Genomic DNA, 57,671 nt, shown 5'->3' on the forward strand with positions numbered 1-57,671 from the left:
TGGAGCAACACCTTCTTCACCTGACACTATATTTTGCCCTACTTGTAAACCGTTTTGAGCAATGATATATCTTTTTTCGCCATCTTGATAGTTCAATAATGCGATAAAAGCTGTTCTATTTGGATCGTACTCGATAGACTTAACTTCAGCTGGAATTCCAGTTTTGTTACGTTTGAAATCGATAATACGATACTTTCTTTTATGACCACCACCTATATAGCGCATGGTCATTTTTCCTTGACTGTTTCTACCACCAGACCTTTTATTCGGAACGAGTAAACTCTTTTCCGGCTTATCAGTAGTTATGGCATCATAGCCATTTACTACTCTAAAACGCTGTCCTGGTGTGATTGGTTTTAATTTTCTTACTGACATCTGTCTTTAATTACATGTTACTGTATAAATCAATCATTTCACCTTCCGCCAGTTGTACAATTGCTTTTTTAACAGCATTTGTTTTACCATGTTGAATACCAGTCTTTGTATGACGAGTTCTTCTATCTGGACGGACATTTATAGTACGAACTTTTTCAACAGAAACACCATAAACAGCTTCCACTGCTTTTTTGATTTCTACCTTGTTCGCCTTTGTATTCACCGCGAAAGTATAGCAGTTATTTAACTCGCTATCTGCAGTCGCTTTTTCTGTGATTATAGGTTTAATTAAGATACTCATTGTTTCTATTTACTTAAATTTGTTACAATTCCTTCTAAAGCTCCTTCTAAAAGCACTACTTGATTTGCATTTAAAATCTTGTAAGTACTTATTTCTGAAGAAGTTACAACTTCAGAGCCTTTTAAATTGCGCGATGACAAATATACATTATTATTCGACCCACCCAACACAAAGAGCGTTTTTTTGTTTTCTAAGTCTAAAGCTTTTAAAACAGCAGTAAAGTTTTTAGTCTTTGCTGTGTCAAAACTAAAGTCTTCTAAAACAGTAATTGACTTCTCTCCTGCTTTGATACTTAAGGCAGATTTACGTGCCAAACGTTTCAAGTTTTTATTAAGTTTGAAACTGTAATTTCTAGGTCTTGGACCGAACATACGACCACCACCTTTAAATACACCAGACTTAATACTACCTGCTCTCGCTGTACCAGTTCCTTTTTGCTTTTTAATCTTACGCGTACTTCCAGAAATCTCAGCTCTTTCTTTCGATTTGTGAGTTCCTTGACGTTGGTTTGCTAAATATTGTTTAACATCCAAATATACTGCATGATCATTAGGCTCAATAGCAAACACATCCTTAGAAAGGTCTGCCTTTCTACCTGTGTCTTTTCCGTTTATATCTAAAACTGCTATCTTCATTATTTTCTAATAATTACATAAGCGTTTTTGTGACCAGGTACACAACCTTTAACCACAAGTAAATTCTTTTCAGAAACTACTTTTAAAACTCTTAAATTTTGAACTTTAACTGTGTCTCCCCCCATTCTTCCTGCCATTTTCATTCCTTTGAAAACTCTTGCAGGGTAAGATGCAGCTCCAATAGATCCTGGCGCTCTTAAACGGTTATGTTGACCGTGAGTAGCTTGACCTACACCACCGAAACCATGACGTTTTACAACCCCTTGAAATCCTTTACCTTTAGATGTTCCTGCTACATCAACAAATTCACCTTCAGTGAAATGTTCAACAGTGATTGCATCTCCTAATTTGTACTCCTCATCAAAACCTTTGAATTCAACAACTTTGCGTTTTACAGAAGTACCCGCTTTTTTAGCATGACCTAAGTCTGCTTTAGTAGCGCTTTTTTCTGTCGCGTCATCGAAACCAAGTTGGATAGCTTTATAACCATCTACTTCTTCAGTTCTGACTTGGGTAACGATACATGGTCCAGCTTCGATTACTGTACAAGGAATATTCTTCCCGTTTTCATCAAAGATGCTGGTCATACCGATTTTCTTTCCAATTAACCCAGACATAATTATTTATTTAATTTATTACTATTTGTTATTAAAATTCAAGGCTGAAAATACGTTTCAGCCTTGAATTGTATTTTTACCGTTTTTCCCTCGCTCGCAGCTCAGGACATGTAAGTTTAAAACTAAACTTTGATCTCTACTTCAACACCACTTGGTAATTCAAGCTTCATTAACGCATCAATTGTTTTTGATGACGAAGAGTAAATATCTAATAATCTTTTATAAGAAGATAATTGAAATTGTTCTCTTGATTTCTTGTTTACGTGTGGAGAACGTAATACAGTGAAAATTTTCTTGTGTGTTGGTAATGGAATTGGTCCAGTTACAACAGCACCTGTACTTTTTACTGTTTTTACAATCTTATCAGCAGACTTATCTACTAAGTTATGATCGTAAGACTTTAATTTTATTCTGATTTTTTGACTCATTTTCTTAACTTTTAAGATTGTTCTCCTTTTGCTGCTTTAATAACTTCTTCAGATATATTTGAAGGTGTTTCAGCATAGTGTGAAAATTCCATTGTTGATGTTGCACGACCAGAAGATAATGTTCTTAATGTTGTTACATATCCAAACATTTCTGATAATGGCACAGTAGCTTTTACAGTTTTTGCTCCAGCTCTATCACCCATATCACTTACTTGACCTCTTCTTCTATTTAAATCTCCAACAATATCACCCATGTTTTCTTCAGGAGTAATTACCTCAAGTTTCATAATAGGTTCCATTATTACAGCTTTAGCAGCTTTAGCACAAGCTTTAAATCCTAACTTAGCAGCTAATTCGAAAGATAGTTGATCTGAATCCACATCGTGGTAAGACCCATCCTTTAAAGTAACTTTCATAGCATCGATTTCGTAACCTGCTAAAGGTCCGTTTACCATAGCCATTTTAAATCCTTTTTCAATTGAAGGGATAAATTCTTTAGGAACGTTACCACCTTTAATTATAGATTCGAACTGAAGACCTACTTGACCTTCTTCTGCTGGTTCCACTGTAAATACAATGTCAGCAAATTTACCACGACCACCAGATTGTTTCTTATAAACCTCTCTATGATCAGCCGATTGTGTAATAGCTTCTTTATATTCAACTTGTGGTTGTCCTTGATTTACTTCAACTTTAAACTCACGTTTAAGACGATCTACAATTACATCTAAGTGAAGCTCACCCATTCCTGAAATAATTGTTTGACCTGAAGCCTCATCTGAACGTACTGTAAACGTAGGATCTTCTTCAGCTAATTTAGCTAAGCCCATTCCTAATTTATCAACATCTGCTTTAGTTTTAGGCTCAACCGCGATACCAATTACTGGATCTGGAAAGTCCATAGATTCTAAAACAATAGGACTTTTTTCAGCTGAAAGTGTATCTCCTGTCTTAATAGATTTAAATCCAACAGCAGCTCCAATATCTCCAGCTTCAATATATTCAATTGCATTTTGCTTGTTAGCATGCATTTGGTAGATACGTGAAATACGTTCTTTTTTACCTGAACGATTATTTAACACATAAGAACCTGCATCTAAACGACCAGAATACGCTCTAAAGAAAGCTAAACGACCTACGAAAGGATCGGTAGCAATTTTAAATGCTAAAGCAGCAAACGGCTCCTTTACATCTGGTTTACGTAAAATTTCTTCTCCAGAATTTGGATCTGTACCTACAATACCTTCTTTATCTACAGGAGAAGGTAAATAACGACATACAGCATCTAATAAGAATTGTACACCTTTATTTTTAAAAGCAGAACCACAAATCATAGGAATGATAGCCATATCCATTACAGCAGCTCTAAGTGCAGCATGCACTTCTTCTTCTGTAATAGAATCTTCATCTTCCATGAATTTTTCTAAAAGATTTTCATCATAACCTGCTACTTCTTCAATAAGTAATGCACGGTATTTACGAGCTTCTTCTTTTAAATCTTCTGGAATCTCAACAACATCAAAAGTTGCTCCTTGAGTTTCATCATGCCATATAATAGCACGGTTTTTTACTAAATCTATAATACCTTTAAAATCATCTTCGTCACCAATATTTAAAACGATTGGCACCGCATTAGATTTTAACATATCTTTTACTTGTTGACAAACACCTAAAAAGTCTGATCCTTGACGGTCCATTTTATTAACGAAACCAATTCTTGGCACTTTATAGTTATCAGCTAATCTCCAGTTAGTTTCAGACTGAGGCTCAACACCATCAACTGCACTAAATAAGAATACTAAACCATCAAGTACACGTAACGAACGATTTACTTCAACAGTAAAATCTACGTGACCCGGTGTGTCAATTATATTAAAGTGATAATCTTTTGCATCAGCTGTAGGCTCTCCATTTTCAATAGGGAATTTCCACTCACAAGTTGTAGCAGCAGAAGTAATAGTAATACCTCTTTCTTGCTCTTGCTCCATCCAGTCCATTGTAGCAGCACCATCATGCACTTCTCCAATTTTATGAGATACACCTGTATAATAAAGAATACGCTCTGTAGTAGTAGTTTTTCCTGCATCAATATGTGCAGCAATACCTATATTTCTAGTTAATTTTAAATTTCTTGCCATTTCTTATTAAAATCTAAAGTGAGAGAATGCTTTATTTGCTTCTGCCATTTTGTGAGTATCAACTCTTTTCTTAACCGCTGCTCCTTCTTCTTTAGCTGCTGCTAAAACTTCTGAAGCTAAACGTAATGCCATAGATTTTTCGTTTCTTTTTCTTGAATAGCTAATTAACCATTTCATAGCTGTTGAAACTTTTCTGTCTGGACGAATTTGCATTGGAATTTGAAATGTTGCACCACCCACTCTACGACTACGTACTTCTACGTGAGGCATAACGTTTGATAAAGCATCTTTCCAGATTTCTAAAGCTGTTTTTTCTTCGTCAGTTTTTTTCGATTCTACAATGTCAATCGCATCGTAAAACACTTTAAAAGCTACCGATTTCTTCCCATCCCACATCATCATGTTAACGAAACGAGTTACTAACTGATCGTTAAAACGTGGATCTGGTAAAAGCGGTCTCTTTTTTGCTGCTCTTTTTCTCATGTCTTCTTCTTAAAGTTTTTTAATTACTTCTTAGGGCGTTTTGCACCATACTTAGATCTACGTTGCGTTCTTCCTGAAACACCAGCGGTGTCTAAAGCTCCACGAACTACGTGATATCTAACTCCTGGTAAATCTTTTACCCTTCCACCTCTAACCAATACTATCGAGTGCTCTTGTAAATTGTGACCTTCTCCACCGATGTATGCATTTACTTCGTTTCCGTTTGTTAAACGAACCCTTGCTACCTTACGCATTGCTGAGTTAGGTTTTTTAGGAGTCGTCGTGTAAACACGAGTACACACACCACGTCTTTGAGGACACGAATCTAAAGCAGCCGATTTACTCTTCTTGGTTATTTTGGCTCTTCCTTTTCGTACTAATTGTGAAATTGTTGGCATATATATTATATATAAATTTTAAAATCCTCTTCTAAGAGGGCTGCAAAGGTAGAAATTAAAATGAATATTTCAAACCCTAATTCATTAATTTTCACAACATAGCCAAAATTTTCTCTAAGACCTTGTGTAATCACTAAAATTACAAAGCTATTTACCTGCTTATTTTCTACTTTTTTCAAAACTATAACAGTTTTTTTTTACTTCAAACCTTCCCGAAGAGATTTTAATAGAATTTAAAATTTATACATATCCTCATATTATAAGTGTGGTTTTTCCGTTAGATTTACACAATTAAATAAGTTGTTTGTAGCGTGTTAAAAAACTTTTTCATTATCCTTATTATATGTTTACTTTTTTCAACAAAGTTGACATCACAAAATCTTAAACTTAAAGTTAAAGGGAATTCCGATTATGAAACTGAGATAATCGATTCTTTAAACTACAAAAAAACTCATTTAGATTTTAATTCGATTAAACATGAAGTAAACTCTATTCAAAAAAAACTTTATAAAATAGGTTATATTGAAAACAAACGAAGTCTAATAGAAAAAATAAACGACTCAACATTTATTACTCAATTCCAATTAAAAAATAAATTTGACTCCTTATATATATACTATAATAAAAACTCAATAGACCCTCAAATTTTAAATTCAATTTCGAAAAATATTTTTGATGATTATTTTATAATAAACTTCAACAAAGCTGAAAGCGTTTTAAACTTTATTAATTCAAAAATTTCAAATCAAGGACTTCCTTTTTCAAAATTACGATTATCAAATATTGAAATTACAAAAAGTAACAGTCTAAAAGCCGAACTTATTATTGAATCAAAAACAAAGGAAAGAAGTATTAGTAATATCATTATTAAAGGATACGAAAAATTCCCGCACTCCTATTTAAAACATTATTTAAAAATTAAACCTAACCAACCTTTTAATTTAAATTCAATAAAAAGAAAAACCGAACGCTTAAATGATTTAAAATTTGCGAACCAAATAAAAGCTCCTGAAGTTTTGTTTTCTAAAGATTCTACATCATTATATATATACCTTGAAAAATCTAAAAGTAATGCCTTTGATGGCTTTTTAGGATTTGGCACTAACGAAGAAACTAACAACCTTGAATTTGATGGCTACTTGAATTTAAACCTTACTAATAATTTAAACTTTGGAGAAAGTTTCAAACTCCTATACAAGAGTGATGAAAACGATCAAAAAACTTTCGACACCGAATTAACACTACCATACATATTTAAATCCCCCATTGGTGTCGATTTACAATTACAGATTTTTAAAAGAGACTCTTCTTTTACAACTGTAAATCAATCTGCAAAACTACATTATCAAATAAATTCTAAACACAAAATATATGCTGGCTTAACAAACTTAGAATCTAACAATCTACTAACAGAAAACATTTCGTCTAATAACATAACCGATTACAAAACCTCATATTATTCTTTTGCATATGAGTTTTTAAAGCCACAATCTTATAATTACTTATTCCCCATTAATTCAAAATTATATTTTGAAACTAATTTCGGAAAAAGGAAACTCACAAACGAATCTCTTAAGCAATCACAATTTATTATTGATGCAGTTAAAACGTTTAATCTAAATCTAAAAAACAGCATTTATTTAAAATTGAATGGCTCCACACTAATTTCTGACACCTACTTAGAAAATGAGTTATTTAGATTCGGTGGCATTAATTCCATTAGAGGTTTTGAAGAAAACAGTTTACTAGCATCTTCATTTGGTATAATTAATAGTGAATACCGACTACAAGTAACGAATAGTATTTACATACATTCTATTATAGATGCAGCATATTTTGAAAACAAAAACCTTAACACTAAAGAAAAACTGTTTGGCTACGGCTTTGGTTTTGGTATTTTAACCAAAGCCGGTCTGCTTAAATTTAATTATGCTAATGGCAAAATAGAGAATCAAAAATTTAAGCTAGCAAATTCTAAGATTCACATCAGTATAACTACAGATTTTTAGTGTTTTTATGATATTTCCTTAAAATTCACACCTGAAAAGCAAATTTTAACCATTATTTATTGTTTTATTAACTTTTTATTATGATTTTTGGCATTGACTAATTCAAATAATTATAAAATGAAAACAAAGTTTAGTGGAATTCTAACGCTATTACTAGCGTTTGTCGTGCAACTAACGTTTGCGCAAGAAAAGACAATTTCAGGTAAGGTATCAGATGATTCTGGCTTACCTCTTCCTGGAGCAACAGTCTTAGTAAAAGGTACTACTTCTGGTACTTCAACTGATTTTGATGGTAAATATTCAATTAAAGCAAATCAAGGTGCAACTCTTGTATATAGTTTTGTTGGGTACACAACCAAAGAGGTAGCTGTTGGTACTTCAAACACAATTAATGTTACAATGACAGAAGATGCAGAGTCTTTAGAAGAGGTTGTTGTAACTGCTTTTGGTAAAACAAAGCAAAAAAGATCACTAGGTTATTCTGCAACTGCTGTAGACAATGAGACAATTACATCAGTAAGTACAACCAACCCTCTTGAAAGTCTTTCGGGTAAAGTTGCTGGTGTTGATATTACAGCTCCTGCACAGCCTGGAGCCTCAGCCAAAGTTATATTAAGAGGCTTTAGCACATTGGGAAACAACGGTCCTTTATATGTTATAGATGGTACGCCAATTTCATCTGCATCTAATGCAAGTACTGGTATAAACAGATCATATGATGGAGGAACAAATGTAAATGATTTAGATCCTAATGCAATTGAAAGCATTAACATACTAAAAGGTGGTCCTGCATCAGCTTTATATGGTTCAAGAGCTTCTAATGGAGCTATCATTATTACGACTAAAAAAGGTCGTGCTGGTCAAAAGCTTAAAGTTGAATTATCTAGTTCTATAGATTTCCTTGAAGTTGCAAGAGTACCACATTTACAACAAAAATGGGGACAAGGATGGAATGGTAGTGATTCATCAGGTTTACCAACTGGCGGATCAGGTGCAACAAATGAAAATGGATCATGGGGACCTGCTTTTAATGGTCAAGTTCGTATTTGGGGACAAATAGTAGACAACAGTCAACAAATAAAACCTTATGTGAATCTTGAAAATAACATCCGAGATTTTTATGACATAGGAAATACTTACTCTAATTCACTAAGGTTAAGTGGAGGAGGAGAAATGTCTGATTTTTCATTAATTTTCTCTAAACAAGATACAGATGGGGTAATACCTACAGATGCAGATGGATTTAAAAAGAAAACTTTAAGTTTAAACGCTGGTATTACTGATGGAAGATTGAGGGCAAGAGTATCTGCTAATTACGCTCAAACTCGTCAAAACGCTGTAAACACTGGACAAGGTGACGCAGCAGGTCAAGGAAATGTTTTTATGCAAGAATTATTACAAATACCAAGAGGTATTAGTTTAATTGATTTAGAAGATTATGAAAATAATATTTTCAACTCAAATGATTGGTTTTATACTCCATACTCTCAAAACCCTTATTGGACAATAAAAGAAAATTCTACAAGAATAAGACGTGATCGTGTATATGGAAACATTAACTTATCTTATGATATTTTACCAAATTTATCTGCAACACTTCAATTAGGAGCTGATATTATAAATGGAGGCACACATACTCACGGTGCAGTAGTAAAATACACTCCAGGAAGTGCTCAAAACCTTTTAGGGACTTCAGAAATAGTAGGAGGAGTTGGTGAATCATCGTATCAAACAAGACGTTATGAAAACTTTTTTAGTCTAGATTATAATACGGAATTAAATGAAGATTTTGGTTTAGAAGCATCTCTAGGTGCAACTCAACGAAAAATAACTAGTACTTCTTTAGCAGTATCAGTTACAAATTTAGATATTCCAAATTTTTATGAAATTTCTAACTCTGCTGTACTACCAGTAACAGGGCAAGCTGATTCAAAATCAGCGAACTTCTCTGTATTTAGTACTGCAACATTATCATATAAAGATCGTCTTTTCTTAAATTTAACTGGAAGAAACGAGTGGACTTCAACATTAGCTATTGGAAATAATTCATATTTTTATCCTTCTGTAAACTTAAGTGCCATAGCTATTGATAATGGAACTCACTTTTTAAAATTACGTGCAGGTTTTTCTCAATTAGCTAATGGAGCTCCAATTTACAGTACAGAAAGTACAGCTACCCAAGGTGTAGCAGGTGCATATTTTGGATCTATAAACTTCCCTTTTAATGGTTTAAACTCTTTTGAAATAGGAAGAACATTAGGAAATAAAGGTATTGAACCTGAATTTACTGATGAATATGAATTTGGTATTGAAGGTTCGTTTTTTAATAACAGAGTAAAAGCTGATATAACTTACTACAATAAGGCTACTGATGGTGTTATTATTGGACAACAATTACCTCCATCAACTGGTTATGGAACTATTGTAGGAAACTTTATTGACATTGAAAATAAAGGTATTGAAGCAGCTATTGGGTTAGTTCCAATAAAAACTAATAATTTTAGTTGGAATATAGATTACACGTTTACAAAAAACGAAAATGAAGTAACAAAACTTCCTGATGGAATTGATAAATTCCTAATTAATGGAGCATACAATATTAATTTTTATGCAATTAAAGGTCAACCTCTTGGAATATTCCAAGGTAGAACCCCTTTACTAAATGATGCAGGTCAAGTTGTTGTAGACCCTAACACAGGTATTCCACTACAAACTACTGATGAGCAAGACTTAGGGTCATCTCAAAGAGATTTTGTTATGGGACTTCAAAATACATTTAAGTATAAAAACTTAAGATTATCTTTTGCATTCGACTGGAAAGAAGGTGGATTAATGTACTCTTACACTTCAAGATTATTAGGGTTTACTGGGAATTCAATTGCAACAACTTATAATGAACGAAACCCGTTTATTGTACCTAGTTCAGTAAATGTTGATACTCCTGCTGTATTAAATCCAGATGGTAGTGTTTTAACTCCTGCTACATATGTAGAAAATAATACTGCTATTGATTTTGGTGCAGTTACTGGTTATTATAGTTCTAGTAATAACCCTAGTACTGAGGCAACAAACCATGTTATAGACAAAACATTTATTAGACTACGTGATTTATCTTTATCTTATAGTTTACCGTCTAAAATTATAGATGCTACTGGTTTTCAAAATATCACATTTAGTGTATATGGTAAAAACTTAATGTTATGGACACCAAATGAGAATCCGTATGTAGATCCTGAACTATCTACTTTTGGTAGTGATTTAGCAAGTGAGTTTGGAGAGTTCTCTGCAAACCCAGCACAAAGAACTTATGGTATGTCTTTAAAAATGACATTTTAACAAATAAAAAAAATAACAATGAAAAAAATAATATTAGTATTAATTGGATTTGGAATTTTATTTTCTTGCGAAACGCAATTAGATATAAACAGAGACCCAGATTCTTTAACGCCAGCAGATTTAGCACTTGATGTTGAATTACCAGCAAGTATAACAGCAGTCGCAGGTGTTCAAGGAGCTAACTGGGCAATAATTGGAGGTATTTGGTCTCAAATGTGGGCACAAAGTTTATCTTCAAGTCAATATAGAGTAATTGATAATTATACACTAGGAACTACTGACGGTATTTCTACAGGTAGTTGGAATGCTGCTTATGATGGCTTATTAGATATTAGAAACATTAAAGCGAATGCTTTAGAAGGAGAAAACTGGAATTATTACTTAATAGCAACTACTTTAGAATGTTATTTATCTCAAATGTTAGTTGATTGGTACGGAGACATTCCATATACTGAGGCTAATAACCCTGAAATATTTCAACCAAATTTTGATTCAGGACAGGATGTTTACGATTTAATGATTTCAGACCTTGATAAAGCTTTAGGTTATAATTTAGGAACATCTGAAGGTAAAGCACCAGGAGCAGATGATTTAATTTTTGGTGGCGATATGACCAATTGGGTTAAATTTGCTAATACACTTAAATTAAAAATATTTTTACGCCAAACCGAAGCTAGGCCATCAGTTGCTCAAGCAGGAATTACTGCATTGTTAAACTCAAATGCTCCTTTCTTAGATGTAGACGCATCTTTGACAGGTTTTACAGATGCACCAAATTTGAGTAATCCTTTATATGAGTCAGACAAAAGACAATTAAATACTACACTAAATTTGAGAGCTAGTACAACTATGCATTCATATTTAACAGCTAATAGTGATGAAAGAATTTCTTTATACTATTCTCCAGGTAATTCATTAGATCAAGGAGATTATGATAGTACTGCGTCTCCAAGTTCTGTTGCTGTTTCAATATTACATCCTGAGACTCCTGTTTATTTTATAAGCCTTGAAGAAAGCTTATTTATGCAAGCAGAAGCTATGGAACGCTACAAAAGTGGTTCTGGAGCAAAAGCCTTATATGATGCAGCTATTGCAGAAAATTTTAACAAATGGACATTAGATGGTTCAACTTATACTGCTCCTTCTGGAGTTTATGAATATCCTACAGGTACATTTGATGATAAACTTACAGCTATAATTACTCAAAAGTGGTTAGCAAGTTATCCTGGAAATGGAGCAGAAGCCTTCTTTGAATGGCATAGAACTGGTATACCTGCTACATCTTCTGTTCCACAAACAGATGTTGGTTATGTTCCTGGTGAATTTGCAGTTTCAGTAACTGGTGTTCTTGGAAATGGTTTTCCTCAACGCTTATTATATCCTAACACGGAAACGTCTAGAAATGCAAATGCTCCAGCAGTGGCACCTATTACTACACCAATTTGGTGGAATAAATAATAAAAAAAAAGAGAAATTATGAAAAAAATATTAATGAGTTTAGTTTGTATTACAACACTCTTTTTGAGTTCTTGTACTACTGATACAACTGGTGATGTATCAAAAGTAACTGTTTTTCCTGAAATTTCGGCAAAAGGAGATCCTGTTATGTTTTTAGAATTAGGGGGAACTTTTGCAGATCCTGGGGCATCAGCTTCAGTTGCAGGAGCGCCTGTTGAATTTCAAACATCTAGTAATGTTGATAATAGTACGCCTGGATTTTATACTGTAAATTATTCAGTTGAAAACAGCGATGGTTTTGAAGCTGTAGCTTTTAGAACAGTAATTGTTTATGAAAACAATGGAACAGTTGCTGGAGTTTACTGGGGAAGAAGAACAACTAGAGGAATTGAAAGCCCTATTCTTGTGTCAACTAGATCTGACGGAAATTTTAATTGCACAGATATTTTAGGAGGTTATTATGAACAAAGTACAAATAATTACGGTCCAAATTATGGTGCAGATGCAGTAATTACAGTTGATATATCAGCAGGAACAGTAACTTCAACTGGTAGTACTATTGGTTTTGGTCCAGTATCTATGAGTGGAGGAACCATCTCTGCAGATGGAAGAACAATGAACTGGACAGGAACTTTAGATAATTATGCTTTTGGTTTTCCTGTAGAATTAGTTAAAATAACACCATAAATAAAACAATATAGAAATGAAAATATTTAAAAATAAATTTAAAGCACTACTTCTAAGTGCATTTTTAATCACATCATTTATTGCTTGTGATGAAGGTGGAAATCCCGATCCTGGAGCAACAGCTTTGGTTAATATAGCAGGCGACTGGACTGTAGACATTTTAAGAGATGGATCTGAATTTAGTCATGGACATATAAGTACATATAACACATCTGCTAATATAGCTACAGAATTCTGGTTAGATGATTTGGAAAGTGGATGGGGTTTAAAATCTAAAGTTAATTTTAACGAATCTGAATTAGCTTTTTCTGGAGAAAACTTAGCAGAGTTATATTATGATGTTACAGTTACTATTACAGATGGAGTATTTGTAAAAAATGGAACTACAGCTCCTAGTGGAACTGTAACTGATAGTATCTATTTTAAAGCTGTTTTTTCAGATGTTCCAACTCGAGTATTTGAGTATTATGGACATAAAAGAACAGGTTTTAGAGAAGATGAATAAATATTAGAATTTAGTTTTATATAAAAGTCATCCATATCTTTTTGGATGGCTTTTTTTTTATAAAATAATTAACTATTGTATCTTTATAAAAAATGTTTAGAATGAAATTTTATTATTCATTATATCTTCTTTTAACTTCTTTATTATTTACTTCTTGTACAAGAGATAATAACATCCCTCTAAACCAAGAAAAAAAACAACAACCAGATATAGACATAGAAATACCTATTTCAAATACTATAGGAGTAATAACAAATGAAAAAGGGATTTATGATGGCTATACATTATTTACTCCATCCAAATCAAAGAATACATACTTAATAAATAATTGTGGTGAAGTATTAAACCAATGGACAAGCAATTATTTTTCTGGAAAATCAGTTTATTTATTAGAAGATGGCTCTATTTTAAGGTCTGGTGAAATACTAAATCCGAATATAAAAATTGGAGGTATAGGAGGGGTTATAGAATTATTTGATTGGAATAACAATCTTATATGGAGCTACGAATACTCTTCTAATCAATTTAGTCACCATCATGATGCTATTCCAATGAAAAACGGTAATATACTATTATTAATAGCCTCAATAAAAACTGGAACAGAATCTATTGCAATAGGGAGAGATCCTGAAACCATGGCTACAAATGAATTATACAATGAACAAATAATAGAAATAGAACGTGTTGGGAGTAATGATATAAACATAGTTTGGGAATGGAATATTTGGGATCATTTAATTCAAGATTTTGATAATAAAAAAGCTAATTTTGGAATTGTAAGCGAAAACCCTCAATTATTAGATATCAACTTTGTTGGTAGGTCTGGATCAAAAGCTGATTGGTTACATGCAAATTCAATCCAATATAACGAGCATTTAGATGAAATAATTATAAGTTTTCAAGGCACTAGTGAATTTTTTATTATTGATCATTCAACGACTACCTCTGAAGCTGCAACGCATATTGGTGGAAATAAAGGTAAAGGAGGTGATATACTTTATAGGTGGGGCAATCCTGCAGCTTATAAATTAGGAACAAAAAATGATAGAACTTTATTTGGACAACATTACCCTCATTGGATACCAGATAATTATACAGACGGGGGTAAGATTTTAATTTTCAATAATGGATTAGATCGTCCAGATGGAGATTACTCAACTGTTAACATAATTAATCCTTTAAAGGATAGTTTTGGTAACTACTTATTTAATTCTGGGTCCCCATATGGACCAATCAGTGCCGAATGGGAATACAAAGACATTGGTAATTTCTTCTCAGAAATTATTTCAAGTGCACAACGTTTACCAAATGGAAACACTATAATATGTGAAGGACAAATGGGGCGCTTTTTTGAAATTAATGAAGTTGGACAAAAAGTTTGGGAATATATTAATCCAGACTCTGCAAATGGTATATTAAGTCAAGGAGAAGAAGGCTTAGATATCGCTGTTTTTAGAGCATTAAAATATAGCAAAGATTATCCTGCTTTTCAAAATAAAGACCTATCAGCAGGTAATCCAATAGAAATAAATCCAAATATTGGGAATTGCCAATAAAAGAATATACTAAAAAACCACCTCTACCGAGGTGGTTTTTTTTATACCTTTACCCCATGCAAGAACAAACACAAATTTTTGGTATTAGAGCTATTATTGAAGCTATAAATGCGGGTAAAACAATTGATAAGGTATTCCTTCAAAAAGGATTAAAAGGAGAACTGTTTAGTGAATTAGAAAGTGTATTAAGAAAAAACAGTATTAACTCATCTTATGTTCCTGTTGAAAAACTCAACAGATTAACAAGAAGTAATCACCAAGGTGCTGTGGCACAAATATCACCTATTGCTTTTCATGATATGGAAACGTTAGTTACTAGTGTTTTTGAATCTGGCAAAACTCCTCTGTTTTTATTGCTTGACCAATTAAGCGATGTACGTAATTTTGGTGCTATCATTAGAACTGCAGAATGCACTGGTGTTGACGGCATTATTATCCAGAAAAAAGGTGGTGCTCCTGTAAATGGAGATACTATTAAAACAAGTGCAGGTGCTGTTTTTAAAATTCCAATTTGTAAAGTAGATCATATTAAAGATGCTGTGTTTTTTATGCAAGCATCAGAAATCAAAGTAATTGCTGCTACCGAGAAAACAGACAACACCTTATACGATGTTTCTTTTAAAGAACCTTGTGCAATTATTATGGGTTCTGAAGATAGAGGTATAAATCCCTCTACTTTAAAAGTTGTAGATGCTAAAGCAAAGTTACCCTTGTTAGGAGATATAGAATCTTTAAATGTATCAGTTGCTTGTGGTGCTTTTTTATATGAAGCAGTAAGACAACGTCGCTAATCTTTATTTTCTTTATAAGTATAATTTATTGTAGGTGCTTGCTCCTCCTCTATTTCTGGTTCAATAGATTCTATAAAGTTTCCATCTGCATCAAAATGTTTTAAAAACGGATCGTTAGCTTCATTATAATGTTCCTGTTCCCAAATATATTTTTTTGGTTTTGCTATTTGCTTCCGAAAAAACAGAGCAAATAAAAGCCCTGTTATTAAACCCGATAAATGACCTTCCCATGAAATCTCTTCTTTAATTGGAGTAATACCCCAAATCATACTTCCGTAAAGAAAGATAACTAAAAGAGACAATGCTATTAACCGATAATGTTTAGCAAAAACACCTTTAAAAAAGGTAAAACTTACCAATACATAAATAAGTCCGCTTGCTCCTATATGATAGGATGGCCTCCCAATACACCAAGTTAAAAAACCTGAAAATAAAATTCCTAAAAGAATAACTTTCCAAGCAATGGGTCTATAGAAATAAAACAAAGCCATTGATAGCACAAATAACGGAATTGTATTATGATATATGTGTGTAATATCTCCATGAATAAACGGACTAAAAAGAATACCGCGTAATCCTTTTATTGTTTGAGGATACACGCCGTACTTACTAAAATTGAAACCAAAACGCACCTCAAACCAAAATACTAACCAAATAGTTAGCACAAAAAAAATGGGATACCCAACAACGCCTGTCGAGAATTTAAAATGTTCGTGTTGTTTCATTACACTAAATATAGCAAATAGTTAACCAACTTAGTATTTGGTGCTAAATTGGCAGATATACCCGCGTGAGGGATTATCTTTTAAGGATACTTCCAAAACAAATACAACCATTAATTATCCAAATTCTTTAAAAGATTTCTGTTTACACAGGAATAAATCTTTAATTTTACATTATGAATGTGAATGAACCTTTAGCGGAACGATTAAGACCCAAAACTCTAGAAGACTATATTAGTCAAACACACCTAGTTGGAGAAAGCGGTACATTAACGCAGCATATAAAACAAGGTTTAATTCCATCCATGATTTTTTGGGGACCACCTGGTATTGGAAAAACAACACTTGCCAATATTATTGCATCCGAATCTGGCAGACCCTTTTACACCCTTAGTGCCATAAATTCCGGAGTAAAAGATATTCGAGATGTTATTGAAAAAGCAAAGCAAAGTGGTGGTTTATTTACCACCAAAAACCCTATTTTATTTATTGATGAGATTCATAGATTTAGTAAATCACAACAAGATTCGTTATTACAAGCTGTAGAAAAAGGTTGGGTGACTTTAGTTGGAGCAACAACCGAAAACCCAAGTTTTGAAGTTATTCCCGCATTGCTTTCTCGCTGTCAAGTTTACATTTTAAATGCATTTGATAAAACCGATTTAGAAACCCTTTTAAAGCGTGCTATAGAAAAAGACGAACTCTTATCCAAAAAAGACATAAAACTAAAAGAAACAAGCGCCTTAATAAGACTTTCAGGCGGTGATGCAAGAAAGCTTTTAAATATTTTTGAACTGATTGTAAACTCTGAAGGTTCAGATTCTGTTATTATTACAGACGACCGTGTTTTACAAAAAATTCAAAACAATACGGTACGTTACGATAAAACGGGCGAACAACATTACGATATTATTTCGGCATTCATAAAATCTATTCGTGGTAGCGACCCCAACGCTGCGGTTTATTGGTTAGCACGGATGATTGAAGGTGGCGAAGATGTTAAATTTATTGCGAGACGCTTACTTATTGCTGCCAGCGAAGATATTGGAAATGCCAACCCCACGGCTTTGGTTATTGCAAATAATACCTTTCAGGCGGTTTCTACTATTGGCTATCCAGAATCCAGAATTATATTAAGTCAATGTGCAACTTATCTGGCATGCTCACCCAAAAGTAATGCAGCTTACACAGCTATTGGCAATGCGCAACAATTGGTAAAACAAACAGGCGATTTATCGGTACCATTAGGTATTAGAAATGCACCAACAAAGTTAATGAAAGAGCTTGGTTATGGAGATGATTATAAATATTCGCATAATTACGAAAACAACTTTGCAGAGCAAGAATTTCTACCAGACAGTATTAAAAACACCACATTTTACGAACCTGGTAATAATGCTAGAGAAAATGCACACCGCGAGTTTTTAAAACAACGTTGGAAAGATAAATACGGTTATTAATTTTTGGGCGTTACCCCAAGGGTCGGGCTTTCCGCTACAATCTTTTGCGAAAAGCAAAAGGATTTTCACTGCAATCCCTAACGCAACATCACGTTACAAAATAAACTTTATATTAAAATTTAATATTTAGAACTTCTTGCTTTAAAACATCATTCTCGTAATATTCTAAAACCCAATCAGTACCCTTTTTAGATAACGTACCGTTTTTATTTATAACTAAAAAAACATCCTTCATACTTGTTTTCTTAATTTTATAAACCACTTTTGGAGAGCTATCAACTAACTGAAAACCATTTTCAATTTCCTGAGCATATAAAACATTAGATGCTACTTTTTTTACAGCTACTTCTTTAGGCTCTACTTTTTCTACAGGAACCTCTTCTACTATTTCAACAACAGCTTCTTCAACCTCTTCAACAACCTCAGCTTTCTTTTCTTTTTTAAGAGTTTGAATTTCTTCTTTTAACTTTTTTATTTCTTCAGAAGTTTCAGCTTTAACTTCTTTCTTTGTTGATACTACAACTACATCTTCAGCTTTTGGTTCATACTTGTAATTAGCAGCTTCAATAGACTTAAAGGCATTACGAAGTGCTTCTGTATAAGCCTTTTTATATTCCTTCTCCCTACTCTCCCCTACTTCAGATGTATAAACAACTTGATCATTACAGCCTTTTAATGTCACTAATAATTTCGTTTTAAAAAGCCCATTATCTTTTGTAACATTAGATCGTAATGCCAAACATCTGTTTCTTACCAAATCTTCAGGGTATTCATCACCTTCCATCAAAGTTTCAAATCCATATTTATTAAACAAAAATTTAGTTAATGCATTTAATTGATATTGATTACTCTCTTTTAAAAAATCATATTTTGTTGGAACAATCACATATTTGTAATTGTTTAAATTGGCTTGTGCAAATACAGAAGTTACAATTAAGCATGTAACAAGTAAAGAAAAAAACTTAGTCTTCATTTTTATTAAATATATAGTTAAAACCTAAATGTAAATATACACTTTGTGTCTGTTAAATTATAAAATCATCTCATCTAAACGAGATAATTAACTTTTATTTTCGATTTACAAATACTTTTTCAAATCTAAAAGCGCATTAATTTGTTTCAAATTATTATCTAATGTCACATTATTAACATCAAAAAAAATGACATCCATTCCTATATCTAAAGCTCCTAAAATATCGGCTTCATAATTATCTCCAATCATAACACTTTTACTAACATCGGCATTTGCTAATTGTAGTGCATAGTTAAATATTTTAGGATTTGGCTTTTTAACGCCAACCATTTCAGAATTTGTAACCGTTTTAAAATAATGATGAATATTAGACTTCGTTAATTTACCATGTTGCACTTCTTCAAATCCATTTGTTATTATATGAAGATTGTATGTTGTACTTAGGTACTCAAGTATTTCAAACGTATTATCAAATAAGTGATTATAACTTGTTAAGTGTGTTATATAATCATCTGACAATTTATAAATTAAAGACGATTCAACTTGAAGATTTAATGCTAAAAAAGCATCATTTAGTCTACCAAAACGAAGCGCCTCCTTCTCAATTTTTTCTTCTCTATAAAGTTTCCAATACATTAAATTTATAGGTTCATAATGCGATAAAAAATACTGTAAATCAACTTCTATATTATTTATTTCAAATATTTTATTAAAAGTTAAGGCTGAGTTTTTATCAAAATCCCAAAGTGTATGGTCTAAATCAAAAAACACATCGGTAATACCATTAAGCTTCTTCATTTGCCGAATCTAAAATTATATTAAACAATTCTTTAAATCCATTCCATCTTTCTTTATCGCTAAAAGTATAGTTATGAAACACAGGAACAAACTCACCGTTTACTTGCTTTACTTCATTAATAATTTCGTTTAAAACTTTCTTTTTATCTAATAACGATTTTGTTTTTAAAAACGCATAGTCCATAAGATGATATGGACAAATTTTCAATGGTGTTTGTGTTTCATAATCTAAATCGTAAAATAAAAAAGGCGTGCATGATCCTGCTCTAAACCCAATTTCATTTACATAGCCCATGGTATAATCTTCTCTAATTTCTAATTCGGTATAGTTTCTATAAGATTCAGGCAAATTAAGTTTTGAAAACGACTGTCTAGAAGCTTTTAATGGGTTGTTAATAATATCTTCCATTCGCATTTTTTCCTTTTTCAATATAACAGCGTCATCAATAGCAAAAAATGACGTTTTTAAACCTACTTTACAATAATCTGCCACATGCTTTATAAGTGAAACAAATTTTTTATTATTAACGTTAATACCTTTATCGTAAGTTGAATAATCGCCAATCATGAAGAAAAACAAAAACTTAAACTTTGATTGTTTCTGTCTATTAATTATATACTTAAAAGTATCAAATGGGTCATGTTTAAAACCAAGAATTACCATGAATCTATAATACAAACTTTTAAACCTTAACCTAAACAAATCTTTTACAGCACCTCCAAAAGTTCTCATTATGCCTTTTAATTTATAACTGTAGGCACAAGGCACATCTATAATAGGTTTAATGCGATACGTTCTTTCTGAAAATTGATATTCTGGAAATTGATTTTGTAAAGCTTCTTTAAACTTATAGGCCCAAATATCAACCACTGGTTGATGTAAAAAATTGTTTTTATAAGCTATACTTTCAGAAGCTGTAAAACGTCCGTATTCGTCTTTTACATGTGGTAAATATTCTTCGTAACGCGATAACAAATAAAAGGACGCAGAAAAAATATCAAACGGCATGGAGCATTTATCGCCTATGTAAAAAAAGCATTTTGTAGCATCCCAATCGTGTATATTAAATTCAACATCACTTAGTCCTTGCTCAAATAAAATATCATGACTTTTTACAAAAAACTCATTACCCAGCTGTTGTTTTGTATAAGACATTTTTAAACTATCATGAGCAATAAAAGCCTCTATTTTTGTTGTAAAGGAGACCTCAACACCCAAAATTCGGGTACAAATATGTTTAAAAACATATTTTACGCGTGGTGTTATTTTATGTGTATAAACTAAAAGCATAGTCCCTCTCTGTCCTTTGGACATCTCTCCCAAAGGGAGAGAATATCGTTAATCAATTTATAATATTCCTTCATCGGCAAAACTAAAGTATGCATTTTCGGTTATAATAAGATGGTCTAATACTTTTATATCTAAACTTTCTGCTGCTATTTTTAATTTTGAAGTAATATGCTTATCGGCTTCACTAGGCTTTAAAGCTCCAGATGGATGATTATGTGCTAAAACTAATCCTGTAGCACCAACCTCTAACGAACTTTTTATTACCAATCGCACATCAACCAAGGTTCCTGTAATTCCACCTTTACTTAATTGATTTTTTTGAATAACCTTATTAGAATTATTTAAATAGATAACCCAAAACTCTTCATGTTGCAAGTCGCCAATAACAGGTTGCATAAGTTCGAAAACCGAATTACTAGACGTTATTTTCTTTTTATCTAAGGCCAATTCACCTCTTCGGCGTCTTCCTAATTCTAGAGCTGCTGCAATAGTTATTGCTTTAGCTTCGCCAATGCCCTTAAACTCGGTAAGCTGCTTAATTGATAGCTTTCCTAATTCGCTTAAATTATTATTAACACTTGCTAAAATTCGTTTACATAATGCTACCGCGCTTTCGTCTCTGTTACCCGATCCTATTAAAATAGCAACCAACTCAGCATCACTTAAAGCGGCCTTACCTTTATAGAGCAACTTTTCGCGAGGTTGATCGTCTTGACTCCAGTTCTTTATTGAAAACGATGATGGCTTTTCTTGCATTTGTTAAAGATAAATATTGTAATTCTATAAATCAACAATTGATATTAAAAAGGTATACCAAACATAAACTGTACTAAGCTCAAAATCTTGATTTTATAATAAACCCTAACTAAATCCGTTTATCACTAGACACTAAAACAACTTAACATCAGTTAATTAGAACAACTTCATAAATGCTTAAAAAACTATTCTGCTGCTTCTTTTTCCTTTTTACAAACATTTTAGTAATTGCACAAACACCTCAAAAAACAGTTATTGCAGTTAGGGGTGATGGCGTTTATTCCATACTTCGTAAAAATGGTATTGCCCCAACAAAGTACTTTAAAGAATTTATTAAACTAAATAAGAAAAACTTAAAACCGAACAACGGATTACTAATAGGTAAATCCTATATTTTACCAAGAATTGAAAAAGACTCAATAATTAACACAATAAAGCCAGCTGTAATAGTTAGTATTCCTAAAGAAACGACACAGAAACCTATTGATACAATGATACCAATAGAGAAAGTTAACAACCCTGTTTTTGGAAAAAAATACAATCCGGTTGCAATAGAAAACAAAAAACTAAAAGGTGCTATTTATTATTTAATTTCTGGACATGGTGGTCCAGACCCAGGAGCCACAGAAACATACAATGGGAAACTTATTTCTGAAGACGAATATGCTTATGATGTTACTTTACGTTTAGCGAGGATGCTTATATCTCATGGAGCAAAAGTTTATATCATTATTAAAGATAAGAATGATGGTATTCGTGATGGCAAAATATTAGAAGTAGATTATGACGAATTTTGCTACCCAGAAAACACTATTCCTAGAAATCAAAAATTAAGATTACGACAACGAACAAAAGCTGTCAATAATTTATATTTAAAACATAAAGGCGCTTACCAAAGGTTAATTGTTACACATGTTGACAGCCGAAGTAAAAGCAAAAACATTGATGTATTTTTCTATCATCATATTAACAGTAAAAGCGGCAAACGGTTAGCCGAAAACATTCATAATTCTTTTAAAGAAAAATACACAGAACACCAACCAAATAGAGTATACGCTGGTACAGTAAGCTCAAGAGGTCTATATTTAATAAAAAATACATTGCCAGCCATGGTTTATATTGAATTGGGTAATATAAAAAATAAGAAAGACCAAAAACGAATTCTTAATTTTGAAAACAGAGAAGCCTTAGCAAATTGGATTCATAATGGGCTTTTGGCTGATTATGATGAGAGTGGAAATTAAGTTTTAAACTTATTAAAAAACAAAAACCGACACTCTTTAGTTAAACTTCTAATCAAATTTTTCAATTAATTGCATTGGAAATTGAATTCTGAGTTTATCTTGCTCATCTCGATAATCTTTATAGTTATCCCATCTATGTTTTTTAAAAAACTTTTGATTTTTATGACGCAACTCTTCTACTGCTTCACGATGAGCTGATAACACATTAATATAATCTTGATAGGTTGCTTCCTTTTGATAAGAATATTCGAAAAGGACGTCTTCATTAATATAATTCTTAAACTCTTCTGACAACTTTTTATCAAAAATTATTGAATTATTCACTTTCACTAAACTTCCTACAGATACTCTTAACGTATCCATTGGAATTTGATTTTCAGAAAAATATGGCATGTTAAAATAAAATGGTATTCGGATATTTGTAGTGTCTTTTAAACTCAAAACACCTTTTGAAATTTTGAACTTGATTGAATTTACATCATAGCTTTTAGTCAAAGTATCTTCAGAAATAACATATAAAACTCTACTTTGGTTTATACTTATTAGTTCTGCCTCTATTTTTTTAATATATCTTATATCTAAATTTTTGTCAGCCGAAATTTGGACGAACATAAAATGAATTAATTCTTCTCTTAATTGTTTCCTTTCATGTACAATAATATTTGGAAGTTCATTTAAATCTATTCTTTCTCTTCTTTCTGTATATATTGCCAAATCTCCTTTGGTATCTAATTCTACTTTAAAGGAAACTCTTGGATTCCTCCAACCTAAAGGTTCGTCATGAAATTTTGAACTTGGCAAATTGATTATAGGGTTGTTTTCAAGCAGACCTTTATCTATAGATTTATAGTCAATAACATTTACCCAACTTAAGCCAAATGATAAGACAATAAGAATTACTAAATGAAGAAATTGTATTTTTATTCGGTTCTTTGGAAGAACCCTAGATAAAGCTTTCCAAGACTCTAAATACAATACAAAAAGTAAAAGATAAGCATATAATTTAAAAGAAGGTAAAAAGTTAATATCAACACAACACATTGTTATAACTCCAAAAACAAATCCAATTTTCACAAACCAATAACTGAAAGAAAAATTAAGAAATATTTGATCATTTATAATCCTTTTTCTTAGTGGATTTAATCTAGAAATAACTCTTGAAGGTCTACTAGTAATTGAAAGGATAGTTATCGAATTTCCAAAAACTATCGATAACCCTGCAAAGAATAAATTATAAAACCTTCTTTCTGAACTGTTGAAGATATGTGGTGTATCATCATAACCAAAAGAGAACAATCTAAAAGCCTCATTTAAAGCACAAAGAAAACTATAAATCGTTAAAGTTGACAATAAACCAATCATAATAGAAATTACAACCCAGTTTGTTGGAACACGTTTAAAGCTTACACGTGAATCATAAAAAAGTCTACTGAATTTCATATGGCAGATATTTATACTAAATTAGTATAAATTGTCCCCAAATAGTTACAAGAAAATAATGACAATTTAAAATTAGATAGATTACTCAATCAGCTCCTTAACAGCATCAAAATCCAAACCACCATAATTACCTGAACTCATTAAAAGCAAAGCTTTATTATCAAAATTTTGCGAGAATAAAAAGGCTTTAAAATCGTCTGGATTGGTGTAAATAATTAAATCGTCTCGCTGAAAAGCATTTGATATTTGATTGTGTGTTACTTCTTCTAGTTTTTTAATTTCAACGGCGTGTGGAGAATAAAATACTATTGCAACATCGGCAGCATCTAATGCGCCTTTGTATTCTTTTAAAAATTCAGCATTTAAACTACTATAAGTATGTAGTTCTAAACAGGCAACCAAGGTTCTGTTTTGGTATTGTTCCTTAACGGCTTTGGTAGTAGCTTCTACTTTACTTGGTGAGTGTGCAAAATCTTTATAGGCAACACTGGTTTTAGTTTCAGCTATTTTTTCTAAACGTTTGCTGGCGCCTTTAAAAGTAGCAATGGCTTCGTAAAAATCGTCTTCATCAATGCCCATATGTTGGCAAATCCACTTAGCGCCTGCTAAATTGTTTAGATTATGTTTCCCAAATACTTCGATAGGCAATGCGCCTTCTGGCGTTTCTAAAAGTGTTTCGCCGTTTTCAACGGTATATTCTGGAGTTTTATAAGCTATTTTTCTAATGGTATTTTCGCTAGCTTCAACAACGCGTTTAACTTCTGGGTCTTCTTCGTTGTAATTAATACTTCCTCCGTTAACAATAGAATCGACAAAAATGCTAAACTGCTCTACATAATTCTCGTAGGTTGGAAACACGTTAATATGATCCCAAGCTATACCACTTAGCAAAGCAATATTGGGCTTGTATAAATGAAATTTTGGTCGCATATCTATTGGCGAACTTAAATACTCATCACCCTCTAGCACCATGAAATCATTATCTTCTGTAAGTTTTACCATAACATCAAAACCTTCAAGCTGCGCACCTACCATATAATCAACATCACGATCGTGATAATGCATAACGTGAAGAATCATAGAAGTTATAGTTGTTTTACCATGACTTCCTCCAATAACCACACGAGTTTTATGCTTAGACTGTTCGTACAAAAACTCTGGATACGAATAAATTTTAAGTCCTAATTCTTGAGCTTTTAAAAGTTCGGGGTTATCAGCTTTTGCATGCATGCCCAAAACAATAGCATCTAAATTTTGAGTTATTTTTTCTGGATACCAGCCAAAAGTTTCTGGCAAGAGTCCTTTGACATCTAATCTAGATTTTGATGGTTCAAAAATAGTATCGTCGCTTCCTGTTACTTGGTATCCTTTATTGTGTAATGCAATGGCTAGATTATGCATGGCAGAACCTCCAATAGCTATAAAATGTACGTTCATGGTATTGTTTTGAATACTTCAAATATACTTTTTTGCCACGAATACACGAATATTTTATGTTTGAATTTTGACTCTAAATTAAAAAGAAAATGGTGATAGCTAAGACTGAAAGCAGCAAATATACCCGCGTTAGGGATTGAACGGTTCGACTGCGCTCACCGCAGGCTAAATGTTTGAGCTCTCCCGTTTTTTTCGGGAAGCGAGTAGTGAAAGCCCGACCTGAAAGGTAACGCCCAAATACTAAAGATTTGAAATTTTCGCCTTTAGCTTATAGAACATCTTGATTTTTGGCAATTTGGCAAGGGCTAAATCAATATACTTTAAGGCTTCTGTTTTATTGTTTTTATGCATATAAATTTGTGCCAACCGGTAATGCGCCCATGCTTTTGGAACGCCATCGGCTTCTGAATAATTTTTTAAATAAGTGTTTAAACATTGCTCCCCTTTTTCTAATTCGACATTATACTCTGCTGCCACTTTTCCTATTTGATAATGCAAAGCATTTCGGTTATGTTTCTTTTGAGCTTCTTGTATGTTTTTAATAGCTTTTTCGGGCGCTTCCTCTTTTTCGTAGAGCTTTGTTAACTTATTAAAACAGGTTAACGATCCGCCTTCTTTTATTGCCATTTTATAATATTTTTCGGCTTGTTCAGGTTCGTCGTCATACTCATAAATATAGCCTTTGGCTAGATAGCCATCAACTTTTGAAAGTTTTTCTAGCTCTTCTGCATAATGTAGCGATTTGCTTTTACTACCTCCAATAATTCCGGGTAATTGCATGTACAATTCTACCAAAGCCCAACGGGTTTCTATATGGTTGGGATCTAACTCGGCAGCTTTAATAAATGATGCTTTTACATCTCCTATAAAGCTAATAGCTTTTAGTTTATTTTGTAATGCTTTCATGCCCAAAACACCTCCGTACTTGTAATGATAATTTGCGCTTTTAGGATTTATTTTTACTAATTTTTTATAAGAATCAATAGCCTCATTCCATTTTTTTTGATGTCCGTAAGCATCTCCTAAAAGCTCAATGGCTTCTATATTATTAGGGTTTGTTTTGAGATATTGGCTAATTAAAGTTTCTGCTTTTTCAAATTGATTATTTTTAAAAAGCATTTTTACATCATCAAAACTTGTTTGGCTAAATGCCAATAGAGGATAAATCAATAAGAACCAAAAGATTTTCATAGAAATTGAGTCGGTATCACAAAAATAAGCTTTCAGTAATAAACTGAAATTATTTTAACATTTACACTTAAATATTGACTTCGGTTTTATTGATAAAAATCCTACCTTCACTCAACCAAACAACCGCTTTACTCATTTCTGTTTTTGGTATAACTTTTGAAAGTAATTTAGAGGTAAACTTTTAGCTATGAAATACACACTATCTATATTAATGATTATTCTTTTTTCTAATTTCTCTAAAGCACAAACCAATGATTACAAAAATCTTTGGAGCAAAGTTGATGCGTTTGAAATACAAGGTTTACCAAAATCGGCATTAAAAGTTGTTGAATCTATTGAAAAGCAAGCCACAAAAGAAAACAACGCACCTCAACTTATAAAAACGATGCTTTTTAAAAGCAAATTTGCGTTAATTTTAGAGGAAGATGCGCAGCTAAAAATTATTAATGATTTTAAAACTGAAATTAAGAAAACCACATTTCCAACAAAAAACATTTTAGAAAACTTACTTGCCAATTTATACTGGCAATACTTTAACCAAAACAGATGGAAATTTTATAATAGGACTAAAACATTGGAAAAAGTAGATGCAGAAGATTTTAGAACTTGGGATTTAAAAACACTTTTTAACGAGGTTCATGTGCATTACCAAAACTCGCTACAAAACAGATTAATGCTTCAATTAGAACCTTTAAACAAGTATGATGATATATTAAAACTTCAAAAGGATTCTAAAATATACAGACCAACATTGTTTGATTTTTTAAGTCATAATGCCTTAGAATTTTATAAAACAAATGAAACTAACATTAGCAAACCTGCTTATAAGTTTGAAATTGATAATGCTGAATTTTTGAGTGACATGCATACATTTTCAAGTTTAAAAATAAAATCAAAAGATTCAACCTCATTGCAATTGAATGCTTTAAAAATTTATCAAGATTTAATTCAGTTTCATTTAAAAGATGATTCGCCTTTAGCTTTAACTGATGTAAATATTAATCGTTTAAAGTTTGTTAATCAATTCGCAACCTTTAGTGACAAACAAACTATATTATTAGAAACCTTAAAAGCTGAAAGAGAAAAACTCAAAGCCCATGAAGCATCAACATTGTATGCTTATGAAATAGCCTCCATATACTACAACCAAAGCAATGAATACCAAGCAAGAACAAAGGAAGAACACCGTTGGAAAGCTAAAGAGGCTATAGATATATGCAACAAGATAATTTCTAAATTCCCAAAAAGCAAAGGTGCAGAAAAATGTGCTGTTTTAAAGCAACGTATTGAGCAACAAACTCTTCAAATTACAACAGAAAGTTATCTTCCAATTCTTCAAGATGCACGTTTATTAATTAAATATAAAAACTTAAATCGACTACAATTTAAAGTTTATATACTAACTCGAAATGAATTAGAAAAATTTAATAAAATCTATAAAAAAGAAGAACAATTAGATTTTATTAAGAAATTAAAAGCAACAACCAAATGGGACTCTAACTTACCTAACGAAAACGATTACCAAACACATACAACTGAAGTTTTATTGCCAAAATTACACAACGGCAATTATTTAATTTATGGAGCACCTGAAAACGATAAAAATACGTTTGCATTTAGCACGATACAAGTCACTAATTTAGCGCTAGTTGAAAACAATAATGAAGACCATAAAACCTTTCAAGTTATAGATAGAAATAACGGAAAACCAATTGTTGATGCTAAAGTTGAACTTAGTTTTATAAAAAATAATAGCCGAAACATACAAACTAAAAATTACACAACAAATACAAAAGGGCTTATTAAATTTGAAAAAAACAACAACTCCTACAGAAATTTTAAAGCAAAAGTTAACTACGAAAACGACTTAGCATATTTTGGGAATTACTATGTGAACCGAAAATACAAACAAGAACAAGAAACAGTAAATTATAAATCTTTCTTATTTACTGATAGAAGTATTTACAGACCTGGACAAACCGTATACTTTAAAGCTATTGCTATGAAAACTAACGATGGTAAATCTGAAGTTTTAGAAAATGAAAACGTTTACGCTATTTTGTATAATGTAAATGGTGAAGAAATAAAAGAACTTAATTTTAAAACTAATGAATTCGGCTCAATTTCAGGGGAATTTATTTTACCAAACAATGGATTAACAGGACAATACCATATTGAATTTGATGCAAAATCTGGTTATGACATGGAAAGTCACCACTACTTTTCTGTTGAAGAATATAAACGCCCTAAGTTTGAAACCAAATTTAATCCAGTAACCGACACCTATAAAGTAAATGATTCTGTAACTATAAAAGGTAATGCTTTAGCTTATGCTGGTAGTAATATTACCGATGCTAAAGTAGTGTATCGTGTACATCGAAAAGTAGAATATCCACGTTGGTATTATTGGTATCGCCCAAATTTCAATAGTGAATCTCAAGAAATAACGCATGGAGAAACTATTACAAACGAAAAAGGTGAATTTGAAATCACTTTTAAAACGCAACCAGACCAAAGTGTAGATAAAAGTAGTCTCCCTATTTTTAAATATGAGATTACTGCCGATGTTACCGATTTAAATGGCGAAACACGAAGTGCAACAACTATTGTTAATGTTGGGTATCATACCTTAATGGCAAATATGTCGATCGAAAATCTTTTAGATAAAACTAAAAAGACACACGTCATAAATATTGATACAAAAAACTTAAACGGAGAATTTATTCCCGCTAAAGGAACTATTAAAATTTATAAATTATTAGCTCCAAATTCGGTTTTAAGAGTGCGTCCTTGGCCAGCTCCAGATTATCAAAATATTTCTGAAGAAACTTTTAAAAACCTTTTTCCGCATGATGCTTATACCAATGAACAAAATTCTAATAATTGGAAAAAAGGAAAACTTGCTTTTATAGCGTCTTTTAATACAGCAAACACAACCAAACTTAATCTTGGTAAAATTAAAAAATGGCAATCGGGAGAATACATCATCACTTTAGAAAGCAAAGATAAATTCGGGCAAATTGTAAAAGATGAAATTAAAACAACACTTTATAGTGATACAGATAAAACTTTAGCAGACCATCAACTATTCAGTATTACAAGTAATAAACCTAGTTACAATACAGGAGATACAGCTATTATAACTTTAGCCTCGGCAGCCTACAATTTAAACGTTACTGTTTCTATTGAAAAACAACACAAAATTATAAAAACACATGTCATTCAATTAAACAACAGTAAAGAAACAATTCGAATTCCAATAACCAGTGAGGATATTGGTGGATTTTCTATACAGTATAGTTTTGCTGCCTTTAATAGTTTTAAATCTGGTAGCTTAAATATTTCAGTACCGTATCCTAAAACCGATTTAGATATTGAAACCTCCACTTTTAGAGACAAGCTACAACCAGGAACTGATGAAACTTGGAGTTTTAAAATTAAAGGACCACAAGGAGAGAAAGTAAGTGCCGAATTACTAGCTAGTATGTATGATGCTTCTTTAGATCAGTTTAAACCTCATACTTGGAGTTTTAATCCCATTTCAAACCCAACATATTTCTCATACAATCAAAGCAATGCTATACAAAGCTTTGGAACACGTAGTTTTAGAGTTTATAATAAACGGTTTCGTTCATATTATAAACATCAAAATTATGATCAGCTAAATTGGTTTGGATTTAATTTTGGGAATAATGATTTTAAACGTTTGAGCATATTTAGAGAATATGCAGTGGAAGAAAAAGAATCTGATTTAGACGAAGTTGTAGTTGTTGGATATGGCACACAAAAGAAATCAAGTATAGTAGGTTCTGTCTCATCTGTTAGATCTGAATCAATAGAATTAGAAGACAAATTTAATTCCGATATGGAAATACCAAATGCCCCAACACCTTCACAGAATTCTATAAACAAAAAACCAAACTTCGACAACATCAAAATCCGTAAGAACCTTCAAGAAACAGCATTTTTCTTTCCGCAGTTAAAAACAGATGAAGAAGGCAACGTAAGTTTTAGCTTCACAACACCAGAAGCTTTAACCCAATGGAAACTACAATTATTAGCACACACCAAAACCTTAGAAAGCGCTACTAAAACTTTAACCACTGTCACCCAAAAAGAATTGATGGTTATTCCAAATGCACCACGTTTTTTACGTGAAGGCGATAATATTACCATTAGTTCAAAAATTACAAACCTAACAGAGAAAGAACTTACAGGACAAGCTATTTTAATACTAACAGATGCTATTTCTGGGAAAGATATTACCACAAAGCTACTCAATTCTCCCCCTTCGGGGGAGCTAGAGGGGGCTGCCTTCAACGTTCAAGCTAAAGGCAACACCCAAGTATCATGGAATCTAAATATTCCTGATGATGTACAAGCTGTGCAATATAAAATAATAGCGAAGTCTGGAACTTTTAGCGATGGCGAACAAAATGCATTGCCTGTTTTAAGCAACCGCATGTTAGTTACTGAAACATTGCCTATGTGGATTCGCTCTAACGAAACAAAAACATTCTCTTTAGATAAGCTAAAAAGTGCAGGCTCGTCAACAACACTTAAAAACCATAAGCTTACTTTGGAAATGACTTCCAATCCAGCATGGTATGCGGTACAAGCACTTCCGTATTTAATGGAATATCCTTATGAGTGCAACGAGCAGACGTTTAGCAGATATTATGCCAATGCTTTAGCAAGTCATATAGCAAATTCTAACCCTAAAATTCAAGAAGTCTTTAATCAATGGAAATCTCAAGATGCGTTAATTTCTAATCTTGAAAAAAATGAAGAATTAAAATCTATCTTAATTCAAGAAACACCTTGGTTACGTGATGCACAAAGTGAAACTGAGCAGAAAAAACGTATCGCCTTGTTATTCGATTTAAATAAAATGAATAACGAATTACAATCTGCCATGCGCAAATTAGAAAACAACCAAATGCCATCAGGAGGTTGGGCTTGGTTTAATGGTGGTCGAGAAAATCGATATATTACACAACATATTATTACTGGCTTTGGTCATTTGAATAAGTTAGGTGTTACTCTAAACACCAATGAGAAGGGTCATAATAAAATAATCAAAAGTGCCATCAACTATTTAGATGCTCAATTTATAAAAGAATACAAAGACATTAGAAAATACAATGAAAAAGTAGATTTAGCCAAAAACCATTTAAGCCATACGCAATTACATTATTTATACATGCGAAGCTTTTATCCAGAGATAAAAAAAACAAAAGAAGTTGAAACCATTATAGCATATTATCAAACTCAAATTCAAAAATATTGGTTGAGTAATTCTCTATATTCAAAAGGATTAATGGCTTTAATTTCACATAGAAATGAAGATTATAAAACAGCTTCTAAAATATTGAAGTCTTTAAAAGAAACGAGCATTACTTCCGAAGCATTAGGTATGTATTGGAAAGCAAATACTAATTCTTGGTATTGGTATCAAGCACCTATTGAAACACAAGCGCTTTTAATTGAAACTTTTTCAGAAATTGAAAATGATACTGAAACCATTGATAATTTAAAAATATGGCTTCTTAAAAATAAGCAAACTAACCAATGGAAAACAACTAAAGCGACTACCGAAGCTGTTTATGCCTTATTGCTTCAAGGAAATGATTGGCTAAGTGTAACCGATATGGTTGATGTGGTTATAGGCAGACAACAAATAGAGCCTTCAAAACTTGAAAACGTAAAAATTGAAGCTGGAACGGGTTATTATAAAACAGCATGGAATTCTGAAGAAATTAAACCTGAAATGGCTAAAGTTACCCTAACAAAAAAAGGAAATGGTATTGCATGGGGAAGTTTATACTGGCAATATTTTGAAGATTTAGACAAGATAACATCAGCTGAAACACCTCTTAAATTGAGCAAAAAACTATTCCTTAAAAAGAATACGGATAATGGTGAAGAAATAACTGAAATTACAAAAAGTACGCATTTAAAAGTAGGCGATTTGGTAAGTGTTAGAATAGAATTACGAAACGATCGTGCTATGGAATTTGTACACATGAAAGACATGAGAGCTTCTGGTTTAGAACCTGTAAATGTTTTATCACAATACAAATGGCAAGATGGCTTAGGATATTATGAAGCGCCTAAAGACGCCTCAACAAACTTCTTTTTTGATTATTTACCAAAAGGTGTTTATGTATTTGAATACGATTTACGTGTAAATAATGCTGGTAATATGAGTAATGGCATAACAACCATACAAAGTATGTATGCTCCAGAATTTAGCAGTCATAGCGAAGGGAAAAGAATTAATATAGAATAATTTAAATACAACATAGTTAGTTTCAATAAGCACTTCCGGCAAAGACTTATGTAAGATTTATTTTTATTTTATTATCTTTAAAGTTACTAACTAAAAACATTTTATTATGAATTCAAAAGTTTTTATGGCTCTAAGAATCCTTCTTGGAGTATTCGTTTTAGTTTTCGGACTAAACAAATTTCTTCATTTTATTCCAATGGAAGGAATGTCTGATGCAGCTGGTGCTTATTTTGGAGCTTTAATGTCTGCAAAAGTAATAACACTTGTTGCTATTGTAGAAATTATTGCAGGTTTAGCTTTAATTTTCAACAAGTACGGTGCTTTGTTAGCATTAATTTTAATGAGTGTTTCTGTAAATGCAGTACTATTTCATGCAACTCTTGACCCAGGAGGTATTGGTGGAGCTGCAGTTTTACTTATTCTAAACATTATTGTTCTTTATGGCTATAAAGACAGCTACAAAGCGCTTTTATAAAAATAATATAATTTCATATTACTAAAAAGAGGCTTTTTTTAAGTCTCTTTTTTCATATAACAGCATTTCGTTTTAATTCTTAACTTTACACGAAATAAATAATTATTAGTTTGAAAAAACTATTACTCCAAAACAATTCTATTTACAAATACTTTAATGCAATTATTTTACTTCTTATTGTATTATTAGTCATGTCTTGTGGAACAAAAAAAAGCATCACCCAAAAAGATGTAACACAAGAAATAAACCCAAAGCTTCTTTTTTTAAACTATACCATTTCAAAAGATAAGAATGGTAAAAAATCAATCCAGTTTATTAATAAAATAGTTACTGAAGGCAAAGCAAAACCTAACAGTAACAAACACATTAAAACAGGTAGAATAGGCGATTTAAAATGTTTTCAATTAGATAAAGATTCTACAGAAATTAATCATGTTATTATCAAAAACCCATTATCGAAAACAATTGAATCCGTTAACGACTCTCTTATTTTTGAAAACAAAAACGTTATATTAAACAAAGCACCTATATCTTTAAGGTTACAATTACATAATAAAACCAAATTAATAATTGTTAGTGAAATAATAGATGCTTTAGAAAATAGCACCCCTTTAATTTCTACAAAGCTTGATTAATTATGAAGTATTTCTTTATATTTATTATACTAATTAGTTTTCAACCTATCACTGCTCAGGTTTTTGAAGTATTACCTATTAAAGTTTCTGGTGATGACAAAAGAATAAACCTTGTTATTTTAAGTGAAGGCTATCAAGAAAATGAGCTTGATAAGTTTATAACTGACGCTACTAATTTCACAAATAAAGTTTTTAACGAATCACCTTTTAAAGAATATGCAAGCTATTTTAATGTTTATGCAATAAAAATACCATCAAACGAAAGTGGTGCAGATCATCCTGGAACCGCTACTAACGTTACTGAACCATATAACAATTTAGCAACTACGTTTGTAGACACATATTTCAATGCTACTTATGATTCTTTTGGAACCCATTGGCTCCTATATTATGAAATAGATGGTAATAGTGCTAATAATACCGAGGTAAAAATAAATACTGTTTTAGCTACTAATTTCCCAACTTACGATCAAGCTTTAATTCTAGTAAATTCTTCTGAATACGGCGGTAGCGGAGGTGATTTTCCTATGGCATATACTGGATATTGGGGAACCAATGTTATTATGCACGAAATAGGTCATTCTTTATTTAATTTAAAAGACGAATATTATCCTGGTGATATTTTAGCTGCTGAAGCTATAAATATGACAAAAGAAACAGACCCTAATTTAGTAAGGTGGAAAAACTGGATAAACGATAATGGTGTTGGAGTCTACCAATACACATGTGATACTGGAAATTGTGCAGATTGGTATAAGCCTCATCAAAATTGTATCATGGAAAATATAACCAAAACATTCTGCTCCGTTTGTAAAGAAGGCATGATTGAAAAAATACATGAATTAGTATCGCCCATTGACACTTACACACCAACATTAAACACTCTTGACAATTCTAGCTTTCCTATTGATTTTCACTTAGAATTAATAAAACCAAACCCGAATACTTTAAAAAGTAAATGGACTTTAAACACAGTAGATTTTGCAACCGATGTAGACGATGTTTCTATTTTAGAAACTGATTTAGAAACAGGAATTAACACATTAACTGCCACTGTAAATGACGACACATCTTTTTTAAGAGTAGACAACCATGACACATTCCATGTTTACACCGTAACTTGGACTATTGACAATACATTAGGCATTGAAAACATTACCTCAGAAATAAATACCTACAACATCACAATGTTTCCTAATCCTTCGAATGACCTCGTTAATTTTAAATTAGAAAGTACTGGTGATACTATAATGACAATTGAAATTGTATCGTTAGATGGTAAAAAAATAAAAACGACTTCAATATCTAATTACGAAACACATCAAGTAGATATTAGCAATTTAAGACAAGGTATTTATTTAACTAATTTCTATGCTAACAATGTGCTTACTGCTAGTAAAAAATTAGTTAAAAAATAGATTTAATCTACTTTTTAGGCGGATACTGCACTAACACCTTTTCTACAATAGCATTTAAACGAGCTTCTCTTTTTTCTGGTGTCGCTCTAGGGTTGAAACTAGATTCGCTAACTGCTTGCCAAAATAACTGTTTCTTATTTTCGTCTACAAAATCGATAGTAATTTCACGATTTACATTAGCCTGACCAATAGGTAAACCAATAGAGATTCCGCCACCCATATTTCCGCCACCACCTCCTACTCCAACACCTACGGTTTGTCGTTGAGAAGCTTGAAACTCACTACTTTTTATATCAATAAAAAAATCTGGTGCATCAGATAACACAAAGCCTTTCTCTTTCATTTTAAGGTCTAAAGCATCTAAAAGACGTTTAGTATCTAATTCGCTTAAACCCGTTTTCATATCGCTATAATAATTATAGGTTTTATACTTGGTAAAGTCTGTCCCCTTTTCATAATCGTAATTCACATAAATTGGAGCGCAAGAAGCTACTAACAGAAACAAAGCGATTGTTTTAATAAATTTCATATTCTATTTTTTTATAAAATTAATCAAAAATTGTTCCGTTTATACAAAAGGTAATTGTTAAAAAACTTCAAAATTTAATATGTTCTTTCTATATTTAATAAACATTAAAATCATTCATTTTGAAATTCATTTACAATAGTATAGTCTTAATATCCATTCTTTTCGCTTCATCTTTATTTTCTCAAAACACACGTCCTCAAGATCCAAAAACACCCTATAATTATATTTCTGAAGACATTTTTTTTATAAACGCTAAAGCAGACAGTATAAAGCTAGCAGGAACTTTAACACTTCCTAAAAACAAGAAAAAGCCAACCGTTGCTATTTTAATTTCTGGTTCTGGTCCACAAAACAGAAATGAAGAGGTTAAACAATTTAATCACAGACCTTTTTTAGTGCTTTCAGATTATTTAACTAATAATGGTATCGCTGTTTTAAGATATGATGACAGAGGTATTGCAGAATCTAAAGGGGATTATAAAAGTGCTACAACTCTAGATTTCGCTTCAGATGTTGAAGCTGCTATTAGCTATTTAAAAACAAGACATGATATTGACACGTTAAAAATAGGCCTAATTGGACATAGTGAAGGCGGACTTATAGCTCCAATAGTTGCATCTAGAAATAAAGATGTTGCTTTTACTGTTTTACTAGCAGGTACTGGTGTAAATGGAGCAACCATTTTAGAAACACAGGCAAAAAAAGCTGGAGAACTTGCGGGAACACCTGAAGCTTTTTTAAATGAAAATGGAAAGTTAGCACATATTTTATATGATATTATTAGAACCAATACAGATGAAGACATTATAAAAACAAAAATCACAAAAGAACTTAATGATTACAAAACAAACAATCCCATGTCTGTACTTGCACCTGCAATAACTCCAGTAATGATTAAACAACAATTAGGAATATTAAAATCTAAATGGATTTGTGAATTTATTAGATTAGAGCCTAAAGATTATTTAGAAAAAACCACATGTCCTGTATTAGCGTTAAACGGAAGTTTAGATTTTCAAGTGATTCCTGAAATTAATTTAGAAGGCATTAAAAACGCTCTTGAAAAAGCAGAAAATAAAGATGTTACTATAAAAGAACTAGACGGGTTAAATCATTTATTTCAAACTGCAGAAACTGGCAGTATGCAAGAATATAGTAAGATTGAAGAAACCTTTTCCCCTATAGCTTTAGAAATAATTAAAAATTGGATTTTAGAGCGATTTAAATAAATAATTTCTTGAAACAAATTATTCACATTGCTTATCCATTGAGATAGCTGTATGATTTCACTTTAATCTAAAAAAAATCCTGTATTTATATTCCCGTTTTCACGGGAATGACAATTTCAACGGAATAAAAGAATTCTTTTCAATTAATCATTCAACATTTTCCACAACTTATCTTTAAGTTCTGTAATTCCTTGTTGGGCAACAGATGATATAAATAAGTAAGGAATAGGTAATTCGTTATCAAGCTCTACTTTAAGTTCTGCTTTTAACTCATCATCTAACATATCAGATTTAGAAATAGCTATAATACGGTCTTTATCTAGCATTTCTGGGTTGTAACGACGAAGTTCATCTAATAGAATATCGTATTGTTTTTTAACATCTTCGGCATCAGCAGGAATTAAAAATAGTAAGATTGAATTTCGTTCAATATGACGTAAAAAATAATGTCCCAATCCTTTTCCTTCTGCAGCTCCTTCAATAATTCCAGGAATATCTGCCATTACAAAGGTTTGAAAATCGCGATACTCAACAATACCTAAATTAGGCTTTAGAGTTGTAAACTCGTAATCGGCAATTTTTGGTTTTGCAGATGTTACAACCGATAAAAGTGTAGACTTTCCGGCATTAGGAAAACCAACTAAACCAACATCGGCCAACACTTTTAATTCTAAAGTAATATGGCGTTCTTCTAGCGGCATACCAGGTTGCGCATAACGTGGTGTTTGATTGGTAGACGATCTAAAATGCCAGTTCCCTAATCCGCCTTTTCCACCTTGAGCTATAATTTTTTCTTCACCTTCATCTGTAATTTCAAAAATAATCTCGTTGGTTTCTGTATCTCGAACCACAGTTCCTAACGGCACATCAACATACATATCTTCACCATCGGCACCAAAACTTCTACTTTTGCTACCACTACCACCATGACCTGCTCTAATGTGTTTTTTAAACTTTAAATGAAGTAGTGTCCAAAGGTTTGAATTCCCTTTAAGAATAACATGACCTCCACGACCACCATCACCACCATCGGGTCCTCCTTTTGTAATATATTTTTCGCGATGTAAATGCGCAGATCCTTGCCCTCCTTTACCAGAGCTTACATACATTTTTACGTAATCTACAAAATTGCCTTCAGTCATGATTCAAGTTAAAAGTTATGAGTTAAAAAGTTAAAAGTTTTATGACTCTTACTTTTTATTTTTTCCGCGAAAGCGAAACATTTAATATATATAGTTCTATAAAACTAGAAACTATATCTTTTAATTTGAGATATAGTTTCTAATTCTTGAGATTTTTGCTTTCGCAAAAAATCTTATAATGTATCAATCACACCACTTATACGTTGTGTAATGTCTTCAATACTACCAACACCATCAACGCCATAGTATTTGTTTAGAGCCGAGTAGTAATCTTTTAAAATAGCTGTTTTATTATAATATTCTGTAATTCTATTTCTAATAATAGATTCATCAGCATCATCTGCTCTTCCGCTAGTTTTACCTCTACCAAGTAAACGTTCTACTAAAATTTCATCGTCTACTTCTAAAGCAATCATCGCATTTATTTGCGAGTCTTTGCTATCTAATAATTCGCCTAAAGCATCAGCTTGTGCATTTGTACGAGGAAATCCATCAAAAATAAAACCATTAGCATCGGCATTTTTTTCAACCTCAGCATTTAACATATCAATAGTTACTTGATCTGGAACCAATTCGCCTTTATCTATATAAGATTTAGCTAACATACCTAAAGCTGTTTCGTTTTTAATATTGAATCTAAAAACATCGCCTGTAGAAATGTGTACTAAATTGTATTTTTCTTTTAAGAATTCTGCTTGTGTTCCTTTCCCTGCACCTGGAGGGCCAAATAGCACTAAATTTGTCATGTGTTTTGTTTCTTTTATTTGATAAACTTCTGGAATATCTCTCCCCAATCCATCATAGTCTAAGCCGTAACCAACTATAAATTTATTAGGAATTTCTATACCAACATAATGTAATTTAAAATCTTTTTTATATGCTTCGGGTTTATAAAACAGTGTGGCTATTTTTAAAGATTTTACATGTTCATTTTTAAAAATCCTGTGTACTTCTGCTAGTGTATTTCCCGTATCAATAATATCTTCTAAAATAACAACTGTACGCCCTGTTAAATCTTGAGTAAGACCAATTAAACGTTGAATATCCTCGGTAGATTTAACACCTTCATAAGAAGCTAACTTTATAAAAGTAACTTCACATGGTTTTGGGTACTTTTTAACAAAATCGCTTACTACCATAAACGATCCATTTAAAATACCAATAAACACAGGAATTTCGTCGCCTATATCATTTGCAATCTCCTCTGCCATTTTAGACAACGCACTATCTATCTCTTGTGCAGAAATAAATGGTTTAAAATATTTGTCGTGTAGCTTTATCACCGTAATTATTTTTTGAAGAGGCAAAGATAATCAATAGATTAAGGAATTACGCTTTTTTGATTTACGAATTAAGAAGTAATTTAAGATTTAAGTGTATTTTTGCATATCAATTAACAATATCTCGTAATTATAAACAATGAATTATTTCTCTTCAAATTTTAAACTTGGCATTCTAGGTGGCGGTCAATTAGGTAAAATGCTACTTTATAATACTAGAAAATTTGACATTTATACAAGTATTTTAGAAGCTAGTAATGAAGCGCCTTGTAAAATTGCTTGTGATGAATTTCACTTAGGCAATTTAATGGATTATGATGCGGTTTATAATTTTGGAAAACAAGTTGATGTTTTAACTATTGAAATTGAAAATGTTAATATAGATGCTTTAGAAGCTCTTGAAAAAGAAGGAATAAAAGTATATCCTGCTTCTAAAACGTTGAGAACAATTCAGAATAAAGCGACCCAAAAGTTATTTTATGTTGACAATAATTTACCAACAGCACCATTTTCTAGATTTGCTTATACTTCTGAAATAAAAGACGCTATAAACCACGGTGGTTTAACCATGCCTTTTGTTTGGAAATGTGCTCAGTTTGGATATGATGGTACGGGCGTTAAAATTGTAAAAACAATTGAAGATTTAGAAGGTTTACCTAACGTGGAATGTATTGCAGAAAACCTAGTGCCGTTTAAAAACGAACTGGCTGTTATTGTTGCAAGAAATGCTTCAGGTGATGTTAAAACCTACCCTGTTGTAGAAATGGAATTTCACCCAGAAGCCAACCAAGTAGAGTATGTTATTTGTCCTGCTAGAATTTCTGAAACAGTTGCAAAAAAAGCAGAAGAAGTTGCTTTAAAAGCGTCTGAAGCATACAATCACGTAGGGCTTTTAGCTGTTGAAATGTTTCAAACACAGGAGGATGAAATTTTAATAAACGAAGTAGCTCCAAGACCTCATAATTCGGGACACCAAACCATTGAAGCTAGTTACACCTCACAATTTGAACAACACATTCGTGCTATTTTAGATTTACCATTAGGAAGAACCGATAGTAAAGTTGGTGGTGTTATGGTAAATTTAGTGGGAGCTGAAGGATTTACAGGAGATGTTGTTTATGAAAACATTGAAACTATTATGAATATGGATGGTGTAACACCACATATTTATGGTAAAAAACAAACACGTCCGTTTAGAAAAATGGGACATGTAACGATAGTAAATGAAGATTTAGCCGAAGCTAGAAAAATAGCCGAAGCTGTAAAGAAAACGATAAAAGTAATAAGTAAATAATTATGAGTAAAGTTGGAGTTATTATGGGGAGCAAAAGCGACCTACCCGTTATGCAAGATGCAATAGATATTTTAAAAGGTTTTGATATAGAAGTTGAAGTAGATATTGTTTCAGCTCACAGAACTCCCGAAAAATTATTTGATTATGGTAAACACGCACACACTAGAGGTTTCTCTGTAGTTATTGCTGGTGCTGGTGGCGCTGCTCATTTACCTGGTATGATTGCTTCATTGTCGCCTTTACCTGTAATTGGTGTACCTGTAAAAAGCAGTAACTCTATTGACGGATGGGATTCTGTACTATCTATTCTTCAAATGCCTGGTGGTGTACCTGTTGCAACAGTAGCTTTAAATGGCGCAAAAAATGCTGGAATTTTAGCAGCACAAATTATTGGATCTTCAGATAAATGTGTGCTAGATAAAATTATAGCTTACAAAGAAGGCTTAAAAATAAAAGTAAACGAATCGGCCAAAGATTTATAATAAAAAAGCCTCAAATTAAATTTGAGGCTTTTTAGCTATTAACAAAAATTTATTGAGTTAGTCACTCTTTATATTTTTTTTTGAAAAAACAAATATATAAAAATATTACTATGTATGCATAGTAATATTTATTTTTAAACATATTTACATATAAAATGATAAAACATTCATTAGTTACACCGTTTAAAACAAAGTACAATACAGCTCCTTTCTCTAAAATTGAAAACGAAGATTATCTTCCCACTTTTAAAGAAGCTATAAAACAAGCTAAATCAGAAATTGATGCTATTGTTGATAATATAGAAGAACCTTCTTTTAAAAACACCATTGAAGCTTTAGATTTTTCGGGAGAACAATTAGATAGAATTTCTAGTATTTTCTTTAATTTGAATTCAGCTGAAACCAATGAAACTATTCAAAAAATAGCGCAAGAAGTTTCACCATTATTATCAGATTTTAGTAACGACATTACTTTAAATGCCGATTTATTTAAACGCGTAAAAGCGGTTTATGATTCTACAGATGAATTAGATTTAACTACCGAACAACAAACATTACTAGATAAAAAATATAAAGGTTTTTCACGAAACGGTGCTAATTTGCCAGAAGATAAAAAAGAAAAACTTCGTGAAGTTGACAAAAAATTAAGTCAGTTAAAATTAAAATTTGGAGAAAACGTATTAGCAGAAACTAATAAGTTTGAAATGCTAATAACTAATGAATCTGATTTATCGGGCTTACCAGAAGGCACCAAAGAAGCTGCAAAACAATTAGCTGAAAGCAAAGACAAAACAGGTTGGCTATTTACTTTAGATTACCCAAGCTATATTCCGTTTGTTACATATGCAGAAAACAGAGAACTTCGTAAAAAAATAACACTTGCAGCAGGAAGTAAAGCTTTTAATGGAGATGCTTTAGATAATCAAGAAAACGTTTTACAAATAGTAAAGCTTCGTCATGAGCGCGCCAATTTATTAGGTTATAAAACACATGCCCATTTTGTTTTAGAAGAACGTATGGCAGAAACGCCAGAAACCGTTCTTAATTTTTCTAACGAATTATTAGAAAAAGCAAAACCAGCTGCGGAAGCTGAATTTAAAAATTTAGAGAAGTTCGCTAAAGCATTAGATAATATTGATAGATTAGAAAAATGGGATGGATCTTATTATTCTGAAAAGCTAAAACAAAAATTATTTAGTTTAGATGACGAATTGCTAAAACCTTATTTCAAATTAGAGAATGTTATTGATGGTGCTTTTACAGTTGCCAATAAATTATTCGATTTAAACTTTGAAGAAATTAATGATATTGATAAATATCATGAAGATGTCCTTACTTATAAAGTAACCAATAATAATGGTGATTTAGTATCTATTTTTTATGCCGATTTTTTCCCAAGAGCAGGAAAACGAAACGGTGCGTGGATGACATCTTACAAACCACAATACATAACTAATGGTGAGAATAGCAGACCTCATGCTTCTATAGTTTGCAACTTTACAAAACCAACAAAAAGCAAACCGTCGCTTTTAACCTTTAATGAAGTTACCACCTTGTTTCATGAATTCGGTCATGCACTGCACGGTATGCTAGCCAACACCACTTACCCTAGTCTATCTGGAACTAGCGTGTTTTGGGATTTTGTAGAATTACCTAGTCAGGTAATGGAAAACTGGTGTTTTGAAAAAGAAGCTTTAGAGTTGTTTGCTAAACATTACGAAACTGGAGAAATTATTCCAATGGAATTGGTTGAAAAAATAAAAGAATCATCAACATTTCATGAAGGTATGCAAACCTTACGTCAGTTAAGTTTCGGGCTTTTAGATATGAGTTGGCATAGTGAAGATCCTTCTAAAATAACAAATGTAAAAGCTTTTGAATCTGAAGCTTTTAAAAACACATCATTATATCCTGAAACTAAAGAGACCTGTATGAGTACTGCCTTTTCTCATATTTTTCAAGGTGGGTATTCATCTGGATATTACAGCTACAAATGGGCCGAAGTTTTAGATGCCGATGCATTTGAATATTTTAAAGAAGCTGGTATTTTTAATAAAGAGGTCGCTACTAAATTTAAAGACAACGTACTTTCTCAAGGCGGTACAGAAAACCCAATGACACTTTACAAACGTTTTAGAGGACAAGAACCAAAACCTGAGGCATTGTTGAGACGTGCTGGGTTGTTGAAATAAACCAAAGAGTTTATGCGTTTAGATGTTTATGAAGTTTATTAATTTTTTTGGACATCTAATAATTATTATATTCTTAACTGCTATCACCCAAATTGGAGGAATCATTTGGGTGATAGCGTTATTTCTTTCATCAAAATTTAAAAAGAAGAAACGAATAATTTTTCCAATTATTTATTTAGCATGTAATCTTTTTATAGTTCCACCATTAGCGAAGGTTTTTGGCAGAGAACCTCTACCAGTTTTTAATAAAAAACTGAAACCTAGAAATTTAGTATATCCTTTACTATTTAGACATTACGTAAAGTCGTCTTTAAAAATTGAACTTGAAAATTCTGCGAATGTATTATTTAAATCAGATATATCAATTACTTATCTAGATGCCAATTTTCCTTTTTTAGATAAATTCCCTTTACTACCTCATTTAAGTCATAATGATGGTAAAAAAATAGATATCTGTTTTATGTATTTAAATGAAAACAAAAAATCGACAGATAAAAAACCTTCAATTTCAGGTTATGGTATATACACAAATTCTGAAAAGAATTTTACTTCCAATAATTGTAAAAGAAAAGGCTATTGGCAATATGATTTTTCAAAATATTTTTCTTTCGGGAAAATTAATAATTTAACTATTGATGAATTTAAGACGAAAAAATTAATCAAACAGTTACTTTCAAATTCCAATACTAAAAAAATATTTATTGAACCTCATCTAAAACAATCTTTAGGTTTAAGTAATGAAACTAAAATCCGCTTTCATGGATGTCAAGCAGTTCGTCATGATGATCATATTCATTTAGAAACAAAATAAACTTTCAATAATTATTGAAAGCTTAGAAATTATTTATATCTTTGAGTCATGGAATATCAAGAGGCAAAAGAAAAATTTATAAACACCTGGGGAAGCTTAGGCACGCTTTGGGGTATTAATAAAGCCATGGCACAAATACAATCGCTTCTTTTTATTTCAACAAAACCATTATCTATGGAAGAGATTATGGATGAACTTAAAATTTCTCGTGGTAATACGAGTATGAACCTTCGCCAATTAATGGATTGGGGCATCGTAACTAAAGAGCTTGTTCCGGGAGAACGCAAAGAATTTTTCACTACTGAAAAAGATGTACAAGAACTAGCTAGACATATTGCAAAAGAACGTAGCAGAAGAGAAATTAAACCCGTTATTAAAATATTAAAAGATGTGAGTTCTATTAAAGATGATGGCACAGAAAAAACTAAAGAGCTTATTAAACAAACAAAAGCATTACACGATTTAGCTGAAACTGCCGACTCATTAATGAATAAAATAGTAAACCAAGAACAAAACTGGATCACAAAGTCTTTACTCAAACTTATTAAGTAAAAAAATTTAAAACATAGTTTCAGTAATTATTGAAATTTTAAAAAACAATAAAACTATGAATACACAAATCCCTAACTGGTTAATCATTCTTGGAGGATGTGGTCAAATATTCACTGCACTAATCTATCCATTCATTCGTCATAAAGTTTTTGATTGGTACAATGATGTAAAACAACTAAAGTCATTAAACCAAGAGATAGCTAAAACCTATGGCAGGTACATTCAAGGTTTAAACTTTTCTTTTGGAATAATTGCCATTTTAATTCCTAATGATTTAAAAAATCACACAAATTTAGCTATTGCAATAACAGGGCTCATTGCAGCTTATTGGGTAGGCAAAGTGATAACACAAATAGCATATTATCCAATGTATGAAATTCCAAAAAAATTGATTTTTAAAATAGGCAGTTATTTCATGAATACGCTCTTCACACTCTTTGCTTTTGTATACTCATGGTTATTTATATACAACCTAATACTTCATTTTAATCTTTAAAAACAAAATATGGAAACTAATACAATCACATTATCAAAAAATAGAGAAACAAATAAAATTGAAATGATTGATTTCTATAATGAAGCTACAGAAGATTATGAATTCTGGAGTAAAGATTTCAACATGCACTTTGGTTACTATATTCCTTTTAAAACAAATCCTTTTAAAAGAGATACCATGCTTAATGAGATGAACAATCAAGTAATTAATCACTTAAATATTAACCAAGAAAGAAAAACATTAGCCGATTTAGGTTGCGGAATGGGAGGAACAATGAGATATGCCCTAAAAAAGAATAAAAAGCTTTCTGCTTTTGGAGTAACACTCTCCGAATTTCAAGTAAAGAAAGGTAATGAGTTATTAAAGAATTACAATGGAACTATATTAAAAGAAAACTACAATAACACGTCTTTCAAATCGAACACATTTGATGCAGCACTTGCTATAGAAAGTTTTTGTCATTCAGGACATAGTAAAAAATCAATAGAAGAAGCTTTTCGAATTTTAAAACCAAACGGAAAATTAGTTATTGCTGATGCATTCCTTAAAAAAAGTGAAACTAATTTATGCTTAGGCAGTAATTACGCTTATAAAAAGCTATGCAGTCATTGGAGTTTAGATAAACTAGAAACCATAGATAGCATGGTAAAAAAATTAAAAGAACAGGGGTTTACAAAAATTGAAATTGAAAACGCATCCTTTAGAGTAGCGCTATCTGTATTACATGTACCATTTACTATTATTGGTTTTGTAATAAAACAGCTTTTTAATTCTAAAACATTAAAACGTGAAAGCTTACATAATCTCAAAGGATCATTTTACGCATTATTATCTGGGTTACACATGAAAAGTTTTGGTTATTATATAATAAGCTGTACTAAATAATTCAAATAGTTATAGGCTTAAATAAAAGCAACCAAAATATTCATTTTTTTACCTTATTTTTGGTATTCAAAAAATTTCGCAACAATGCCCAAACATGAAATTAATCCCAATAAGTGGATCGATTTATATTCCGATTATCTCTACAACTACACGATTTCTCGTGTTAGCGATAGAGAGATTGCGCAAGATTTGGTTCAAGACACCTTTTTTGCTGGGCTAAAATCAATGAAAAATTTTAAAGGAGAAGCTAGTGAACGTACTTGGCTAATTTCAATTTTAAAACGAAAAATTATTGATCACTATCGTAAAATAAATTCTAACAAAGGAAAAGCTGAAGTTAGGATTAGTTACAATGACGATAGCGAAAGTGAAGGCGATTGGCTTGAAGAACGTGTTGCAGATCCTTTTGATAAAACAGCTGAAGACAGTATGCAGAATGAAGAACTTGGTGATGCCATACATAACTGCTTAAGTAAATTACCTCAAAAACAAGCAGATGTTTTTAAAATGAAAACCATTGAAGGTTTTGAAACCGAAGTAATTTGTAATGAATTAAATATTACAGCGTCTAACCTTTGGGTTATCATTCATAGAGCTAGAACGGCCATGGCTGATTGCTTAAAAGAAAATTGGTTTTAATTATGAGTAAAATTAAAATAGGAATGCCTTGCGATGAAGCAAATCACGTTTGTGATAAAACGCAATACAAAGAAGCTTCATTATGGGACATGATAAAACTAAACATACATTTAATTTATTGTAGAGCTTGTAGAAAATACACTAAGAACAACACACTACTCACTAAATCAATTGCAGAATCGAAAGTAGAATGTTTAGATAAAGATTGTAAAGAGAAAATGAAAAAAAATCTTGATAAAGCAATAAAGGAAACAACTAATTAAATAAAAGTAATAAAATAAGCCATAGAACTGGCAAGCCTTCTACCCAAAACGCACTATAATATTTCCCCTGCTCAACTTTAGAAAATAAGACAAGTAAAAGTGTTAAAATTGTTATTACTAATAAAGCTAAATATTTACTAAGCGATATTTCATCTTTTAAAAATTCTAAAAAGAAAAATATAACTAATAGCACAGCTCCAATTATTTTGGTTTGCTTCACGCCTATTTTCTGTGGCACTGTAGATAGTTTCAAACTATCATATCGTAAATCTCTAATTTCAAAAGGAAACATTAAAGCAATTACAAAAACATAACGCTGTAAACCTGTTATTATAACATCTGTATCTATTGGATAATCGTTATTAAATAACGGAAGAAAAACAGTAACACCACTCCAAACCAATCCTATTAAATATATTTTAAGTCCGCCAATACTTCTTAAATTATGCTGACTATCTAAAAACATCCGTTTTGGCAAAAAAGGAATGGCATATAAAAAAGTAACAAGGCCTAAACCCGCTATATAAAACATAGTAGTTTCAGCCAATTGAAGTCCATAATAGCACATTAATATAAAGCACAAAAAAGAAAATACCTGAATGCTTTTCAACCAATTTGTTAAGCTTCTATGATGAAATTTTGCAATACCAAAATATTTAACAAAGTTATACCCTGTTATAGAGGCATAAAACACAAAATACAGCACATTCTCATCATAAGAAACATCAAATTCAATAAGTGTTATCCATGTTAATGAAAACACAGACAATGCAACATGAATACTACTATTTATATAAAAATTTAATGCTTGCCTAAACAACTTCATTTAACAAAAGTATAAAAACTGTTGATAAGGTTTTGAAACGGTTAAAAACTTTCCGTTTTACGCAACAAAACATGTTAATTATTACTTATTTTTGCGAAATATATAACAAATCATAACTTAATGAATACAAACGCTTTTGCATTGCGTCATATTGGACCTAGAGAAGAAGAAACAAATCTTATGTTAAAAACCATAGGAGTTGATACACTAGACCAATTAATATATGAAACTGTTCCTGATGATATTCGTTTAAAAAACGGATTAAATTTAGATGCTCCAATGACCGAGCATGAATATTTACTCCACATACACGAAGTATCTAAAAAAAACAAAGTATATAAAACCTATATTGGCTTAGGATATCATCCAACCATCTTGCCTGCAGTTATTCAAAGAAATATTCTTGAAAACCCAGGTTGGTATACAGCATACACGCCTTATCAAGCTGAAATTGCTCAAGGAAGATTGGAAGCGCTTTTAAATTTCCAAACCATGGTTATTGATTTAACAGGTATGGAAATAGCAAATGCATCACTTCTAGATGAAAGTACTGCAGCGGCCGAAGCTATGAGTTTATTATTTGCGGTACGCGATCGTGCACAGAAAAAAGCAGGTATCAATAAGTTTTTTGTTTCAGAAAATATTTTACCTCAAACTTTATCGCTTCTTCAAACAAGAGCATTCCCTATTGGGATTCAATTAATCGTTGGAAATGAAGACGATTTTGATTTCTCATCAGAATTCTTTGGAGCTATTTTACAATACCCTGGAAAAGATGGACAAATAACCGATATAAAATCATTTATTAGTAAAGCTAATGAAGCGCAAATAAAAGTTGCTGTTGCTGCCGATATTTTAAGCTTAGTAAAATTAGAAGCTCCTGGTAAATTTGGTGCCGATGTGGTAGTTGGAACGACTCAACGTTTTGGAATCCCTATGGGATATGGTGGTCCTCATGCAGCATATTTTGCTACTAAAGAAGCTTATAAACGCGATTTACCTGGTCGTATTATTGGTGTTACAAAAGATGCCAATGGTAACAGAGCCTTACGTATGGCTTTACAAACACGCGAACAACATATTAAACGAGACAAAGCAACTTCAAATATATGTACCGCACAAGTTTTACTAGCTGTTATGGCTAGTATGTATGCCGTTTATCATGGAGAAAAAGGGCTAAAACATATTGCCAATAAGGTTCATAATAAAACAGTAACTCTAGCAAATGCATTAGAAAAACTAGGTTACAAACAAATAAACACCTCTTATTTTGATACGCTTCAGTTAAAAACAAAAGCTAAAAAAATTAAAAAGGTTGCTACCGAAAAGAAAGTAAATCTTCATTATCCAGATAAAGAAACAGTTACCATTTCTATTAATGAAACGACTTCTATTAGAGATATTAATTATTTAATTTCTGTTTTTGCTGAAGCTGCTAATAAAGAAACAATAACTATATCTACTATTGAAAGCTTCAATAATATAGATGAATCTATACAAAGAACTTCAGAATTCTTAACACTTGATGTTTTTAAAACATACCATTCTGAAACTGAATTAATGCGTTATATAAAATCATTAGAACGTAAAGATTTATCGTTAAATCATTCCATGATTTCTTTAGGATCTTGTACCATGAAACTAAATGCGGCATCAGAAATGTTACCACTAAGCATTTTTAAATGGGCAAATGTGCATCCGTTTGTTCCTGCAAAACAAGCTAAAGGGTATTTAACTGTTTTAAAAGAGTTAGAAGATCAGTTAACAGAAATTACTGGTTTTGCGGCTACATCGTTACAACCAAACTCCGGTGCACAAGGAGAATTTGCTGGACTTATGGTAATAAAAGCGTATCATGAATCGCGTGGAGATCATCATAGAAACATATGTTTAATTCCATCTTCTGCTCATGGAACAAACCCTGCAAGTGCTGTTATGGCTGGTATGAAGGTTATTGTAACTAAATCTACCGAAGAAGGCAATATTGATGTCGACGATTTACGTGAAAAAGCAGAATTACATAAAGACAATTTATCTTGTTTAATGGTAACATATCCATCTACGCACGGTGTATACGAATCTGCTATTAAAGAAATAACAAAAATAATTCATGATAACGGCGGACAAGTTTATATGGACGGTGCCAACATGAATGCACAAGTAGGACTTACCAATCCAGGAAATATTGGAGCCGATGTTTGTCATCTTAATTTACACAAAACATTTGCAATTCCTCATGGTGGTGGTGGACCAGGAGTAGGACCAATATGTGTAGCAAAACAACTCGTGCCATTTTTACCAGGAAATCCTGTTGTTAAAACTGGTGGAGATAAAGCTATTACAGCTATTTCTGCAGCGCCTTTCGGATCTGCTCTAGCTTGTTTAATATCTTATGGCTATATAAAAATGCTTGGTGCAGAAGGTTTAACAGAATCTACTAAAATGGCCATTTTAAATGCCAACTATATTAAACAACGTTTAGAAGGAAACTTTGATACATTATATTCTGGTGAACGTGGTAGAGCTGCACATGAAATGATTGTTGATTGCCGACCTTTTAAAGCCAATGGTATCGAAGTTACAGATATAGCAAAACGTTTAATGGATTATGGTTTTCATGCACCTACCGTTTCTTTTCCTGTTGCAGGAACATTAATGATAGAGCCAACAGAAAGTGAAAGTAAAGCCGAAATAGACAGGTTCTGTGATGCTATGATTTCTATTAAAAAAGAAATAGATCGCGTTTCAAAAGAAGACATTAACAACGTTTTAAAGAACGCTCCGCATACCTTAGAAATGGTTACTGCCAACGAATGGGATTTACCATACTCTCGTGAAGCTGCAGCATATCCTTTAGACTATGTAAAAACAAATAAATTCTGGCCTAGCGTAAGACGTGTAAATGATGCTTACGGAGATAGAAATTTAGTATGTTCTTGCGTACCTATAGAAGCGTATGCTGAAGCATAAAATTCACGGTTGAACATCGTAAAATAAAGCCAAAAAATTCTGCCTTTAATTATAAAGTAAGTATCTTGCTGTTACTTTATAATTAAAGGCAATTTTTCTATATATGAATATCAAAATAACTGGCACAGGAAGCTATATCCCTGCCAATATCGAGAAGAATGAAGCGTTTTTCAATAATGAATTTTTAAATAGTGATGGATCTACAATCAATGCTCCAAATGAAACTATTGTAAGAAAGTTTAAAGCTATAACAGGCATTGAAGAAAGGCGTTATGCTAAAAATCATTTAAACACATCAGACTTAGCTTCTTTTGCAGCCGAAAAAGCTATTGAAGATGCTAAAATCAATCGTGAAGATTTAGATTATATTATTGTAGCACATAACTATGGAGATGTAAAATACGACAGTATTCAAAGTGATACCGTACCAAGTATAGCCTCTAGAGTAAAACATCTTTTAGGCATAAAAAGCCCAAAATGTGTAGCATACGATATTCTTTTTGGCTGCCCTGGTTGGGTTGAAGCCACTATTCAAGCAAATGCGTTTATAAAAGCAGGAATTGCTAAAAAATGTTTAGTTATTGGAGCAGAAACCTTATCTCGAATAATTGATCCACACGATAGAGACTCTATGATTTATAGTGATGGTGCTGGTGCCGTAATATTAGAATCTACAGATGAGGAAGGCGGTATACTAACTCATAATACTGCTACTTTTTCTTTTGATGAAGCACATTTTATATATTTTGGAGAAACTTATAAGCAAGAAACAAAAGAAGATCGTAGATATATAAAAATGTACGGTAGAAAAATTTACGAATTTGCTTTAACCAATGTACCTCTTGGTATGAAATCTGCACTTGACGAAAGTGGTATTGATATAAAAGACGTTAAAAAAATACTCATTCACCAAGCCAACGAAAAGATGGACGAGGCAATCGTAAAACGATTCTACGAGTTATTTAATCTTGAAATGCCTAAAGACATCATGCCAATGAGTATTGGTAAATTAGGGAATTCTAGCGTAGCAACGGTACCTACTCTATACGATTTAATATTAAAAGGTGATTTAGAAAGCCAAGAAATTAACAAAGGAGATGTTGTTATTTTTGCAAGTGTAGGAGCAGGAATGAATATAAATGCTATTGTTTACAAACAGTAATATGTACGAGAAAACATTTCCGAATAAACGATTCAAGCACACCATTCAGTTTTTACAAAAACACATTTCTAATTCTGAAACTATTTTAGATCTAGGAGTAACTAATCCTTTTTCTAAAATAATGAAAGAAAACGGATTTAATGTAGAAAACACCAAAGGTGAAGATTTAGATGAAGACACGTCAACTATAATAAATTCTGAAGCAGATGTAGTTACTGCTTTTGAAATTTTCGAACATTTATTGTCTCCCTATACGGTTTTAAAAGCTATTAAATCTGATAAGTTAGTAGCAAGTATTCCTCTTAAACTATGGTTTTCTTCTGCATATAGAAGTAAAACCGATATGCTCGACAGACATTATCACGAATTTGAAGACTGGCAGTTTGATTGGCTTTTAGAAAAAGCTGGTTGGAAAATTATTGACAGGCAAAAATGGACGAATCCAACAAAAAAAATAGGTATTCGACCTATTTTACGTTGGTTTACACCAAGATATTATATTGTATTTGCCGAAAGAGTTTAACTTTTAACAACTAAAATTTCAATCTTGAATTTCTACATTATTATTCCTGCTCACAACGAAGAAAGCTCAATAGGCTTAACAATAAATTCATTAGCAAATCAAACACATTTACCAAAACGTCTAGTAATTGTTAATGACAATTCCACTGACAAAACCGAAGATATAGTTGAAGCTTATTCGGTAAAACATACTTGGATTTCTTTAATTAACTCAAAATCATCAAACCAACATCTACCTGGTTCAAAAATAATTAATGCGTTTTACAAAGGCTATGAAACTTTAGACGACGACTATGATGTAATTTGTAAGTTTGATGCCGATTTAATTTTTCCTAATAATTATTTAGAAGTACTTTCTAATCATTTCAAAAAAAATGATAAGCTCGGTATGGCTTCTGGGTTTTGTTACATTGAAAAAAACGATAATTGGGTTTTAGAAAATTTAACCAATAAAGATCATATTCGAGGCGCATTAAAAGCTTATAAAAAAGAATGTTTTATTAAGATTGGAAAATTAAAACCATCTATGGGTTGGGACACGGTTGATGAGCTACTAGCTAAATTTTATGGCTGGAGCGTGCTAACTGATGAATCGTTACATGTTAAACACTTAAAACCTACTGGAATTTCATATAACAAAGCTTCTAAACACTTGCAGGGTGAAGCCATGTACAAAATGCGATATGGTTTTTTTATCACATTAATTTCTGCTTTAAAACTAGCTTATAAAAAAGGAAGTTTTTCCTTATTTAAAGATTATATAGCTGGTTACTTTAAGGCAAAAAAAGAAAAAATAACTTTTTTAGTTTCTGAAGAGGAAGGTAAATTCATTAGAAACTTACGCTGGAAAGGCATGCTTAATAAATTGAAATAACCAACAAAGTTTTACAGAAATATACTTCGACTACGTTCAGAAATACTAACAAAACTATTAAAAACTCCACCCCTTATAACTACTAGAAGCTTCTAATTTATTCTCAATATTATCATCTAATTCAGAAAAGAAATCAATTCCTGTTAGTTTTTCAATAGTATCTACTGGTACAACAAACTCATATAAAGGCTTCTTAGAATCATTATGAGGCATTAAAAAGGCTATCATTTTAGTTTTTCCAGAATTATTATCAATCAAAACTTTATAAAACTGATTTGGGACTGAAACATGTTCATCTCCAATAGTTTTTAAGTTATCTTTTAAAACACCTCCAGTAATTACAAAAACACCATCATATTTACTTGCCCAGTATCGCGTTTTTTGTTCTAAAGTATTCCAAATACCAGCATTAAATTGATGCTCTTGCGGACTAATATTACTCGTTAAAAAGGTTTCATCATGCGCAAATTCACTATAACGCCTATCGCCTGCAGGACATAAATGTCCGCGATCATAACCGGATTTTTTATAATTTCTCCAATCTGCGGCTCCTGTTTTTACTGCTTTATCAATTTCAAAATAAGGCCGTTTAAAGTTTGTTTTTGATAAATGTGATTTTTTTAACTCGTAAGCGACCCATTCAGCCTGCTCATGCGGTTCACTATAAGACAATGAATATCCTTCATGATGTACAATTTGCCCAGTTGTACTTGTTGGCAAAAAATATTCATTCGTATTCTTTTTTACCTGCTTTCCTTCTGTAACAATTTCAGCCTGCTCTTCTTCATTTAAAAAATAGTCATAGCCATAAACTCCTAAAAGAATTAAGACTGCAATAAGTGAGTATAAAGATTTTTTATTCAAATTATTACTCTAAAACAAATTCTAAAGGTTCGCCTGTAGTGCCGTTAGGAAAACTTATTCCTAAATATGCTGAAATTGTTGGAGCAATATCTGTGATTTTAGTTTTCTTAAAAGTCTCACCATGTTTAATACCTTTTCCGAAAAATAAAAGCGGTACATGCGTATCGTAATTTAAACCAGAACCATGTGTTGACCCTGTTCTACTGTAAGAAATAAAGGCAGGATCATAAACAAAAATCACATCACCAGAACGTTTTTGATTAAATCCGTTTTGCAATAAAGCTTCAATACCTGTATTAAATGATGTTGAACTCATTGATGTAGCCGTATACGCTTTATCTATGTTATTATAATTAATAATTTCATTAACAATAGCTTCTTGTACATCATCTAAATCTAGATCTAATGCTTTTATTTTTTCTCTATTCAAAAAGATTTGGTTATTACTTACATTTTCAATTAAATCTGTAGCACTATATTTAGTACTCATAAATTCATTTAACTTTGCTTTTTGTTCCTTAGTATCTATATAACCGGCTGGTATTTTTACACTTTGCAAATAAGCAGGCACATTTACAGCGGCATGATCTGCTGTTAAAAATACGGTGTATTCACCTTTACCAACTTTACTATCTAAAGCATTAAATAAACGCTCTAAATCTTTATCTAAACGAATATAAGTATCTTCTATTTCTTTAGAATTTACACCAAATTTATGTCCAACATAATCTGTAGAAGAAAAGCTTACAGTCAACACGTCTGTTATAGCATCTTGCCCTAAATGCTCGCCACTTAAAGCTGCAATAGCAAAATCGGCAACAATACTATTTCCATAAGGTGTTGCTTTTATAATATCAAAACCACTATTTTGATCTTTTAGAGCTTTTAAATCATAAGGAAATGTTGCAGTTTCTTTACCTTTAAATGTTCCTTCAAAATTATTTAAATCGCTACCACTTTCTATATAAATAGACATGTCATATAAAGTATTCCAAGGTTTTAAATATGACTCAGCAATATCCGACTTATTAAAATCTTTCACCCATTTAGGCAAACGCTCAAAATAATAGGTACTTGAAACAAAGTGTCCTTCATTTTTTCCTCTAAACCAATATGCCGCATTTGCAGTATGTCCAGCAGGTAAAATAGCACCTCTTTCTTTTATTGAAATGCCAATAGTTTTTCCTTGCATTTGGGTAAACAATCTGTTTTCATCAGCAAATGTTGTTGTTTTCATTCTATGAGGCGACATACGCTCTGATTCAGAATCTGTTCCCACAGCTTTAACTGAAGCATCACCCGCGCAATAAACCATCTTTTTTTGTTCCTTATCGTACCAATCGTTGGCTATAACGCCATGGTATTTTGGTGTAGTTCCTGTAAAAATTGAAGTATGTCCAGGCCCTGTTTTAGTAGGCACATAATTAAATTGATTATTTTTACAATTAAAACCTTCATTAATCATACGTTTAAATCCACCTTCACCATACTTTGTATAAAAGCGCGTTAAATAGTCGTAACGCATCTGATCTACAACAATCCCAACTACTAATTTGGTATTTGTTTTATCTTGATTTAATGATTTTAACTTACCTGATGCTACTTGCGCTTTTGAAGAGATACTGAATACTAATAACAATAAAATTATTCCTATTTTTTTTGACATAACTGTTTTTCTTATGAAAATCAAAAATACAGATTTAATAACATCATAATTTAAAATTAAAGTTAAATAACATTAACTTTTTTTTACTTTAGCATTTCAAATTTGAATATGAATTACCTAAAAAACATAGGAGCTTATTTTTTAATGATTGCCGAAATGTTTCGCAAGCCTACCAAGTGGAGTGTTATGAAACAACTAATCTTAAAAGATATTGATGACTTAATTATAGGCTCTCTTGGTATTATTGCTTTCATTTCTTTTTTTGTAGGAGGTGTTATAACAATACAAACCGCTTTAAATATAGAAAGCCCTTTAATTCCTAAATACTTAGTAGGTTTTGCTACAAGGCAATCGGTTATTTTAGAATTCGCACCAACCTTTACCTCTATTATTATGGCAGGTAAAGTAGGCTCGTTTATTACTTCTAGCATTGGAACCATGCGTGTTACAGAACAAATTGATGCACTAGAAGTAATGGGAATAAATTCGCTTAACTATTTAGTTTTCCCAAAAACCATAGCATTAATGCTATACCCTTTTGCTATTGCCATAGGAATGTTTTTAGGAATTCTGGGAGGTATGGCTGCCTGTGTTTTTGGAGAATACTCAACACTAGCAGATTATATTACTGGTATTCAAACAGATTTTGATGGCTTTCATGTAATATATGCTTTTATAAAAACATTTGTTTTTGCCTTTATACTAGCTACAATCCCTTCTTTTCACGGATATTATATGAAAGGTGGCGCACTAGAAGTTGGTAAAGCAAGTACAACTGCTTTTGTTTGGACTGCTGTTGTTATTATTTTATTAAATTATTTATTAACCGATATGATGTTAGGCTAATGATAGAGGTTAAAGATTTACATAAATCGTTTGGTGATGCCCATATTTTAAAAGGTATAAGCACGACGTTTGAAAAAGGAAAAACAAACTTAATTATAGGACAAAGTGGCTCTGGAAAAACTGTTTTCCTAAAGTGCTTACTTGGTTTATTTGAATATGAAGAAGGCTCTATAGCTTACGATGGTAAAATTTTTTCTAATCTATCTGAAGACGAAAAACGTAATCTTCGAGCAGAAATAGGCATGGTATTTCAAGGAAGCGCTTTATTTGATTCGATGACCATTGCTGAAAATGTGAT

General features: G+C 31.8%; 52 protein-coding genes (2 of these 52 running past the window's edge). 29 read left to right on the forward strand and 23 right to left on the reverse strand.

Annotated features, from left to right (window positions below; all coding sequences use genetic code 11):
* From rplB to ACH5TX_RS08640, 9 genes are all read right to left on the reverse strand, one after another.
* A protein-coding gene (gene rplB / locus ACH5TX_RS08600; RefSeq protein ID WP_439339099.1) for a 50S ribosomal protein L2 crosses the window boundary here: on the reverse strand, positions 1-375 show its start. Its footprint begins 453 nt before the window's first position; the window shows 375 of its 828 coding nt (coding positions 1-375); the start codon lies at positions 373-375; its stop codon lies beyond the left edge, outside the window.
* Positions 376-385: 10 nt separating this feature from the next.
* The gene (gene rplW, locus ACH5TX_RS08605) at positions 386-676 is read right to left on the reverse strand and encodes a 50S ribosomal protein L23 (RefSeq protein ID WP_439336921.1); all 291 of its coding nucleotides are present in this window, start codon (positions 674-676) and stop codon (positions 386-388) included.
* A gap of 5 nt (positions 677-681) precedes the next feature.
* Entirely contained in the window at positions 682-1,311 is a 630-nt protein-coding gene (gene rplD, locus ACH5TX_RS08610) for a 50S ribosomal protein L4 (protein WP_439336920.1), read from the reverse strand.
* A complete protein-coding gene (gene rplC / locus ACH5TX_RS08615; RefSeq protein ID WP_439336919.1) occupies positions 1,311-1,928 on the reverse strand; it encodes a 50S ribosomal protein L3 in 618 nt (205 codons plus the stop codon). The genes rplD and rplC overlap by 1 nt, the downstream gene beginning before the upstream one ends.
* Before the next feature lie 122 nt (positions 1,929-2,050).
* On the reverse strand, positions 2,051-2,356 hold the full coding sequence (rpsJ, locus tag ACH5TX_RS08620) for a 30S ribosomal protein S10 (protein ID WP_007650482.1): 306 nt from the start codon (positions 2,354-2,356) through the stop codon (positions 2,051-2,053).
* 11 nt (positions 2,357-2,367) lie between these two features.
* Positions 2,368-4,494 carry an elongation factor G gene (gene fusA / locus ACH5TX_RS08625; RefSeq protein ID WP_439339100.1) on the reverse strand — a complete coding sequence of 709 codons (2,127 nt, stop codon included), beginning with the start codon at positions 4,492-4,494 and terminating at the stop codon, positions 2,368-2,370.
* A gap of 6 nt (positions 4,495-4,500) precedes the next feature.
* Positions 4,501-4,977, reverse strand: a complete 477-nt coding sequence (gene rpsG, locus ACH5TX_RS08630; protein ID WP_439336917.1) for a 30S ribosomal protein S7 — start codon at positions 4,975-4,977, stop codon at positions 4,501-4,503.
* 23 nt (positions 4,978-5,000) lie between these two features.
* Positions 5,001-5,375, reverse strand: coding sequence for a 30S ribosomal protein S12 (gene rpsL / locus ACH5TX_RS08635; RefSeq protein ID WP_114299995.1), 375 nt, complete (start codon positions 5,373-5,375; stop codon positions 5,001-5,003).
* A 5-nt stretch (positions 5,376-5,380) separates the two neighbouring features.
* Positions 5,381-5,554, reverse strand: a complete 174-nt coding sequence (locus ACH5TX_RS08640; protein ID WP_439339101.1) for a hypothetical protein — start codon at positions 5,552-5,554, stop codon at positions 5,381-5,383.
* A gap of 186 nt (positions 5,555-5,740) precedes the next feature.
* Here ACH5TX_RS08640 and ACH5TX_RS08645 point away from each other — a divergent pair, with 186 nt between their 5' ends.
* The 7 genes from ACH5TX_RS08645 to rlmB all read left to right on the forward strand — a co-directional run bounded on the left by ACH5TX_RS08645 (position 5,741) and on the right by rlmB (position 15,717).
* Positions 5,741-7,384, forward strand: a complete 1,644-nt coding sequence (locus ACH5TX_RS08645; protein WP_439339102.1) for a POTRA domain-containing protein — start codon at positions 5,741-5,743, stop codon at positions 7,382-7,384.
* A gap of 117 nt (positions 7,385-7,501) precedes the next feature.
* Entirely contained in the window at positions 7,502-10,720 is a 3,219-nt protein-coding gene (locus ACH5TX_RS08650) for a SusC/RagA family TonB-linked outer membrane protein (protein WP_439339103.1), read from the forward strand.
* Positions 10,721-10,738: 18 nt separating this feature from the next.
* On the forward strand, positions 10,739-12,178 hold the full coding sequence (locus ACH5TX_RS08655) for a SusD/RagB family nutrient-binding outer membrane lipoprotein (RefSeq protein WP_439339104.1): 1,440 nt from the start codon (positions 10,739-10,741) through the stop codon (positions 12,176-12,178).
* A gap of 18 nt (positions 12,179-12,196) precedes the next feature.
* Positions 12,197-12,865 carry a BT_2262 family domain-containing protein gene (locus ACH5TX_RS08660; RefSeq protein WP_439339105.1) on the forward strand — a complete coding sequence of 223 codons (669 nt, stop codon included), beginning with the start codon at positions 12,197-12,199 and terminating at the stop codon, positions 12,863-12,865.
* A 16-nt stretch (positions 12,866-12,881) separates the two neighbouring features.
* Positions 12,882-13,370 (forward strand): lipid-binding protein, encoded by a 489-nt coding sequence (locus tag ACH5TX_RS08665; protein WP_439339106.1) that lies wholly within the window; start codon positions 12,882-12,884, stop codon positions 13,368-13,370.
* A 101-nt stretch (positions 13,371-13,471) separates the two neighbouring features.
* Complete coding sequence (locus ACH5TX_RS08670) at positions 13,472-14,926, forward strand: aryl-sulfate sulfotransferase (RefSeq protein ID WP_439339107.1); 1,455 nt, start codon at positions 13,472-13,474, stop codon at positions 14,924-14,926.
* Positions 14,927-14,982: 56 nt separating this feature from the next.
* Entirely contained in the window at positions 14,983-15,717 is a 735-nt protein-coding gene (rlmB, locus tag ACH5TX_RS08675) for a 23S rRNA (guanosine(2251)-2'-O)-methyltransferase RlmB (protein WP_439339108.1), read from the forward strand.
* Here the strand turns inward: rlmB and ACH5TX_RS08680 are convergent.
* The gene (locus tag ACH5TX_RS08680; RefSeq protein WP_439339109.1) at positions 15,714-16,442 is read right to left on the reverse strand and encodes a rhomboid family intramembrane serine protease; all 729 of its coding nucleotides are present in this window, start codon (positions 16,440-16,442) and stop codon (positions 15,714-15,716) included. The two genes, rlmB and ACH5TX_RS08680, sit on opposite strands and share 4 nt — an antisense overlap.
* Positions 16,443-16,621: 179 nt before the next feature.
* Between ACH5TX_RS08680 and ACH5TX_RS08685 the strand changes: the two genes are divergently transcribed.
* Positions 16,622-17,899 (forward strand): replication-associated recombination protein A, encoded by a 1,278-nt coding sequence (locus tag ACH5TX_RS08685; RefSeq protein ID WP_439339161.1) that lies wholly within the window; start codon positions 16,622-16,624, stop codon positions 17,897-17,899.
* Positions 17,900-18,011: 112 nt separating this feature from the next.
* Here ACH5TX_RS08685 and ACH5TX_RS08690 read toward each other — a convergent pair whose 3' ends face one another.
* The 4 genes from ACH5TX_RS08690 to radC form a co-directional block, all read right to left on the reverse strand.
* Positions 18,012-18,872, reverse strand: a complete 861-nt coding sequence (locus ACH5TX_RS08690; RefSeq protein ID WP_439339110.1) for a hypothetical protein — start codon at positions 18,870-18,872, stop codon at positions 18,012-18,014.
* A gap of 105 nt (positions 18,873-18,977) precedes the next feature.
* Positions 18,978-19,670 (reverse strand): YjjG family noncanonical pyrimidine nucleotidase, encoded by a 693-nt coding sequence (locus tag ACH5TX_RS08695; RefSeq protein WP_439339111.1) that lies wholly within the window; start codon positions 19,668-19,670, stop codon positions 18,978-18,980.
* Positions 19,657-20,961, reverse strand: a complete 1,305-nt coding sequence (locus ACH5TX_RS08700) for a polysaccharide deacetylase family protein (protein ID WP_439339112.1) — start codon at positions 20,959-20,961, stop codon at positions 19,657-19,659. Before ACH5TX_RS08700 ends, ACH5TX_RS08695 begins: the two co-directional genes overlap by 14 nt.
* 57 nt (positions 20,962-21,018) lie before the next feature.
* Positions 21,019-21,717 (reverse strand): RadC family protein, encoded by a 699-nt coding sequence (radC, locus tag ACH5TX_RS08705; RefSeq protein WP_439339113.1) that lies wholly within the window; start codon positions 21,715-21,717, stop codon positions 21,019-21,021.
* 173 nt (positions 21,718-21,890) lie between these two features.
* Here radC and ACH5TX_RS08710 point away from each other — a divergent pair, with 173 nt between their 5' ends.
* Positions 21,891-22,961, forward strand: coding sequence for an N-acetylmuramoyl-L-alanine amidase family protein (locus ACH5TX_RS08710; protein ID WP_439339114.1), 1,071 nt, complete (start codon positions 21,891-21,893; stop codon positions 22,959-22,961).
* A gap of 48 nt (positions 22,962-23,009) precedes the next feature.
* On the opposite strand, the gene ACH5TX_RS08715 is transcribed toward ACH5TX_RS08710, so the two are convergent.
* The 3 genes from ACH5TX_RS08715 to ACH5TX_RS08725 all read right to left on the reverse strand — a co-directional run bounded on the left by ACH5TX_RS08715 (position 23,010) and on the right by ACH5TX_RS08725 (position 27,029).
* Positions 23,010-24,401, reverse strand: coding sequence for a hypothetical protein (locus ACH5TX_RS08715; protein WP_439339115.1), 1,392 nt, complete (start codon positions 24,399-24,401; stop codon positions 23,010-23,012).
* An 81-nt stretch (positions 24,402-24,482) separates the two neighbouring features.
* Positions 24,483-25,838 (reverse strand): UDP-N-acetylmuramate--L-alanine ligase, encoded by a 1,356-nt coding sequence (locus ACH5TX_RS08720; RefSeq protein WP_439339116.1) that lies wholly within the window; start codon positions 25,836-25,838, stop codon positions 24,483-24,485.
* 240 nt (positions 25,839-26,078) lie between these two features.
* Positions 26,079-27,029: a tetratricopeptide repeat protein gene (locus ACH5TX_RS08725; RefSeq protein WP_439339117.1), complete on the reverse strand. Its 951-nt coding sequence runs from the start codon at positions 27,027-27,029 to the stop codon at positions 26,079-26,081.
* 187 nt (positions 27,030-27,216) lie between these two features.
* Between ACH5TX_RS08725 and ACH5TX_RS08730 the strand changes: the two genes are divergently transcribed.
* The 4 genes from ACH5TX_RS08730 (at position 27,217) to ACH5TX_RS08745 (ending at position 35,849) form a co-directional block, all read left to right on the forward strand.
* Positions 27,217-33,321, forward strand: coding sequence for an alpha-2-macroglobulin family protein (locus ACH5TX_RS08730; protein WP_439339118.1), 6,105 nt, complete (start codon positions 27,217-27,219; stop codon positions 33,319-33,321).
* A 106-nt stretch (positions 33,322-33,427) separates the two neighbouring features.
* A complete protein-coding gene (locus ACH5TX_RS08735; protein WP_439339119.1) occupies positions 33,428-33,796 on the forward strand; it encodes a DoxX family membrane protein in 369 nt (122 codons plus the stop codon).
* Between the two features lie 110 nt (positions 33,797-33,906).
* A complete protein-coding gene (locus ACH5TX_RS08740; protein ID WP_439339120.1) occupies positions 33,907-34,431 on the forward strand; it encodes a hypothetical protein in 525 nt (174 codons plus the stop codon).
* A gap of 2 nt (positions 34,432-34,433) precedes the next feature.
* Positions 34,434-35,849: a M64 family metallopeptidase gene (locus ACH5TX_RS08745; RefSeq protein WP_439339121.1), complete on the forward strand. Its 1,416-nt coding sequence runs from the start codon at positions 34,434-34,436 to the stop codon at positions 35,847-35,849.
* A 7-nt stretch (positions 35,850-35,856) separates the two neighbouring features.
* Here ACH5TX_RS08745 and ACH5TX_RS08750 read toward each other — a convergent pair whose 3' ends face one another.
* On the reverse strand, positions 35,857-36,378 hold the full coding sequence (locus ACH5TX_RS08750) for a DUF4136 domain-containing protein (RefSeq protein ID WP_439339122.1): 522 nt from the start codon (positions 36,376-36,378) through the stop codon (positions 35,857-35,859).
* 119 nt (positions 36,379-36,497) lie between these two features.
* Between ACH5TX_RS08750 and ACH5TX_RS08755 the strand changes: the two genes are divergently transcribed.
* Complete coding sequence (locus ACH5TX_RS08755; protein WP_439339123.1) at positions 36,498-37,607, forward strand: alpha/beta hydrolase family protein; 1,110 nt, start codon at positions 36,498-36,500, stop codon at positions 37,605-37,607.
* A gap of 143 nt (positions 37,608-37,750) precedes the next feature.
* Here ACH5TX_RS08755 and obgE read toward each other — a convergent pair whose 3' ends face one another.
* Both obgE and ACH5TX_RS08765 read right to left on the reverse strand, forming a co-directional pair.
* A complete protein-coding gene (gene obgE, locus ACH5TX_RS08760; RefSeq protein ID WP_439339124.1) occupies positions 37,751-38,749 on the reverse strand; it encodes a GTPase ObgE in 999 nt (332 codons plus the stop codon).
* Positions 38,750-38,922: 173 nt separating this feature from the next.
* On the reverse strand, positions 38,923-40,032 hold the full coding sequence (locus tag ACH5TX_RS08765; RefSeq protein WP_439339125.1) for an adenylate kinase: 1,110 nt from the start codon (positions 40,030-40,032) through the stop codon (positions 38,923-38,925).
* A 136-nt stretch (positions 40,033-40,168) separates the two neighbouring features.
* On the opposite strand from ACH5TX_RS08765, the gene ACH5TX_RS08770 reads away from it, so the two are divergent.
* The 9 genes from ACH5TX_RS08770 to ACH5TX_RS08810 all read left to right on the forward strand — a co-directional run bounded on the left by ACH5TX_RS08770 (position 40,169) and on the right by ACH5TX_RS08810 (position 47,643).
* A complete protein-coding gene (locus ACH5TX_RS08770) occupies positions 40,169-41,323 on the forward strand; it encodes a 5-(carboxyamino)imidazole ribonucleotide synthase (protein WP_439339126.1) in 1,155 nt (384 codons plus the stop codon).
* Between the two features lie 2 nt (positions 41,324-41,325).
* Positions 41,326-41,805, forward strand: a complete 480-nt coding sequence (gene purE, locus ACH5TX_RS08775; protein WP_439339127.1) for a 5-(carboxyamino)imidazole ribonucleotide mutase — start codon at positions 41,326-41,328, stop codon at positions 41,803-41,805.
* A gap of 155 nt (positions 41,806-41,960) precedes the next feature.
* The gene (locus tag ACH5TX_RS08780; protein WP_439339128.1) at positions 41,961-43,997 is read left to right on the forward strand and encodes a M3 family metallopeptidase; all 2,037 of its coding nucleotides are present in this window, start codon (positions 41,961-41,963) and stop codon (positions 43,995-43,997) included.
* A 28-nt stretch (positions 43,998-44,025) separates the two neighbouring features.
* Positions 44,026-44,808, forward strand: coding sequence for a hypothetical protein (locus ACH5TX_RS08785; RefSeq protein WP_439339129.1), 783 nt, complete (start codon positions 44,026-44,028; stop codon positions 44,806-44,808).
* A 48-nt stretch (positions 44,809-44,856) separates the two neighbouring features.
* Entirely contained in the window at positions 44,857-45,360 is a 504-nt protein-coding gene (locus ACH5TX_RS08790; protein ID WP_439336890.1) for a GbsR/MarR family transcriptional regulator, read from the forward strand.
* A gap of 55 nt (positions 45,361-45,415) precedes the next feature.
* Entirely contained in the window at positions 45,416-45,856 is a 441-nt protein-coding gene (locus tag ACH5TX_RS08795) for a hypothetical protein (RefSeq protein ID WP_439339130.1), read from the forward strand.
* 9 nt (positions 45,857-45,865) lie between these two features.
* Positions 45,866-46,741: a methyltransferase domain-containing protein gene (locus ACH5TX_RS08800; protein WP_439339131.1), complete on the forward strand. Its 876-nt coding sequence runs from the start codon at positions 45,866-45,868 to the stop codon at positions 46,739-46,741.
* 84 nt (positions 46,742-46,825) lie between these two features.
* Complete coding sequence (locus ACH5TX_RS08805; protein ID WP_439339132.1) at positions 46,826-47,380, forward strand: sigma-70 family RNA polymerase sigma factor; 555 nt, start codon at positions 46,826-46,828, stop codon at positions 47,378-47,380.
* A gap of 2 nt (positions 47,381-47,382) precedes the next feature.
* Complete coding sequence (locus ACH5TX_RS08810) at positions 47,383-47,643, forward strand: hypothetical protein (RefSeq protein WP_439339133.1); 261 nt, start codon at positions 47,383-47,385, stop codon at positions 47,641-47,643.
* On the opposite strand, the gene ACH5TX_RS08815 is transcribed toward ACH5TX_RS08810, so the two are convergent.
* Positions 47,636-48,469 carry a UbiA prenyltransferase family protein gene (locus tag ACH5TX_RS08815; RefSeq protein ID WP_439339134.1) on the reverse strand — a complete coding sequence of 278 codons (834 nt, stop codon included), beginning with the start codon at positions 48,467-48,469 and terminating at the stop codon, positions 47,636-47,638. The two genes, ACH5TX_RS08810 and ACH5TX_RS08815, sit on opposite strands and share 8 nt — an antisense overlap.
* Positions 48,470-48,589: 120 nt before the next feature.
* Between ACH5TX_RS08815 and gcvP the strand changes: the two genes are divergently transcribed.
* From gcvP to ACH5TX_RS08835, 4 genes are all read left to right on the forward strand, one after another.
* Positions 48,590-51,439: an aminomethyl-transferring glycine dehydrogenase gene (gcvP, locus tag ACH5TX_RS08820; protein WP_439339135.1), complete on the forward strand. Its 2,850-nt coding sequence runs from the start codon at positions 48,590-48,592 to the stop codon at positions 51,437-51,439.
* A gap of 103 nt (positions 51,440-51,542) precedes the next feature.
* A complete protein-coding gene (locus ACH5TX_RS08825) occupies positions 51,543-52,601 on the forward strand; it encodes a 3-oxoacyl-ACP synthase III family protein (RefSeq protein WP_439339136.1) in 1,059 nt (352 codons plus the stop codon).
* Between the two features lies 1 nt (position 52,602).
* Complete coding sequence (locus ACH5TX_RS08830) at positions 52,603-53,124, forward strand: class I SAM-dependent methyltransferase (RefSeq protein ID WP_439339137.1); 522 nt, start codon at positions 52,603-52,605, stop codon at positions 53,122-53,124.
* Between the two features lie 24 nt (positions 53,125-53,148).
* Positions 53,149-53,997 carry a glycosyltransferase family 2 protein gene (locus ACH5TX_RS08835; protein WP_439339138.1) on the forward strand — a complete coding sequence of 283 codons (849 nt, stop codon included), beginning with the start codon at positions 53,149-53,151 and terminating at the stop codon, positions 53,995-53,997.
* 57 nt (positions 53,998-54,054) lie between these two features.
* On the opposite strand, the gene ACH5TX_RS08840 is transcribed toward ACH5TX_RS08835, so the two are convergent.
* Together ACH5TX_RS08840 and pafA are read right to left on the reverse strand one after the other, a co-directional pair.
* Positions 54,055-54,861, reverse strand: a complete 807-nt coding sequence (locus ACH5TX_RS08840) for a DNA/RNA non-specific endonuclease (RefSeq protein WP_439339139.1) — start codon at positions 54,859-54,861, stop codon at positions 54,055-54,057.
* Between the two features lie 4 nt (positions 54,862-54,865).
* Positions 54,866-56,527, reverse strand: coding sequence for an alkaline phosphatase PafA (gene pafA / locus ACH5TX_RS08845; RefSeq protein ID WP_439339140.1), 1,662 nt, complete (start codon positions 56,525-56,527; stop codon positions 54,866-54,868).
* 108 nt (positions 56,528-56,635) lie between these two features.
* On the opposite strand from pafA, the gene ACH5TX_RS08850 reads away from it, so the two are divergent.
* On the forward strand, positions 56,636-57,373 hold the full coding sequence (locus ACH5TX_RS08850) for an MlaE family ABC transporter permease (RefSeq protein ID WP_439339141.1): 738 nt from the start codon (positions 56,636-56,638) through the stop codon (positions 57,371-57,373).
* Positions 57,373-57,671, forward strand: the start of a protein-coding gene (locus tag ACH5TX_RS08855) for an ABC transporter ATP-binding protein (RefSeq protein ID WP_439339142.1). Its footprint extends 469 nt past the window's final position; only the first 299 of its 768 coding nucleotides appear in the window; its start codon is at positions 57,373-57,375; its stop codon lies off the right edge, out of view. Before ACH5TX_RS08850 ends, ACH5TX_RS08855 begins: the two co-directional genes overlap by 1 nt.

This window comes from Thalassobellus citreus, assembly GCF_044385915.1.
GTDB classification, from domain to species: Bacteria; Bacteroidota; Bacteroidia; order Flavobacteriales; family Flavobacteriaceae; genus Thalassobellus; species Thalassobellus citreus.

Excerpts from the sequence above, each read along its gene's own strand:
- ACH5TX_RS08650 (WP_439339103.1), top strand. The coding sequence starts at position 7,502 with ATGAAAACAAAGTTTAGTGGAATTCTAACGCTATTACTAGCGTTTGTC.
- ACH5TX_RS08815 (WP_439339134.1), bottom strand. The coding sequence starts at position 48,469 with ATGAAGTTGTTTAGGCAAGCATTAAATTTTTATATAAATAGTAGTATT.
- ACH5TX_RS08720 (WP_439339116.1), bottom strand. The coding sequence starts at position 25,838 with ATGAACGTACATTTTATAGCTATTGGAGGTTCTGCCATGCATAATCTA.
- ACH5TX_RS08735 (WP_439339119.1), top strand. The coding sequence starts at position 33,428 with ATGAATTCAAAAGTTTTTATGGCTCTAAGAATCCTTCTTGGAGTATTC.
- ACH5TX_RS08715 (WP_439339115.1), bottom strand. The coding sequence starts at position 24,401 with ATGAAATTCAGTAGACTTTTTTATGATTCACGTGTAAGCTTTAAACGT.
- ACH5TX_RS08665 (WP_439339106.1), top strand. The coding sequence starts at position 12,882 with ATGAAAATATTTAAAAATAAATTTAAAGCACTACTTCTAAGTGCATTT.
- ACH5TX_RS08700 (WP_439339112.1), bottom strand. The coding sequence starts at position 20,961 with ATGCTTTTAGTTTATACACATAAAATAACACCACGCGTAAAATATGTT.
- rpsL (WP_114299995.1), bottom strand. The coding sequence starts at position 5,375 with ATGCCAACAATTTCACAATTAGTACGAAAAGGAAGAGCCAAAATAACC.
- rpsG (WP_439336917.1), bottom strand. The coding sequence starts at position 4,977 with ATGAGAAAAAGAGCAGCAAAAAAGAGACCGCTTTTACCAGATCCACGT.
- ACH5TX_RS08725 (WP_439339117.1), bottom strand. The coding sequence starts at position 27,029 with ATGAAAATCTTTTGGTTCTTATTGATTTATCCTCTATTGGCATTTAGC.
- ACH5TX_RS08680 (WP_439339109.1), bottom strand. The coding sequence starts at position 16,442 with ATGAAACAACACGAACATTTTAAATTCTCGACAGGCGTTGTTGGGTAT.
- rlmB (WP_439339108.1), top strand. The coding sequence starts at position 14,983 with ATGCAAGAACAAACACAAATTTTTGGTATTAGAGCTATTATTGAAGCT.
- ACH5TX_RS08655 (WP_439339104.1), top strand. The coding sequence starts at position 10,739 with ATGAAAAAAATAATATTAGTATTAATTGGATTTGGAATTTTATTTTCT.
- ACH5TX_RS08785 (WP_439339129.1), top strand. The coding sequence starts at position 44,026 with ATGAAGTTTATTAATTTTTTTGGACATCTAATAATTATTATATTCTTA.
- gcvP (WP_439339135.1), top strand. The coding sequence starts at position 48,590 with ATGAATACAAACGCTTTTGCATTGCGTCATATTGGACCTAGAGAAGAA.
- ACH5TX_RS08850 (WP_439339141.1), top strand. The coding sequence starts at position 56,636 with ATGAATTACCTAAAAAACATAGGAGCTTATTTTTTAATGATTGCCGAA.
- purE (WP_439339127.1), top strand. The coding sequence starts at position 41,326 with ATGAGTAAAGTTGGAGTTATTATGGGGAGCAAAAGCGACCTACCCGTT.
- ACH5TX_RS08795 (WP_439339130.1), top strand. The coding sequence starts at position 45,416 with ATGAATACACAAATCCCTAACTGGTTAATCATTCTTGGAGGATGTGGT.
- ACH5TX_RS08770 (WP_439339126.1), top strand. The coding sequence starts at position 40,169 with ATGAATTATTTCTCTTCAAATTTTAAACTTGGCATTCTAGGTGGCGGT.
- rplC (WP_439336919.1), bottom strand. The coding sequence starts at position 1,928 with ATGTCTGGGTTAATTGGAAAGAAAATCGGTATGACCAGCATCTTTGAT.
- fusA (WP_439339100.1), bottom strand. The coding sequence starts at position 4,494 with ATGGCAAGAAATTTAAAATTAACTAGAAATATAGGTATTGCTGCACAT.
- ACH5TX_RS08830 (WP_439339137.1), top strand. The coding sequence starts at position 52,603 with ATGTACGAGAAAACATTTCCGAATAAACGATTCAAGCACACCATTCAG.
- ACH5TX_RS08780 (WP_439339128.1), top strand. The coding sequence starts at position 41,961 with ATGATAAAACATTCATTAGTTACACCGTTTAAAACAAAGTACAATACA.
- rplW (WP_439336921.1), bottom strand. The coding sequence starts at position 676 with ATGAGTATCTTAATTAAACCTATAATCACAGAAAAAGCGACTGCAGAT.
- rpsJ (WP_007650482.1), bottom strand. The coding sequence starts at position 2,356 with ATGAGTCAAAAAATCAGAATAAAATTAAAGTCTTACGATCATAACTTA.
- obgE (WP_439339124.1), bottom strand. The coding sequence starts at position 38,749 with ATGACTGAAGGCAATTTTGTAGATTACGTAAAAATGTATGTAAGCTCT.
- pafA (WP_439339140.1), bottom strand. The coding sequence starts at position 56,527 with ATGTCAAAAAAAATAGGAATAATTTTATTGTTATTAGTATTCAGTATC.
- ACH5TX_RS08805 (WP_439339132.1), top strand. The coding sequence starts at position 46,826 with ATGCCCAAACATGAAATTAATCCCAATAAGTGGATCGATTTATATTCC.
- ACH5TX_RS08810 (WP_439339133.1), top strand. The coding sequence starts at position 47,383 with ATGAGTAAAATTAAAATAGGAATGCCTTGCGATGAAGCAAATCACGTT.
- ACH5TX_RS08695 (WP_439339111.1), bottom strand. The coding sequence starts at position 19,670 with ATGAAGAAGCTTAATGGTATTACCGATGTGTTTTTTGATTTAGACCAT.
- ACH5TX_RS08660 (WP_439339105.1), top strand. The coding sequence starts at position 12,197 with ATGAAAAAAATATTAATGAGTTTAGTTTGTATTACAACACTCTTTTTG.
- rplD (WP_439336920.1), bottom strand. The coding sequence starts at position 1,311 with ATGAAGATAGCAGTTTTAGATATAAACGGAAAAGACACAGGTAGAAAG.
- ACH5TX_RS08825 (WP_439339136.1), top strand. The coding sequence starts at position 51,543 with ATGAATATCAAAATAACTGGCACAGGAAGCTATATCCCTGCCAATATC.
- ACH5TX_RS08710 (WP_439339114.1), top strand. The coding sequence starts at position 21,891 with ATGCTTAAAAAACTATTCTGCTGCTTCTTTTTCCTTTTTACAAACATT.
- ACH5TX_RS08730 (WP_439339118.1), top strand. The coding sequence starts at position 27,217 with ATGAAATACACACTATCTATATTAATGATTATTCTTTTTTCTAATTTC.
- radC (WP_439339113.1), bottom strand. The coding sequence starts at position 21,717 with ATGCAAGAAAAGCCATCATCGTTTTCAATAAAGAACTGGAGTCAAGAC.
- ACH5TX_RS08670 (WP_439339107.1), top strand. The coding sequence starts at position 13,472 with ATGAAATTTTATTATTCATTATATCTTCTTTTAACTTCTTTATTATTT.
- ACH5TX_RS08750 (WP_439339122.1), bottom strand. The coding sequence starts at position 36,378 with ATGAAATTTATTAAAACAATCGCTTTGTTTCTGTTAGTAGCTTCTTGC.
- ACH5TX_RS08690 (WP_439339110.1), bottom strand. The coding sequence starts at position 18,872 with ATGAAGACTAAGTTTTTTTCTTTACTTGTTACATGCTTAATTGTAACT.
- ACH5TX_RS08745 (WP_439339121.1), top strand. The coding sequence starts at position 34,434 with ATGAAGTATTTCTTTATATTTATTATACTAATTAGTTTTCAACCTATC.
- ACH5TX_RS08790 (WP_439336890.1), top strand. The coding sequence starts at position 44,857 with ATGGAATATCAAGAGGCAAAAGAAAAATTTATAAACACCTGGGGAAGC.
- ACH5TX_RS08800 (WP_439339131.1), top strand. The coding sequence starts at position 45,866 with ATGGAAACTAATACAATCACATTATCAAAAAATAGAGAAACAAATAAA.